Genomic DNA, 56,181 nt, shown 5'->3' with positions numbered 1-56,181 from the left:
GGCCCCGAAGAGGTCGGCCACGTCCACGCCAACGTGGCCGGCGGTCGGGTGCGCGCAGCCACCTTCGGCGCGATGGACGGCCTGGTCACCAACATCAGTCTGGTCGCCGGTGTCGGTGGAGCCGGCGCCGACGCGCACACCATCGTGCTCTCCGGCGTCGCTGGGCTCGTCGCCGGCGCGTTTTCCATGGCGCTCGGCGAATTCACCTCGGTGTCGACGCAGAACGAGCAGGTCGACGCCGAAGTGCGCGTCGAACGTGACGAGTTCACCCGCCACCCCAAAGCAGAGCTCGACGAACTGATCGACGAGTTCGTCGGAATGGGCATGACCGAGGAGACCGCGACGGCCGCCGCCACCGAGATCCATCAGGACACCGAGCGGGCGGTCGACTTCCACATCACCCAGGAGCTCGGCGTCGATCCCGTCGAACAGCCGTCCCCATGGGTAGCCGCGGTCTCGTCGTTCCTGATGTTCTCGATCGGCGCGGTGATCCCGCTGATCCCCTACCTGCTGGGCTTCTCGTCGTTGACCGCCGGTCTGCTCGTCGGCGCTGCCGGACTCCTCGTGGCGGGCGGCCTCGCCGCCTACGTGACCCGACATCCCATGTTGCGAGGCGCCCTGCGACAGTTGGCCTTTGGCGCCATAGCCGCGGGCGCAACCTATCTCGTCGGCTGGCTCATCGGGGTGCCGGGCGCCGGCTGACCCAGCTCATCCCTGCAGCGCTGCGTCGACGACCTGTTGCGCCTCGGTCTGCACTTGCGCGAGATGCTCTGCCCCCTTGAAGGATTCGGCGTAGATCTTGTAGACGTCCTCGGTGCCCGACGGCCGCGCCGCGAACCACGCGTTCTCGGTGGTGACCTTGAGTCCGCCGATGGGCGCGCCGTTTCCGGGCGCCTCGGTCATGATCGCCGTGATGGGTTCGCCCGCGAGTTCGGTCGCACTCACCTGCGACGCCGACAGCTTGGCGAGCACCGCCTTCTGCTCCCGCGACGCGGGGGCATCAACGCGTGCGTACGCACTTTCGCCGTACTCGTCGGCCAACTCGCGGTACCGCTGCGACGGCGTCTTGCCGGTCACCGCGAGGATCTCCGACGCCAGCAACGCCATGATGATCCCGTCCTTGTCGGTGGACCAGGGACTGCCGTCGAACATCAGGAACGACGCACCTGCGCTTTCCTCGCCGCCGAAAGCAATACTGCCGCTGAGCAATCCGTCTACGAACCACTTGAATCCCACCGGCACCTCGAGCAGCGGCCTGCCGATGCCGTTGACCACCCGATCGATCAACGACGAACTCACCAGCGTCTTGCCGACCGCCGCACTCTCGGCCCACCCCGGTCGGTGGGTGAAGAGATAGTCGATGGCGACCGCCAGGTAATGATTCGGGTTCATGAGTCCGCCGTCGGGCGTGACGATGCCGTGCCGGTCGGAGTCGGCGTCGTTGCCGGTGGCGATGTCGTAGGAGTCCCGCGCAGAGATGAGTGACGCCATCGCATTCGGCGATGAACAGTCCATGCGAATCTTGCCGTCGGTGTCGAGGGTCATGAACGAGAAGGTCGGGTCGACCGTCGGGTTCACCACCGTCAGGTGTTGCAGGTTGTACCGAAATCCGATGCCTGCCCAGTAGCCGACGGATGCACCACCGAGGGGATCGGCGCCGATGTGCACCCCGGCTTCGCGGATCGCCTCGAGATTCACGACGTCTTTGAGCCCGTCGCAGTAGTTGATCAGGAACGAGAACTCTTTGACGAACTCCCCGGATCGGGCCTGTTCGAACGGGATTCGCTTCACATCGGCCAATTTGTTCGCCAGGATCTCGTTGGCACGCGCGGCGACCACCGAGGTGATCGTCGTGTCCGCAGGTCCGCCGCTGGGCGGGTTGTATTTGAAGCCGCCGTCGCGCGGCGGATTGTGCGACGGCGTGACGACAATCCCGTCGGACAGCACGCCCGGATTGTCTCGGTTGAACGTCAGGATGGCCCGGCTCACCGCGGGAGTCGGTGTGAACGAGTCACTTTCGGCGGTGAGCGTGGTGACCTCGTTGGCAGCCAGCACCTCGAGAGCACTGCGCCACGCGGGAATCGACAACGCGTGCGTGTCGAAGCCGATGAACAGTGGGCCGGTGATGCCCGCGCCACGCCGATACTCGACGATCGCCTGCGTGGTGGCCAGGATGTGGGCTTCGTTGAATGCGGTGTCCAGGCTCGAACCTCGGTGCCCGGAGGTTCCGAACACCACTTGCTGAAGCGGATCACCCGGGTCCGGCACGTTGTCGTAGTAGGCCCGTTCCACGGCCGCTACATCGATGAGGTCTTCGGGCAGGGCCAACGTACCAGCGCGAGGATGTGCCATGGTTCGAATTCTGCCACCATGACACGCCTGCGCGCAGCAACGATAGCGTGTTGATCGTGTTGATGAAGTCGCCGAGCAATCCCCGGCTGATCGTCCTGGTGGCACCGGGTGGGACCGATCGCAGCTACCGCCCATTCAGCCCATGGCAGAGTTCGGCCCTGCGGATGTACCCGTTCACCTGGTCGATCCGTGCGCGCTTCGGCCGGGCCGTCGCAGTCCGCCAGCTGCGCTACCGCGTCTACGGCTGGAACGGCGACCAGGCCAGTCCGATGCTCTACGCCCGGGCGGCGCTCGAGGACATGTGCCGTCAACACCCCGGAGTGCCGGTGGTCGTGATCGGCCATTCGATGGGCGGCCGCGTCGCCGCCGGTCTTGCCGAGGATCGACGCGTCGTCGGGGTGCTCGGACTGGCCCCGTGGTGGCAGTACGCCGATTGGCGGTTCATCAACCCGGGTGCCCGCGTGGTCGCCGTGCACGGCGACGCCGACGAGCGCACGTTCGCACGCCGCACCCGCAAGGGCATCGAGGAACTGCGGGCGCAGGGATTTCGCGCCGAGTTCGTCCCCGTGCCCGGTGGGGGCCACTCGATGCTCGACCACATCCTGTTGTGGCAGGGCGCCGCTCTCGCGTTCGTCCGGCAGGCACTGTCGGATCAACGTGGCTGAACGCTTTGTCGCGCTTGCACCACACCGTCGAATTCGACGTAGGTATCGCCCCGCAGCACGTACAGCGGATCGTCCTCGACTTCGGAGTACGCCTCGCGACGTAGCTCGGTCCGTGTGCGCTTGAACGTCGACGTGTGTTCGAGATGGTCGACGATCCGGACGAACAGCGGCACCGCGTAGCCGGGCAAGTTCGCGCGCACGCGCTCGGCGAAACCGTCGGGATCGAATTCTGCGTCGGCCTTGAGGCTGACGGCAACCATGCCGGCCTTGCCGTCGGCATCGGGTATCGGCACCCCGAAGACAACCGCCTCGTCGACCTCCGGCTGAGCATCGATGACGGCTTCCACCTCGGTCGTCGCCACGTTCTCCCCCTTCCACCGAAAGGTGTCACCGATCCGGTCGATGAACTCGATGTGCCAAAAGCCTTGGTCGCGAACGATATCCCCGCTGTTGAACCAGCTGTCACCCTTCTTGCGCGCATCGGTGATCACCTTTCTGCGCGACGCGTCCGGATCGGTGTAGCCGTCGAACGGGATGAGTTTGTTGATCTCCGCGATCAGCAGGCCGGTACCGTGCCGTCCCACCGGGATCACCCGTCCGTCCGGGCCGCGCAGCGGTTCGCCGGTCTCCTCGTCGTACTCGACGATCGCGTACTTCATCGGCGAGAAGCCGGCCGTCCTGGACAGTCCGAAGATGTTGATGAAACCGATGTTGGCTTCGCTCGCCGAGTAGAACTCCACGACCCGGTCGATGCCGAAGCGCTCGGTGAACTCGTCCCAGATGTCGGGGCGCAACCCGTTGCCGACCGCCAGGCGCACCCGATGCGCGCGATCGGTCGGTCTCGGTGGCTGCGCAAGAAGGTATCGACAGAGTTCGCCGATGTAGCAGAACGCGGTCGCATCGTTCTCGATCATCTCGTCGAAGAATCGCGACGCCGAGAATTCTCGGCCGACCGCCAGACAGGCACCCGCCACCAGGACTGAGGACACCGAGACCGTCAGCGCGTTGTTGTGATAGAACGGCAGCGCCGTGTACATGACGTCATCTGATCGAAGCCGGATGCCGAATCCGCCGATGCCACCCATCGCGGCGAGCCAACGATAGTGACTCATCTTGCTGGCCTTGGGATATCCGGTGGTCCCGGAGGTGAAGATGTAGAAGGCGGTGTCGTCGGCCGATATCGTGTCGGTCACCGCCGGATTCTTCGACGAGCAGCCTGTGGCCCGACGATGCAGATCGGCGAATTCCATCTCGATCGGCGGCCGCGCGGTATTGGACACCGACTCCAGCGCTTCGAACAGATCATCCTGGTAGACAACAATCTTCGCGTCGATGAGCCCGAGACTGTGTTCGAGCACCTGGCCGCGCTGATGGAAGTTCAGCATTCCGGCGATCGCGCCGATCTTGACGATGGCCAGCATCGTGATGACGACGTCGGGATGGTTGCGGGAGAGCACGGCGACCACGTCGCCGCGCGAGATCCCCTGGCGTGTGAGGAGATCAGCGATTCTGTTGGCGTGCTCGTTGGCTTCCCGGTAGGCGATCGATCTGCCTTCGAAACGAAGGAAGTCGCGGTCGGCGAACTTGTGGGCGTTCTGCGCGAATCGCTTGCCGATGGACATCTTTGCCGTCGGCAGTTGCGGAATCGCCGACGGCAGCGCTCGCAGCATCGTCGGGATGTCGCCGCACAACGAGGCGATCCCGCACACCATGTCTCGCAGCCCGATACTCTGCCCTCCGCTGTTGTCCGGCATCGCTTCTCCTGCTCACTTGCCCGGTATCGGTGCCACTCCCCCGCTGATGTCGCTGATCCGCCAGCCGTTCTTCTCGATGGTGATCGGGTACAGCGCGGTGGTCTTGACCCCTTGAGGCGACTGTACGTTGCTCGTCGTGACGTCCACGAACACCTGAACCTCGTACTTGCCGTCGTGCTGCGCGGTGATGTCGCTGCCCACGAGCGACCCCGTCGACGTCCACTGCAACTGTCCGAGCAGGTCGCGCAACGCCGGTTCGCTGCTCGAGAACTGCCCGGCGAGGCGGTCGTTGACGCCGCGGCGCAGGCTGGCGAACCAGGGGTCGAAGTTGCGGTAATCGATGTGAGCGGCAGCCACCGCATAGTCCGCGGCCACCTGCTGAGCATGCAGTGCGTCGGCATTCTGCGATCGTTCGGCATCGAGCTGGGTTTGCAGCGATCGCATCTGCCAGAGCGATACTCCGGTGACGACCAGCAGCCCGACGATCACCACGGCCGCGGCCCACCGGATGACACGTGGCGACCGCAGGGTGCTGACAACACTCGAGCTGCCCGTGGTGCCGGCATCGGACGGCTTCGACTTCGCCTTGGACACCGCCGCTTCGGTTACGGGCGCTTCGGTAGCGGCTGCTTCGGTCTCGGTTTCAACGGCGTCGGGGATGGCAGTGTCGCTGTCGGCTACCTCGACGGCGCCGGGGTCGTTGTCCTGCGTCACTTCGGTGTCGTTGTCTTTCATGGGTTCTCCCGGGTCGGAGGATTCTCTTGATGAGCTTGTGTCTTCGGTGCGATCGGGGTTCATCGTGGCGGCACCACCCGTATCCGGAGCACGCCGTTCTCGTCGACCACCTGCAGGCCCGCTGCGGCAACCGCCGCCAGATTCACGCGCGCCGCGGGCGCGACCGCCGTCAGGGTGGGTTGCAGGACGCCGATGATGGCGGCCGCGTCGGGCATGGTGGCCGCGAGGTACTCGCCGATCTTCTTGGTGAACGGGATGATCACGTCATACCAGCCCACCGCGCCCTCGGTGGCGGTCGCCAGACCCGGCAGCAGGCTCCACAGCGTCGCGAACGGCACGTTCATGTGCGCAAGCTTCGGCGCGGTCTCGCGCAACACCGGCCCGATCCGATCGGCCCGTGAGCGCAAGAGAAGTTGTTGCACATGGTCGAACACCCCGGAGAACTCGGTCCGATAGGTGGTGACGGTGCGGGCGGTGCGCTCGGCGAAGTCGCCGATGCGGGCCAGGTCGGCATCCCGGCCCTGCCACCCCGACGTGATGGTGCGGGCCAGCTCTTCCAGCGTCTCCGGGTCGAACTGCCCGGTCAGACCCCGCATGTGTGCCAGCATGTCGGCCACCCCGATACCGGGATCGACGTTGTCGCTCAGCACATCTCCGTCCGAGATGTAAGGTCCGTCCGCATCGGTCGACGAGAACTCGACGTACTGTTCGCCGACCATCGACAGGTTCGCCACCCGAATGGATGCGCCGGCCGGGATGTCGGCATTTGCGTCGATGCTCAGGTGGGCGCGCAGACGGGTGCCATCGGTGTCGATCGACGTCACCTTGCCGACCTCGATCCCGTTGTACAGAACCGCCGAATTCGTCTGCAGCCCACCGGACTGCGCGAGCTCGACGATCACAGAATCCTTCTCCGCCAGCGGGTTCACCCGCAGCACACCGACCGAGAGATAGATCGTCAGCAGGATCGACACAATGACAAGCAGCACGAGGCCACCAATGGCGCGAGACTGCTTCATTTTACGGCTCCGATCATCCGCAACACCGCCGCGACGGTCGAGGTGTCCACGGTCGACGGACCGGTTCCCCGACCGTCGGCGGTGGTCACGTCGACGACGTCGACCGACGGACTTCGCAGCCAGGGAACGATCCGATCCCGCAGCAGGGCGTCGACCCGTGCGATGTCCGACGGCGCACCCGAATCGAGGCGTACCGCGGTGTCCACCAACGGATTGACCACAGCTATCAGGCCTTGCAGCGTTGCGTATCGCGGCACCACCAGGTCGCCGATCGGGACCACGTTGGGGCCCAGGGCATTCAAGACATTGGACAGTCCGAGGAAGGCCGACACCGCGCCACTCACGCGGCGCGGCCCGAATTCGAAGGAGAATCCGAGGGCAGCGGCGTTGGCGTCGAGAGTGCGCGAGATCTCGGCCACCGACGCGATGATCTGCCGGATCGACGCGCTCTCTGATGTGCTGCGCGCGATAAGTGCGCGCAGCACCTCGATTCCGGTGTCGCGGTCGGTCACATCGGCCGGGAATGCGTTGTTGGCGTTGGTGATCAATCGTTGCAGTGTGGCGACCGTCCCGCCGTTGGCGAGCGCGGCGACGCCGCCGAGCAATTCCTCGACCTGGGGCGCGACCGAACTGTGCGCGAGATCGATCACGCCGCCGTCGGGCAGGTCGGAACCCGCACGTGATTGCGGCGGAGTCAGCGCGATGTAGAAGTCACCGAGCAGAGTGGCCTGCCGCAACTCGGCGGTGCTCCCGACTGGGATCGCAACGGCCTCCTCGACGTCGAGCATGGCGATGGCGACACGACGTCCGTCGCGTGTCCCCAACCGCACCTCGCGGAGCACGCCCACCCGAGTGCCGTTCAGCAGAACCTTGCTGCGCGCCGGAAGATTGAGGACAGAGGCGAATTCGACCGACAGGGTTCGGCTCGCGCCGTCCACCCGCGTTCCGGGCAGCGGCAGATCGGTCGGCTGCATCGAGCAGCCGGACACCATCACCACCACTGCCGCAATCAGAGTGAGCACGAGTCGTCGATTCCGAACGTTCATCTTCACCGCCCTCCCCGCGCCGTACCGAGCACCATTGCGACGAGCGCGAGATCGACGGTGTCGGTGCGTCCGGCGACCGGACGACACGCTCCCGGCATCGCGGCATTGACCGTGCGGCACACCACGGGCGACGACGCGGCAACCCGAACCCGCGGGGGCGCGACCGTCACGCCACCGGCCTTGGCACCCTGAGCGAGAATGCGCTGCAACCCTGCCGACACCGGCGGCAGCTTGCGCAGGATGCCCACGATGGTCTCGACCGGTACGCGGTCGAGCAACGGGACGAGCACGTCGAGCACCTTGAACACGTCTGGCGAGTAGGTGCGAATGAGACGCAGCAGTGACGGTGTCAGCTTGGTTGTGTCGACCACCGCCGGGTTCAGCACGGAGAACCATTCGTCGAAGGTCACTGCGAACTCGCCGAGCTTGGTCAGTCCCAGTTGCAAAGCAGGCCAACGCTCGACGAAGAATCCGGTGAGTTCGCCGACGTTGGTCAGCAGGGACCGGAGTTGTGCGTCGCGCAGTGCCGGATCACCCAGCGCCGCAGCAAGTCCCCGGACGGCATTGTTGAAGTCCGGACCGGTCCCGCGCAGCGACTCGTTCACCCGGTTCATCGCGTCACGCACGATGTCACGCCCGCGCCCCGACGTCGACGCGGCCGCGGTCACCTCCCGAGACAGTTTGTCGAAGGCGGCGTACGCCTCGCTGACGCTCTTCGGTGTGTGCGTCCGATCCAGGGGGATGCACTGGCTCAGATCCCACGCCGGACCGGTGACGCGACCCGACGGAAATTCCAGATGCCGGTCGGTGACAATGGAGTCCGACGTCGTCACCGCGGACACGTCGGCGGGCAGCTCGACACCGTCGTCGAGATCGAATCGCACTTCGACATGGCCCTGCGACGGTGCGATCGACGTGACCTCGCCCACCCGAACGCCGCGCATGGTCACGTCGTTGCCGGGATACAGCCCGATGGCATCGGCCATCTGGGCGCAGCCGCTGCGACCGTCGGTTTCGTCGCCGAGGAACATCGCCGTCACCGACACCACGAGTGCGATCGCCACGAGTGCGCTCAACAGGATCCTCGGCCGTAAGAGTCGTGTCACTTCCTCAGCACCTCCGTCCCGCGCTGGGGACGCAGAGTCCGCCACGGGCCAGGCTTTGCGGCGTCACCGTGACGCCGGGCACCTCGACCACCACCGCCGACATGTCCACGCCTGCTGCGCGTCCCGGAAGGCCGAGTGCGACAGCGACATCGGAGACCACGGTCTTCAACTTGGCCAGCAGCTCGTCGATTCGGCCCGGCTGCTGCTGCAGCGTCCGCACCATCCCGAGCACCTGTTGCAGCGGCGGCTCGATGGTTCCGGTGAATGCATCGACCGGCTTTCCGATGAACGCGAACAGGGCGCCGATCGATCGGACCGTCTCCACGCCTTCGGCTTTCACCTGGTACGCCTTGGCTCCGACGAAGCCGATGAGGCGCAACATCTCGACCAGGCGCGCCCGCCCGCTGTTGAGCCCGGCCATGTACTCGTCCGTCAGGGCGACGGCGGCGTCGAGGTCGCGGCCCCGATCGCCGATCGAGGTCGTCAGCTTCCGCATGTCGGCGATGATCTCGCGGATCGCGCTGGGCTGACCGTCGAGCGCCGCGGTCACCTTGTCCAGGGTCTGCGAGATGGTCACCCCGTCCACGCGGTCGACGACCTGTCCGGAGTCGGCGATGACGTCGGCAAGGGTGTAGGGAACGGTTGTCCGATCTACCGGTATCGGATTGCTGCCCAGCGGGTTACGACCCGCCGGGCGCAGGGCCACATAGTGGCCGCCGATGGCGGTGAGCAGTCGGACGTCGGCGGCACTCTGGTCGCCGATCGCGAGGTCGTCGTCGATGCGCATCGTGACGTCAACTCGGTCGGGATGCAGCGTCACCTTTGACACCTCGCCCACGGTCACACCGGCGATCCGCACCTCGTCGCCGATGCGCAGTCCGCCGCTGGTCTCCAGTCGCACCGCAATCTCGCGATGCCCGAAAGGATCCAGATAGATCACCCCGCAGACCACGGCCAGCGCGATGGCCACCACTATCCCGATGAGACCGATCCGCACCTGTCTGCGCTCGACCGATCGTTCGTCGCGTCGCACCTGCTGGGTCATCGGCACATCACCACCGGCACGCCGGCCAACAGCACCTTGGTCATCGGCGACGGAATCGCCTCGCCCTGTGAGCACGTCAGCTTCTTCTGCGCTGCGACGCGCAGTGACCCGTCGAGCGCGTCGATGAGTGACGGCACCTGCGCGAGCAACGCGGTCGCCGAGTTGACCCCCGGTACCCACGCGCGCAGCAGACGGTCGACGTCGGCATAGTTGCCGTAGTAGGCGCCCTCGAGTTGGCCGAGTAACTGTCGCACCGGACCCAGGCTGCGAGCCGCGAGCCGCATCGAAACCTGCGTCTTGTCCGCGGACGCCGCCAACACCCCGAAGGCGTCACCCATCCGCGCGATCAGATCGTTCAACCTCGGTGACTTGTACCGGATCTCGGCGGCCACGCGGCCGAGCTGGGTGATGATGGTCGCGATCATGGCGGAGCGGTCGGCGACCACGCCGGTGAGTTGTCGCAGCTGTTCGAGAACGGACCCGACGTCGGGACCGCGGCCTTCGACGACGGCAAGGATGTTGGTCATCAACGAGTTCAGCTGTTCGGGTTGAAGCGTGCCGAACAGCGGTCGCAGACCGTTGAACATCTCGGTGATGTCGAACGAACCGACCGTGCGCGCGACGGGGATGACCTCCGACGGTGGCGTCGTCCCCTGTCCGGCGCCGTCGGTGGTCAGGTCGATGTAGCGTTGCCCGACCAGGTTGAGGTAGCGAATGGCAACCTGGGTGTTGGCGTACACATGACTGGTCGTCGTCACCGAGAATCGTACCTGCGCAGTCATTCCCCCACTACTGCGACCGTCGGTGCCGGTCAGTTCGATGGACTCGACCTTGCCGACCCGCACACCCCGTTCGCGCACGTCGTTGCCGACGGAAAGTCCGGAGACGTCGGTGAACTGCGCTGTGTAGGTCTGCTGGTCACCGGACACCGATGGGTTCAGGGCCTCGACGATCACCCACCCGGCCACCAGCATGGCAACCACGAAGACCACGAAACCCGCTGTTGCCCAGGCACTCACTCGATTCATCGGGTACCGCCCATTCCGGCGAGCACGGAGGTGATCTGCGGGAGCGATGCGAGCGTGGCCCAGACCCGGAGACGAACCGCTCCGCTGTCCTTGGGGAACGCGCGCTCGAGCCGGCCGATCAGCTCGTGAATGTCGGCGGCCGACGCCGGCACGGTGGAGAGGGTGTAGCCCAGGGGCGCACCGAGAGTCAACGACGCGTCGAGGACGGTGGCGAGTTCACGCGGGTTGTGCCCGACTACCTGCCCGAGGGTGATGAAGGTCTGCACCAGGCCGGTGAGCGCACCGGTCACCTTGGCGGTTTGAACCGGATCGGCATACATCTCGGTCTTCTCCACGAGCGTGGTGAACAGGTCGACGAAAGGTTCGGCGAGACGGTCGGCACCGTGCAGGGTGTCCGCGGAGATACGCAGCACATCGGCGAACGGCATCCGCTGATGTTGTTTGGCCAGAACGAACAGTTCGAAGCCGCCGGATATCAAGGGAGACAACTGGTCCACCACCTGATCGAGGCGGTTGATCATCGCATTCACGTCGTTGCCCGTGAGTGTCGTGGTGATGGAACCGATGTCGCGGAGCACCGCAATCGCCGACACCCCAGCGGAATCCGCGTCGACGGCGACGACGTCACCGGCGCGCACGGCCGGCCCCGGAGCGACCGGCGTCAACTCCACACCGACCACGCCGAAGATGTTCGAGGGCACAAATCGTGCCGTGAGTTGTCCGTCGATCCCCCGCGCCTGATCGGCGTCGAGTGCGACGGTCATGCGCTGCTGTCCATCGTCGGTCACCTCGACGTCGTCGACACGCCCCACCAGCAGTCCCCGGTACTTGACGTCGGCCCCGGCCGTGAGACTGTCGGCCACTTTCGCTGAGGTGAGGGTGATCTCGACGTCATCGTCGAACGCGCGCTGCGCATACAGCGCGATCGGGATGGTCACGATCGCGACGATCGCGACCATCGCGAGACCCCACACCGCATGTCGGCCGGTGCTGAGGCCACGGCCGGAGTGATCGACGGGCGGGCCGATCATCCGGAGAACCTGAATCCGACGTCGGTGCCCCAGAACACCAGGGTGAGCAGCATGTCGAGGACCACGATCAGGATGAAGCTGAACTTGATGGCGCGTCCGGTCGCCGCGCCCACGCCTTCGGGCCCGCCACGCGCGTAGAAGCCCTGATAGCCATGCACGAGGACCACCGCGACGATGAAGACGACCACCTTGATGACCGCGTAGAAGACGTCGATCGGCCTCAGGAAGGCGTTGAAATAGTGCTCGTAGGTGCCCGACGATTGGCCGTGGAATCCGGTCACCACCCAGGCGCTCGTGAGGTACGCCAGCACCAGCGTGATCAGGAACAGCGGGATGATGGTGACCACCCCGGCAATAGCACGGGTGGTCACCACGAACGGAATGGGCGTCACCGCTTGGGCTTCGAGGGCGTCGATCTCCTCGGAGATGCGCATCGCGCCGATCTCGGCGGTCATTCGACAACCGGCCTGCGCGGCGAAACCGATGGCGGCGACGATCGGTGCGATCTCGCGCGTCGTCGCATAGGCCGAGAGGAATCCGGTGAGCGGTCCCATCCCGAACATGTCGAGAGATCCGAAGGCCTCCACGCCGATCGAGCCACCGACCGATGCGCCCAGCACCACGAGCACCGCGACCGTACCGCCGCCGACGATCACCGTCCCGCTGCCCCACATCATGTCGCCCAACACCGCGAGTGTCTGATTTCGGTAGTGGCGCAACGTATGTGGAACCGCTCCGATCACCTGAGCGGCGAACCGCAACTGATGGCCGAGCATCGCGAGCAACCGGCCGGGCAGACTTGCCGCGTCGGCCAGCCGGCGGGCGCGGGGATGCGCGTTAAGATAGAGGTCCAGACCCGTCATCGCCTCACCCGATTCATCGCCTCACCCGATCCGGTTCTCTACGAACATCGAAAGAATCTGCGTGGCAATCAGGTTGAGCACAAAGCTGGCCACCACGGACAGGACGACGGCCGCGTTGACCGCGTCGGCCACCCCGCGTGGCCCGCCCTTGGCCTTTAAACCACGCTGACAGGCAATCGCGACCACGACGATGCCGAAGATCTCGGCCTTCGCCAGCGCCGCCCACAGATCGGTCAGTCCGGCAAATTCGCCGAAGGAGCCGATGTAGCTGCCCGCGGCGCCACCCTGGAACGCCACGTTCACGAAGTAGCCGGTCGACACACCGACGAAGATGATCTCGATGCAGATGAGCGGTGCCACCACCATGACCGCGAGCAGGCGTGGGGCGATCACCCTGCGCGCCGGATCCATGCCCATGGTTCGCAGGGCGTCGATCTCGTCGCGGACGGTGCGTGCGCCGAGGTCGGCCGCCACCGCGGAACCCACGGCACCGCCCATCAGCAGCGCGGTCGCGATCGGCGCTCCCTGCCGCAAAACCCCGAGTGCACCGGCCGCGCCGGCCATCGACGACGCGCCGATCTGTGCGGTGAGGCTGCCGACCTGGACCGAGATGATCACCCCGAACGGGATGGCGACAAGAGCTGCAGGCAACGCGGCGACACCGGCAAAGAACGTCGTCTGGCGATACGCCTCCGACCAGGGGAATCGCCGCGTGGCGATGTCCCGCGCACCCCAGCCGAGCGACACGGTCACCAGGTCGAGAAGTCGTCCGAGCGTCGCGACGGACGACCGCACCATCTGCACCGGCCGTCCCCGCGACGCTTGCTCGAGAATCCTGAAAGCCACCTTGGTTCCCCTCCGCACGACAGTTTTGCATGAAAAACCAAAACTGTGTTCATTTTCAGCAATTTCCCGTCGGAGTGGCCCTGAGCGCCTGTTTTCGTACAGACTGAACCAATGGTCGAATCAACGCCGACGGCGCACGACGCGCCCACGGGCCCTCTCGACGGGATCACCGTGCTCGAACTCGGCACTCTCATCGCGGGCCCACATGCGGCCCGGCTCCTCGGCGACATGGGCGCCGACGTCATCAAGATCGAGCCCCCGGGTCGGCCCGATCCGATCCGCACCTGGGGTCAGGCCGAGGTGGACGGCCACCGCTTCTACTGGACCGTGCATGGCCGCAACAAGCGAGCGGTCACACTCGATCTGCGCAGCGACGCCGGCCGCGAGTTGTTTCTGCGGCTCGCCGACCGCGCCGACATCATCGTCGAGAACTTCCGCCCCGGCACCCTCGAGCGGCTCGGCATCGGACCCGACGTCCTGTCCGAACGCAACCCGGGCATCGTCGTCGTCCGGGTATCCGGTTACGGCCAGTACGGACCCGACGCGACCCGCGCCGGCTATGCGTCGGTCGCCGAGGCGGCGAGCGGCTTACGGCACCTCAACGGTTATCCCGGTCAGCTGCCGCCGCGACTTGCGCTGTCTCTGGGCGACACCCTGGCCGGCATGTTCGCCGCGCAGGGCGCACTTGCCGCCTTGTATCGGCGGACCGTGACCGGCAAGGGGCAGGTGGTCGACACGAGTCTGCTGGAATCCTGTGTCGCCGTGCAGGAGTCGGCCATCGCCGACTACGACATGGGCGGTGTGGTGCGCGGACCGTCGGGTACCCGGCTCGACGGCATCGCACCGAGCAACCTCTACCCCACCAAGGACGGCACGCATGTGATCATCGCCGCCAACCAGGACACGGTGTTCGCGCGGCTCTGCGCGGCGATGGGGACACCCGAGCTCGCCACCGACGAACGGTTCGCCGACCACGCCGCGCGGGGTCGCAACCAGGACGAACTCGATGCCCTGATCGGCGAGTGGTCGTCGCAGCTGACGACGGTCGAACTCACCGACACGCTGCAGGCCGCGGGCGTGGTGGTCGGTCCTGTGAATACGGTTGCCGACGTCGTCAACGACCCACATCTGCAGGCGCGCGGCATGATTGCCGAGCACTACGACACCCGGGTCGGGCGCACGGTCCTCGGACCCGGTGTGGTGCCCCAGTTCAGCGAGACGCCCGGCGGCATCCGCTCGGCCGGACCGCCCGAGCCCGGCTCCGACAACGCCTCGGTCTACGGCGAGTTACTTGGCTTGTCCGACAACGAAATCGCCGATTTACAGCGGACAGGGGTCATCTGAATGGTTGCCACACCCAAGGGCCGTCGTACCGAGGCCGCCTTTCATCAGGCCGCACGACAGGTGTTCGCGGAGAAGGGTTTTCTCAACGCGAAGATCTCCGACATCGCCTCGGTCGCGGGACGCTCGGCGGGATCGTTCTACAACTACTACGAGAACAAACAGCAGCTCCTCGAAGCGCTGCTCCAGACATTCAACGAAGACGTGCTGGAGGGCACACGCGAGCGACTCACCTCCGATCCGCGGGCGAATGTCGAAGCCGCAGTGCGCGTGTACTTCGAGATGTACCGGAAGTATCTGCCGGAGATGATCGGCGTCTTCCAGCTCTCCATGACCGACGAACAGTTCGCCCAGTGGTGGCGGCAGCGTCGGGCCGATGGTATCGGTGCGGTCCTCAAGGTGGTTCGATCGGTCGAGAAACAGGGCGTGCCAGTCGATCTCGATCACGGCGTGTTCGCGTCGGCGATCGTGTCGATGATGGAGTCGTTCTGCTGGACCTGGTATGCGGCCGGGGGCGACCCGGGCGTCGACACCCACGACGACGAGGTGGCCATCGCCACCGTCGCCGAGATCTTCCGTCGGGCGATGTACAACGGCCGGTGACGAAGACCACAGTCCACTTTAGCGAAACTCGCATTTGATTCGGTAACTTCATCCCATGTCTCTCATCGCGACCGGGCTCTCGCGATCGTTCCGGGGTCACTTCGCCGTCGAGCATGCGGATATCGCACTGCGCAGCGGAGTGATCCACGGACTCGTCGGCCCCAATGGCGCAGGTAAAACAACACTTCTACTCATGCTCGCGGGTCTGCTCGCTCCCGACACCGGCCAAATTCTGCTCGACGACGAACCAGTCGGACCAGATCGAGCGCGGCAGGTGACCGGCTGGATGCCGGATGTGTTCGGTACCTGGGATGCCCTGACCGCCAAGGAAATACTCACCACGTTCGCCCGGCTGTACGGCCAGACCGCCCGCGACGCGAAGAGCCGGGCAGACGAATTGCTTGCGATGGTTCACCTGTCCGAGTTCGCCGGCAAACCAGCACATGTACTGTCCCGCGGCCAGAAGCAGCGGCTCGGATTCGCCCGCGCACTGGTGAACCGGCCTCGAATCCTCCTCCTCGACGAACCCGCGTCCGGGATGGATCCTCGGTCGCGACTCGATCTGCGTGACCAGCTCCGAGAGCTTGCCGACGGCGGATGCACCGTGCTGGTGTCGTCACACATCCTGTCCGAGCTGTCCGAGATGGTCGACGACGTCGTGATGATGACGGAAGGCCGAACCCGCACATCTGCCGCGGCGACAAATCACTCGTGGCGAATTCGCGAACCCGGGCAGCCGCCTGCCGAGGCGTTGACTGTGGCGTTCCAAGACGATGATGGCGCCGCCGCGTACCTGACCCAACTGGTCTCTCAAGGCGTGCGCGTTGCCGAGTTCTCCCGCGTGAGCACGGAATTGGAAGATGCCTACCTCGCCCTCGACCCGGAGCGCCGATGACCCTCACCACAGAAAGACAGCATCGTCACACCGGCCGCAATCGGTTTGGTGCCTGGCTGGGCATCGTCCTCGTCGTGATCGGTCTCGAACTCCGCCAACGCCTCCGCACCACTCGATGGAAGGTGACTCTCGGAGCGTTGTTCGTGTTCGTCTCGGTTGTGGTGTTCGGGTCGCTCTACCTGACCGTCGGCGTCTTCGAAGAGACCTACAAGATCTGGGCCACCAATTTCTACGTGATCCTGATGTCGATTCTGTTGTTCTGCGGAATCGTTCTGGCACCGACCCTGTCGGCGACGTCGATCAACGGCGACCGCAAGGACGCCACCTTGGCCGTGGTTCAGGACACCACGATCACCCACTGGCAGTTGGCCTTTGGCAAACTGATCGGCAATTGGGCGTCGTCGATGACGCTCATGGTTCTCGCGCTGCCCTACCTGGTCTGGGCGATCATCGCCGCACCGTACGGCATCTGGCCGGGCATCCTGGGTGCAGTCGTCGTCTCCGTACTGTTCGCCTGTTACTGCGGAATCGGCCTTGGTCTGTCCGCTGTGACCGCACGGCCGGCCGGCTCGGCAGTGCTCACCCAGAGCATCGTCTTCTTTCTCATTCTCGGCCTGCCGGCGATCTTCGGACTCCTCTTTCCCTCGACTGCGCAGCGGCACGAAGTGAAACGACCTGACGAAACGTTGATCTCGACACCCTCGAATGCCAACGCGCACTACGAGTGGACATGTGCGGTGCGCACCAAGAACGAAGAGTTTCACCACACCGAGCGAACCTGGTGGCTGCTCGCACCCAATCCGTTCCTCCTCGTGGCCGACGTCGTCGCCGCACACGACTATCCCGATTCGTACAGGCAACGACTCGCTTCCTCCGACACAGACACGCCAGATCCGTCGGCCGCGTTGTCCCTGGCCGCAGCACTCTCCACCAGCCGCGCCGGCCCTTTCATCGCCGACCGTCGTTGCGGCGAGGGGTACTACAACAATGACCGCGCCAACTCGCAGTCGTACTGGTACCGCTCCAACGAGCACGAGATGTCACGCATCGGCGACAGCTGGTATATCGGGCTTGCCATCACCATTGCCATCGGCGGAATCGGTCTCATCGTCGCGGCGCGTCGGTTGCGCGTTCCGATTCACAAGCTGCCCAGGGGAATACGGATCGCCTGAGCGCACTGAGGTCAGCGCCAGGACTCGCGGGCGACGCGCAGGAAGTTTCCACCAAGGACAGCTCTGATGTCCGCGTCCGACCAACCACGTTGTGCGAGATGGGTTCCCAACGTCACAAAGGTTTCGGGTGGCATCCACTGGATGGGACCCCACCGGGTGTACGACTCGTCGAATGCTTCCGGGTTGGCCGCGATCTCGGCGTAGAAGTCCTCTTGGTCGAAGGAGTGGTCGGTGCTGACACCGACATGCTCGATGCCAAGGAGTTCGACGGCGTACTCCAGGTGGCGGGTCATCGCCTCGAGCGTCGGGGTGTTGGGGCCCAGGAAGATTCCGACGCCCGTGATTCCGACGACCCCTCCCGTCTGAGCAGACGCTCGGGCCTGGTCGTCGGTGATGTTGCGCGGATGCTCCCACAGCGCTCGCATGCACGAATGGCTGTAGATGACCGGGGCGGTGGAGATCTCACACATGTCGAGACCAGTACGCGCGCTGCAGTGCGAGCCGTCGGGCACCATCCCGACGGCGTTCATCTCCGCGACCAGTTGTCTCCCCCACGCGGTCAGGCCCGTGTCCTCAGTGTCGAGACACCCACACCCGGCGGCGTTGGCGTGGTTGTAGGTAGGCAGCATGGTGCGGACGCCGCGATCGTAGAACGTGCGCACGTTGTCGAGATCACCGTCGAGCGAGCCGCTGTCCTCCAGATCGAAGGCGACGGCAAGCCCGCCTGCGCCGGTGACTGCCTCGATCTCCGTTGTGGTCGCCACCATCTCGGCATCGTCGAGTGCCGCGATCGATGCGCGGAATGCGTCGGCGAGCGCCAACGAATCTGCGAGGCTCTGCGGCGAGTAGCCGACATTGATCGAAACGTACGTCCCACTGCCGTGGCGGAACCTGTTCAGTACTCCGACGTCGGCGTCGGGCCGCAGTGGCAGACAGGCGTGCTGGTCCCAGAGGAGTGTCATCTGCGTCGATGGTACGCGGGATGGCGATAATCTCTGGTGCCGTTGACATGCTGCTCGCAGAAACCGCACTTGTCGCCAGAAACCGCAGGTGTGGCCAGAACCGCTGGTGCGCCTCGGGTTTCTGACCAGACACGCGGTTTCTGACATCGCGACACGCCGACGACGCCTCCGGGGGTGCGAAGCGGCCGTCGCGGCCAACCATCACAGAGACCTCACTTGTGGTCAGGGACCGTCGGCAGTTCCGAAGGTCTCTGACCAGAAACGAGGTCCCTGTCGCAGCGGTCCTCGGACCCTAAATTTGCAGGCTGGGTGAAGCCCTTGCATAACCCAGTTCAGGAGGCCGAACGCAATACTCTTCGGATCAGCGCCCCACCCGCCGACGTCGTCGGCGATCGTGGAGCCCGGAAGAACGGGGCCGCCCATGCGGCCCGGAGCCTCCGCGCGGCCGGCACCCGCGACAACCGGAGCCGAATAGGAGAACGCGAGTGCTGCAGCACTCGCGTTCTCCAACTCAACTCGAGTTCTCGCAGGACGACGCGGGACGTGGCCAGACCGAAGCCGAGGCCGCCCCGGGGTGATGTGCCATGGGTGGCCTCAGACCACACCCTGTGCCGAGTCTCAACCGTGTGCTGCAGCACACAGATTCTCCAACAGGACACAGAGTGTCGTCGTCGAGCGGAGGGGCCGGCCGACCACGTGGCTGCCATGGGTGCCAGCGGTGGGGATCGATCCCATGTCGTCGGGCGCGATCCGCCACAAAAAGTAGGGGAAGAAACTCTTCCCCGAGATTTTGCGGGTAAGATACCGCGACATTTCCGCAGGTCAGCGGGGTCGGTCACCAACTCTTCGAGTCAGGAATGGAACTGCGCCGTGTACATGAAAAGTCCCTGACCCAGTGTTTCAGGTCAGGGACTTTTTCGTGGAGCTGCCGGGAATTGAACCCGGGTCCTCCGTCGTGTTGGTAGGGCTTCTCCGTGTGCAGTCCGCTATGTCTCTACTTGGATCTCTCGGTCACACGAACAAGCCGAGATGACGATCCCAGTCGCTGTTTGCTGTCCCGCGTCCGCCCGCGACCGGCGAACACGGTGAGTCCCCTGAGATGATGCCGGCATCCGGATTCGGGAACTCAATCCGGGCCGACAGACTAGCCGTCGCTGATCAGGCAGCGAGGGCGTAGTCGCGCTGATTGGAATCGGCGCTTAATTGGTTGCTGCGACGCTCACGGTGGTCTCCAGCCTGCACCGACACGCTTCCCCTACCTCGACGCACGTAGTCGAAACCGATCAGCCCCGAGATAGCACCCATCGAGTTTCGATGAGCACTTAAGTCTAACAACGTGTGCAAGCCAATTCATTCCGGTGCTCGAACAGCGCTCAGGAGCATGGTGTCGCGTGCCGCGACCAGCACCGACACCCAGCCATCGCGCACCGGCACCTGCTGCCCGGTCCACAGATTGACCAAGTGTTCACCCGCAGGCAGTCCGAGGGTCGAAAGCCGAACCGACATCGCCCGCGGATGATTCTGGCGATTCGTCAGTGACACCACCGCGCCACCGTCGACCGCCCGCTTCCATATCTCCGGATCGTCGTTCACCGGTGAGCCTGCGCCGACCACCTTGTCCTGATCGACTGCGATCACCGCAGCGTTGCGCAGGGTGCTCAGGGTATCGGGGCTCATCGTGGTGAGGTCGTTGCTCGCGATCAGGGGCGCGGCCAACATCGACCACATGGCCATCTGGGTACGACCCATAGCCGGCGTCAGCCCCGACGATCCGACGACGAGTGCGTCGGGGTCGAGAAAAGCACCCTGCCCGACGCGACCGGTCAGCGGTACCGCCGCGTCGATCTCGTCGACGATGCCCTGCTGACCTGCTGGTCCTGCCGAGGTCTGCCACGCGCCGACCACGTTGTTCGACAGTCGCGTCATGGTCGCGACCCCGCCCCAGTCGTACTGGGCTCCCGGCACGACTCCCCCGGTCAGACCGCTGTTGGGATTGATGTTGTAGACGATCGGGCGGTTGGTCGAGCGCAGCGCGTCGCGCATCGCGGTGAATGCGGTCACCTGCTTGTCGTGGTCGGCGTCGGTCGAGCACCAGTCGTATTTCAGGTAGTCCACGCCCCATCCGGCGAACGTCTGCGCATCGGTCTGTTCATGGCCGAGACTCCCCGTCGACCCTGCCCGGTTGCCGAGCAGCTGCGTGCAGGTCTGCTCCGACGCACCCGAATAGACCCCGAACTTGAGACCCCGCCCATGCAGATAGGTACCCATGGCGGCCATGCCGGACGGGAACCGATCCGGGTCGGCGACCAGGCGTCCCTGCGCGTCGCGGGCGGTTGCCGACCAACAGTCGTCGATCACCACATAGCGGTAGCCGGCATCGCGCAGACCGGTCGAGACCAGTGCGTCGGCCTGGGCGCGGACGTCGGCCTCGGTGACACCGCAACCGAAGGTGTTCCAGCTGTTCCAGCCCATCGGCGGCGTCGTTGGCAGACCCGAAATCGCCGGTGGATCGCCACCCAGCCGGCCCGGCTCGTCGCCACAGCCTGCGACGGCCAATGCCAGAACTGCTGCACCGATCACCCCGACCAGCCGGCGGACGATCACATCCCCTTGACCCGACGGCCAATTTCCCGTTCGACCTCGCGCTGCGCGGTGCGCTTCGCGATGTCCTGACGTTTGTCGTGGGCCTGCTTACCGCGGGCCAATGCGAGCTCGACCTTCACCCGACCGTCGCTGAAGTACATCGACAACGGCACCAGCGTCAGGTTCCCGTCCCGGATCTTGCCGATCAAGGTGTCGATCTCACGACGATGCAGCAGCAGTTTGCGCTTGCGACGCACAGGGTGGTTGGTCCACGACCCGTTGGTGTACTCCGGGATGTGCAGCGCGTGCAGCCAGATCTCGCCGTCGTCGATGGTCGCGAAGGCGTCCACCAGCGAGGCCTTGCCGGCACGCAGGCTCTTCACCTCGGTACCGACCAGCGCGATTCCGGCTTCGTACACATCGAGAATCGAGTAGTCGTGTCGCGCCTTGCGATTGGTGGCAATCGCCGCGCGGCCCTTTTCCTTGGGCACGTCGCTCTCCTCTCTTGTGGTTCTGTCGCCGCTCCTTCGAGGCTCGCTTCGCTTCGCACCTCAGGAAGCGGAAGGTCGGTCTTACTCGCGAACGTAGACACGCAGCGTCACATATGACGTCACGCTTGCCAACACAATTCCCCCCAGCAACAACCACGGGGCGACGAAGAGAACGTCGGTGTTCTCGATGCGCGACAAGAAGCTCACACCGTACAGATCTCGTAGCGCGTTGTCGAAGAAGAATCTCTTCGCCGCGAACAGGCCGCCGATCGCGAGCAGGGCACCGATCAGCGCCGCGACCACCGCCTCGAGCAGGAACGGCAGCTGCGTGTACCACCGGGTCGCGCCGACCAGACGCATGATCGACACCTCGGTCCGTCTCGTGTACGCGGCGATCTGGACGGTGTTGATGATCAGGAGGATCGCCGCGATGGCCAGGACTGCGGCGATGGCGAAGGTAGCGTTGCGCGCGCCGTCGAGCACGTTGAATATTCGTTCGACGAGTTTTCGGTCGTCGCGGAACGATTCGACGCCCAGGTCGGTGCGGGCCCGATACTTCTCGGCGATCGTGTTGAAGTTGTCCGGGTCGGTGACGCGCACTCGCATGGAGGCCTGCAGCGTGCCCTCGCGGATGTTGTCGGCGAGGTCGGGGTTGTTCTTGAAGATCTCCTTGGCCCGCTTGTAGGCGTCCTCGCGATCGACGTAGGTCACGGCGCTCACGCCGGATTCCTTCTCGAGGTCGGTACGCAGCGTCGCGCATGGCGCCTGCTGGCAGAGCGGGTCACGGTCGGTGACGGCGTCGTTGAGGTAGAACTCCATTTCGACGCGGTCGAGGAAGATCTTCTGGCTCTTGTCGGCCATCTGGATCACCAGCAGACCACCGCCGAACATGCCGAGGGTGATTGCGGTCGTCAAGATCATCGCGATGGTCATCGTGAGGTTGCGACGCAACCCGTTCAAGACCTCGCTGATGATGAAGTTGGCTCGCATGCTCGCTGAGATGTCCTTCTGGTCGGTGGTGTCTGTGCGGCGGTCTACTACGCGGCTGGGTCAGCCGATGCCGTACACACCCTGCGGGTCGTTGCGGACCAATCGCCCGTTGTCGAATTCGAGCACCCGCCGACGCATCGCGTCGACGATGTGGCGGTCGTGCGTGGCCATCACCACGGTCGTCCCGCGTCGGTTCACGCGGTCGAGGACGTCGACGATCTCCTCGCTGGTCTCGGGGTCGAGGTTGCCGGTCGGCTCATCGGCCAGCAGAACCAGCGGCCGGTTGACGATGGCGCGCGCGATGGCGACACGCTGCATCTCACCACCCGACAGTTCGTTGGGCATGCGGTCGTGTTTGCCCTCGAGGCCGACATACTCCAGGACCTCGGGCACCACGCGCTTGATCGTCGACTGCGGCCGCCCGATCACCTCGAGGGCGAAGGCGACGTTCTCGGCGACCGTCTTCTGCTGCAGCAACCGGAAGTCCTGGAAGACGCATCCGATGGATTGGCGCAGTTTGGGCACCATCCGACCGCGCAGGCGGTTCACGTGGAATTCGCCCAGGTGGATCTCGCCCGAGGTGGGCTTGTCCTCCTTGAGCAGCAGTCGGAAGAATGTCGACTTGCCCGAACCCGACGGCCCGATGAGGAAGGCGAACTCCCCCTTGTCGACCTCCAGGCTCAAGTCCTTGAGAGCCGGCCGACTGGAGGCCTTGTACTGCATCGTGACGTTCTCCAGCGTGATCACGAGAAGCCAGTGTAACCACGACGCCTGAGAGCTCCGCTCAGGCTGCCCGGGGCGTTTCAACTGCGTTTCAGCGGGCCGGTGACGTGGTCTGAGTCGTGCCGTTCAGTCCTGGAACCGGGATCTGGAAGGGGATTCCGGGGATCGACGTCGTGGTTGTGGTCACCCCGGGTGCGGGTGCGGGCGCGTTGGAATCCGAACTGCTCTCCGACGCGCCCACCGTAGCGCTCACCGAGGTGCTCGAGGCCGACGACGAACTCGGCGTCGAACTACGCGTGGTCTCGTAGGTCTGCTGGGTGGTGCGCGGTGCCGGTGCCTGCGTCGTCTGATCCACCACGCCGTAGCGCTGCGAGGTGTACCCGTACACCCACAACAGCGCGATGAAGGCGATCACCAGCACTGCGGTGCTCGTCCGCACTCGGGTCCCGCGGATATGACCCCAGTCGCGCTTGCGAAACCATCCGGAACTGCTTTGGGCGCGCTGGGCCCGCAACGACCCCGTGGTGGTTGGACCGGATTTGCCCTTGTCTTCGGGATCGGTTCCGCTGGCCGGGTCTTTCTCAGTCATCGCCGCGGTCACCTCCGCTCGGCTGGAGAGTGGCCGGGGGCGCGGACTGAGCTTGCACTTCGCGGCCGAGCGCGACGGTGATGCCTTCGGCCGCCAATCTCCGCACGATGAGGATGCGCAGCGCGCGGGCGATCTCGAACTGCTTGCCCGGGAGGGTCCGGGCCACCATCCGCACCGTGATCGCCTCGAGCTCGAGGTCGATGACCCCGAGCGGAGTCGGCGCGTCGAGCATGAGGCGGTGCATCCGAGGATCGTCGAAGAACTCCTGCCCGACCTCTTCGAGAATGTCGTTGACACGACCGATGTCGGCCTCGGCCGGGATCGGGACGTCCACCACCGCGCGTGCCCAATCCTTGGACAGGTTGGTTGCCTTGATGATCTGGCCGTTCGGAACCGTGACCATCTCGCCGTCGCTGGTGCGCAGTTTTGTCACGCGCAGTGTGACGTCCTCGACGGTGCCGTCGGCGAATCCCCCGCCCGTGACCATCAGGCTGACGACGTCGCCGTAGCCGTATTGCTTCTCGGTGACCACGAAGAATCCGGCGAGAAGATCCTGGACCACGCGTTGCGCGCCGAAACCGAGCGCCGCACCGAGCACCGCGCCCGGCCCGACCAGTCCGGTGATCGGGATGTTGAAGACGCCCATGATGTGCACACCGCAGATGAGCGCCACGATCACGATGAACACCCAGCTGACTACCTGAACGACCGCACGCATGTGCTTGGTGCGCTCGGTCCGAACGATCTGGTCACTGTCCTGGAACTCGTCCTCGACGCGCGCGCCGTAGCGGTCGGCATTCCACCGTATGAAGCGGATCACGATTGCCGCAGCGAGAATCCACAGCAGGATTTCGAGCCCGTCGGTGACCAGCCACACGTAGAAGCGGCCGATGATGGACTCGGACTCCGGGCCGAGAATTGCGATGTTCAGCTCAGGCCTCTGCATCGGCCATCCGCCATCGGATGCCGGCTTCGATGAACTTGTCCAGCTCACCGTCGAGCACTGCCGACGGGTTGTTGTCTTCGACGCCGGTGCGCAGATCCTTCACCATCTGATACGGGTGCAGCACGTACGAGCGCATCTGGTTGCCCCAACTCGATCCGCCGTCTCCCTTGAGCGCATCGAGCTCGGCGCGCTCTTCCAGTCGTTTCCGTTCGAGCAGCTTGGCCTGCAGCACCCGCATCGCCGACGCCTTGTTCTGCAACTGGCTCTTCTCGTTCTGGCAGGTGACCACGATCCCGGTCGGGATGTGCGTGAGCCGCACCGCCGAGTCGGTGGTGTTGACCGACTGACCACCGGGCCCCGACGACCGGTACACGTCGACCTTCACGTCGTTCTCGTCGACGTCGATGTGGTCGGTGGTCTCGACCACCGGCAACACCTCGACCTCGGCGAACGACGTCTGGCGGCGGCTCTGGTTGTCGAACGGGCTGATTCGGACGAGCCGATGGGTGCCCTGCTCCACCGACAACGTGCCGTACATGTAGGGGGCTTTCACGGCGAACGTCGCACTCTTGAGACCGGCCTCCTCGGCGTAGGAGGTGTCGTAGACCTCGACCCCGTACCCGTGCTGTTCGGCCCAGCGCACGTACATGCGCATCAGCATCTGTGCCCAGTCGGCGGCGTCGACACCACCCGCGCCCGAGCGGATGTTGACCAGCGCGTCACGCGAGTCGTACTCGCCGGCCAGCATGGTCTTGACCTCCATCGCCTCGATGTCGGTGCGCAGGGTGGTGCGGTCGTTGTCGGCGTCAGCCAGCGCGGCGGTGCGGTCGTCGCCCTCCTCGGCGTCGGCGAGCTCGTACAGAACGGGCAGATCGTCGAGACGTTGCCGCAGTTCAGATACCTTCCGGAACTCCGACTGCGCATGCGACAACTCGCTGGTCACCTTCTGCGCGTGCTCCTGGTCGTTCCAGAGGTCGGGGTCGGAGGCCTGCATCTCGAGCTCGTCGATCCGGCGACGCAGCTCGTCGAGGTCGAGGACTTTCTCGACCGTCGTCAAGGTGGCGTCGAGGGATTCGAGATCTGCGGTTACGTCGGGATGCACGGTTTACCAGGATACCGACCGGATTCCCGGGCCGTTCAATCGCCGAAGGAGGAACCGCCCGGCGGCGGACCCGCCTGCCCCAGATCACCGAAGCGCCACGACGTCGCAGCCTTGTGCGGCTTGTAGAGAACGGAAATGTCGTCGCCGATCGCGGGCCACCGATCGGTGGTTCCGAGCACGAGAGTGCCGTACACCTCGGTGGGATTGGTCTCGGGTCCGACGATGGTGCCCGATATCGTGGCGAACCGTTCGCCGTTTTTGTCGCCCTCGTCGGGCCGATCGCTGACGCCGGTGATCGTGAAGGTGCCCTGCACATAGTTCGCGGCCTGGCCTGGCGTCAGCGGCCGCGGGTTACGACCCCGCTGCCATTGCACGATCATCACCACCACGAGTGCCGCCAACAGGAAACTGAACGCCACCGCGAGCCACATGGCAGCCAGCGTACCGATCCGACATTTGCGACGGCGCCGAGGCGGGGAACTAAGCTACCCGGGTGTCCCCCGCTTCCCCGCGCATCTCCGATGACCTCGACCTCGCGCTGTCGCTGGCCGCATCGGCCGACGAGCTCACGTTGCGGCGATTCGGCGCGATCGACCTCCGCGTGGATGCCAAACCCGACCTCACTCCGGTCTCCGACGCCGACCTCACGTGCGAAACGCTTCTGCGCGAACGCATTTCGTCGCAGCGCCCGGGCGACTCGGTGCTCGGCGAGGAGTTCGGCGGCGAACGCGAGCTGACCGGCCGGCAGTGGGTGATCGACCCGATCGACGGCACCAAGAACTTTGTGCGCGGAGTTCCGGTGTGGGCCACCCTGATCGCGCTGCTCGTCGACGGCGAGCCCGTGGTCGGGGTTGTCTCGGCCCCGGCGCTGCGTCGACGATGGTGGGCGGCAACCGGACTCGGCGCCTTTGCCGCGTTCGGCGACGACGAGCCGCGTCGCATCCAGGTATCGGGTGTCGATGACGTAGCGTCGGCGAGCCTCGCGTTCTCCAGCCTGTCGGGCTGGGCGGACCGCGGCATCCGCGATCAGTTCATCGCCTTCACCGACCAGGTGTGGCGCGTTCGCGGGTACGGCGACTTCTTCAACTACTGTCTGGTCGCCGAAGGTGCGGTCGACATCGCAGCCGAACCCGAGGTGTCCCTGTGGGATCTCGCGCCCCTCGACGTGCTGGTCCGCGAGGCCGGCGGGAGTTTCACCGCACTCGACGGCACACCCGGTCCCGCGGGCGGGAGCGCGGTCGCAACCAATGGCCTGCTGCACGACGCAACGCTGGCGGCATTGCACGGCGCCTGACCACCACGCCGTCTGGCCATATCGGCCTGGCCGGACGGACAGTCCCGCGTCGATGTCAACACGCCGTCGTCATGGCGGACCTAGCGTCTGATGGGTCAGTACCCCCACGGACAAGGGAGTCCGACCATGGCAACATTTCCCGGCCTCGCCCATGTGGCCATCACCGTCTCAGACCTCTCGGCCAGCACCAAGTGGTACGCCCAACTCTTCGACGCCGACCCGGTCCTCGACGAGGACGAGGAGTCGGGCGACTTCCACCACACCGTCTTCGCACTGGGCGACGGCATGCTCTTTGGCCTGCACACCCACACTCGCCCGGGTTCGGCGGACGGCTTTGACGAGAGTCGCACCGGTCTCGATCACATCGCGTTCGCCTGCTCGCAGGCCGATCTCGACGGTTGGATCGCGCGCCTGGATGCGCAGGGAATCTCCCACAGTGGCGTCAAGCACGCGCACTACGGCTCCGGGATCTCCTTCCGCGATCCCGACAACATCGCGTTGGAGTTCTTCGCACCGCCCGCGTGAGCAACACCCGACTCTCCGAGTCAGCGACCCACCCGCCGACTGCGTCGGATCTCTGTACGCCCCAGCCAGACCACGTGCACTCTGCATTTGACTGGGCTCCCAGGTACAGATTTCCGCAGTTCAGGAGGCCGAAGGCAGTACTCTTCGGATCAGAGGTCGACGCCGTTCTCCGCGTCGAGCACCCGGAAGTCGGTGGCCGGGTTCCGCATCTCCTGCAATCGAGAGTTGTGCACGGCGATGCCGGCCTCGGATTGGACGGCCTGGTGGATCGGCACCGCGACGCGCGGCGCAACCCCCCGAAGGTAGTCGACGGACTCGCTGAGCTTCATCCATGGCGCGGCAGCGGGCAGCGCGAGGACGTCGATCTTCTCGAAGGGGATGTAGAAGGAGTCACCGGGGTGCATGAACTTCGCCGGTTCGGCATCGGTGCCCAGGATGTAAGCGACGTTGTCGATCACCGGGATCTCCGGATGGATGACGGCGTGCCGGCCGCCGGTGACGCGCGCCGTGACGCTCCCGACCTGCACGCTCGTACCACTGTGCGCCGCCGTCCATTCGCCGGCGACGTCGTCGCCGTTGAGCTGAGCCGTGGTCTGCGGATCGGCGAAGCGGGCAGCGTCGGGATTGGCTGCGACGAGGTCGGGCAGCCGTGCGACGTCGCAATGGTCGGGATGCTGGTGGGTGATCAGGATCGCGTCGAGCCCGGTGATGCCCTCGAAGCCGTGAGAGAAGTTGCCCGGGTCGAAGAGCACTCGGGTTCCGTCGAGTTCGACGAGCAGGCAGGAATGGCCGAAATGAGTGATCTGCATGCCACCACTGTGCTCCCGACTCCCGGTGGTGTCACGTGATGATCGGGAAGATTCCCCATCCGGCCGCGGTGTCGACGGCACGGAACACCCCGTAGCCGAGCCAGACCGCAACAAAGCCCACGACCACGCGGACGCTCAACCACGACCGGGTCCGATCGAGTGGCGCACCATCGCGCAACACCAGCGACCAGAGCGCGATCACGACGGCCACCGCCGTCAACACGAGCAGCAGCGGGCCGAACAGATTGAACGAGAATGCGTTCGACACGTCACCGTGCATCAACGACACCCAGCTGCGGGTCAGCCCGCAGCCGGGACATGGGAGTCCGGTGAGCCGGCGGAACGGGCACACCTCGGGACCCGACGACGCGCCCGCGGGCGACCACGCGCATGCGACCGCGATCCCGGCGATCCCGACCCCAGCGACGGTGGCTGCTCCGGCCAGGCTCACACTGGACAAGGCGCGACCCGGCTCGGCGGTGGCCACCGCGGCATCCTGAAGACCCTGGTCGGCGCGTGGTTCGGACGTCACCCGACCAGCGTAGCCAGGCCGGTGCCCGTCGTCATCGATCAACCGTGTGACAGGCATCCAAGAAGAACGTGACAAGCTACTTACCGAGTAGTAAGGTACGTACTTACTACCGAGTAAGATCGGTGCGATCAAACCCTCACGCCAACCGGGATCCTCCCCGAGAACAGCTGGTGAACATGACTAGCCACACCGAACCGCGCGACACCTCCGCCGTCGGAAAGACCAAGCACCCGCGCAACTTCATCGGCACCGCCATGCGCGTACTGACCACCGTCACCGGCTCGGAGTTCGCCGAGAAGTACCAGATCCGCGAGCCGATCAACCGCATCGCCTACCAGGCCACCAAGACCGGCTTCCAGACCCTCGGCGCCGCCAACCGTGCGTTCAAGGCCGCCCAGGGCGGATCCGGTAAGGCCAAGCGCCTCACCAGCACCCCCAAGGACTACTTCAACCTCACGCCCGACGACGAGCAGCAGATGATCGCGGAGACGGTGCGCGAGTTCGCCACCGAGATCCTGCGTCCCGCCGCCTACGACGCCGACGCCGCCGCGACCGCACCCGAGGAGATCCTCAAGCGATCGGCCGAACTCGGCATCACCATGATCAACGTGCCCGAGGAACTCGAGGGCGCAGCCACCGAACGCGGCGTCGTGACCAACGCGCTGGTCGCCGAGGCCATGGCGTACGGCGACATGGGCCTGGCCATCCCGCTGCTCGCACCGAGCGGCGTGGCCACCACCCTCACCAACTTCGGAAGCGACGACCAGCAGCGCACCTACCTGCCCGACTTCGCCGGCGAGAACGTCCCGCAGTCCGCGGTCGTCATTGCCGAGCCGAAGCCACTGTTCGACGCATTCAACCTGTCCACCAAGGCAACTCGTGTGCCCAGCGGTTACCGCCTCAATGGTGTGAAGTCGTTCGTCCCGGCAGCCGGGTCGTCGGAGTTGTTCATCGTCGGCGCCCAACTCGAGGGCAAGCCCGCGCTGTTCATCGTCGAATCCGACTCGAAGGGTCTGATCGTCGAAGCCGATCCGGGTATGGGCGTGCGTGCCGCAGGCATGGGCCGTCTGCTCCTGCAGGATGTCGCCGTCCCGACGTCGGCTCTCATCGGTGAGGGCGAGTCCTCTGCTGCTGCCTACCGCGACGTCGTTCGGCTCTCGCGTCTGGGCTGGTCGGCGCTGGCTGCCGGCACCGCCAAGGCCGTCCTCGACTACGTGATTCCCTACGTCAACGAGCGTGAGGCCTTCGGCGAGCCGATCTCCAACCGTCAGGCCGTGGCCTTCATGGTCGCCACAATCGCGACCGAGGTCGACTCGATCCGCCTTGTCACCCTGCGTGGCGCGGCTCGTGCCGAACAGGGACTGTCGTTTGCTCGCGAGGCCGCACTGGCCCGCAAGTTGACCATCGACAAGGGCCTGCAGATCGGCCTCGACGGCGTGCAGTTGCTCGGTGGCCACGGTTTCACCAAGGAGCATCCGGTCGAGCGCTGGTACCGCGACCTGCGTGGCGCGGGCATCGGCGAAGGCATCGTCGTCCTCTGACGACCTACCGGACTTCAGGAGCATCGCAATGAGCATCAATCTGGAACTGCCCAAGAAGCTGGGCGTCACCATCGACCAGGCCCATCAGGCCGCCGCCGAGATCTTCCGGCCGATCTCACGCAAGTACGACCTGCGTGAGCACGCCTACCCGGTGGAGCTCGACACTCTGGCCAGCCTGTACGACGGTCTGTCCGAGACCGGCCAGGCCGGTGCCGGTGCCGACGCCGGCCGCAGCCGCGAGAAGACAGCGAAGCCCAAACCCGAGGGCACTGTCGTCAACGGCGGCAACATGCAGTCCGTCGTCAATGTGATGGAAACCTCGTGGGGCGACGTCGGCCTCATGCTGTCGATCCCCTACCAGGGGCTGGGCAACTCGGCGATCGCCGCGGTCGCCACCGACGAGCAACTCGAACGCTTCGGCAAGGTGTGGGCCGCGATGGCCATCACCGAACCGAGCTTCGGCTCCGACTCCGCGGCCGTCACCACAACGGCCCGGCTCGACGGCGACGAGTACGTCCTCAACGGTGAGAAGATCTTCGTCACCGCGGGGTCGCGCGCCACGCACATCGTCGTGTGGGCGACCGTGGACAAAAGCCTGGGCCGTGCGGCCATCAAGAGTTTCGTCGTGCCGCGTGAGCATCCCGGGGTCGAGGTCGTCCGGCTCGAGCACAAGCTCGGCATCCGCGTCTCCGACACCGCGGTCATCCGGTTCGAGAACTGCCGCATCCCCAAGGAGAACCTGCTGGGATCGCCCGAAGTCGACACCAAGAAGGGCTTCGGCGGGGTCATGCAGACCTTCGACAACACCCGTCCGCTGGTCGCGGGCATGGCCGTGGGCGTCGCGCGTGCCGCTCTGGAAGAGCTGCGGCGCATCCTCGAGGACGCCGGCATCGAGATCGACTACGACCGCCCCGCCGCCGACCAGCATGCCGCCGCCGCCGAGTTCATCCGCATGGAATCCGACTGGGAGGCAGCGTATCTGCTCACCATGCGCGCCTGCTGGATGGCCGACAACAAGCAGCCGAACTCGCTCGAGGCGTCGATGGCCAAGGCCAAGGCCGGCCGAACCGGCACCGACATCACCAACAAGACAGTCGAATTGACCGGAACCGTGGGCTTCTCGGAACGTCTCCTGGTGGAGAAGTGGGCCCGCGACTCCAAGATCCTCGACATCTTCGAGGGCACCCAGCAGATCCAGCAGCTGATAATCGCCCGCCGTGTGCTCAACAAGAGCAGCGCCGAGCTGAAGTGAGCTGAGCCAGAGCAGAAGTGGCATGCCGGAAGAGGGCCGGCATGCCACTTCCCTTTCTCCCCGCTGGGTGCGAGCCTCGAAGCCGTTGGCGAGCTGAAGTTCTCAGCCCGCAGGCACCAACAGCACCGGCACCTTGCGTTGTCCGATCACCCGGTGCGCCACGGACTGTCCCAGCAGCGCATCCAGGTGCGACATCAGCCCGCCACGCGGGTTCCCGACCACCACCATCAGCGCCGAGTATCGGTCGGCCACCGTGATGAGCAGGTCGGGAGCCGATCCATGGCCGCTGTGATAGGTCCACGACGCCGGCACGGCGTCGAGCAGCCGTCGGGCCTCCAGCGCATTCTCGTCGGCGGTCGCGGCGAACTGCTCACTCCAATCGGGCGCGTCCGGGTCGAGCGGCTCGTCATCGAGGTCGACGATGTGCACGAGGTGGATGTGCACGTCGAGCCGGTCGGCGAGCATCACCGCGAATCGAACGGCGGCAACGCTGTCGGGCTGGCGGTTCCACCCGATCACCAATGCGGCCTGCGCGCGCTTGGCCGGGGTGGGGCCGCGCCGGTGTCTGCGCAGTGGACCGTTGTCGTCGTATTGGCCGAAGGTGTTGTCGTCTGCCATGTCTGACTCCTCTACAGCGCCCACGCCAGGGCGAGTCCGGCCGCGCAGGCGGCCACCGATGCGACCACCGACGCCAGCGCATTCGCCAATGCCCTCATGCCGTCGCGGCGTTGCGCGAGCCGCGTCGTCTCGACCGACGCGGTGCTGAACGTCGTGTAGCCGCCACAGAATCCGGTGCCGAGGATCGCCTGCAGGTCCGACGGTGCGGCGTGGTAGATCACCAGTCCGGCGAGAACACCGAGCAGCAGCGAACCGGTCACGTTGATGACGAGCGTCGCCCAGGGGAACGTCGTCGGACGCCACTGTTTCACGGCGCCGTCGACCACGAACCGTGCCACCGAACCCACCGCGCCGGCCAGCAGGATCAGCGCAACCGTCACGACACCGCTCCTCGCCCGCGCAGGAGTTGGCCGGCGACAACGATTCCCGCCCATGCACACACAACCCCGAGCACCACGCTCGATGCCGCATAAGCGATTCCCAGCCCGACCGCGCCATGGTGACCGAGTTGCGTCGTCTCGAGAGCGAACGAGCTATAGGTGGTGTACGAGCCGCAAAAACCTGTGCCGACCAGCACCCGAATGGTGCGGCGCCACCCGTCGTCGGGCCCTGCCAGGGCAAGCACCTCAAGCAACGCCCCGAGAATGAACGCGCCACTCAAGTTGACACCGAACGTCGCCCATGGCCAGTCCGTGCCGTATGCGGGAAACAGGTGTTCGGTCAGGTAGCGCAATCCGGTGCCGGCGATTCCACCGAGAAACACGAGTGCGATCGCCCGCCACTGCAGATGAAGCGGGCGCGAACTGTCCGGATCGAGTGGCAGTTCGGGGTGCGAGTCGGCTGCGTGATCGGCCATGCGTCAGTCCTATCCGTCATTTCGGACAGGAGCCATCAGCCGTGTCGGCGGTTCGGAGCAATCACACTCCCGGTGGAGATCCATCACCGTGGACAACGGTAGCAGGGAGGAGGCGTGGATGTCCCGATCCTCACCGCTGCGGCCCTGGCCATGGAGTGCGGGAGGTGGGAAGAGTGCCGTCGTCCTACCTCCCGCACTGCTTCTGAACATCTGCTCGCAGCCCCTGGTCGACACGACCAGTACTCGTCGAGTCAGCGACTGACCCGCGACGTAGTCGGCGATCGTGGCCGCGGGAAGTGTCCGCCGGCGCGCGAAGGCGGACACCCCAATGGGTCATTGGAAAGCGTTGTAGCAGAGAGTGCCCCATACACGGCACCTTCTGCTACAACGTTGGCTGCTTGGTCGCACAAAAACTAGGGGAAGAAACTCTTCCCCTACCCCTGGAGTCCTCCCCGCGAAATTACTCGCGGACGACTCAACAAGCAGGGGCAGAAAGTAGGGGAAGAACCTTCCCCTACTTTTAGTGGCCCGGTGGCACGCTGACATCGTCATCTCACCCGCCCTTCGAGGCTCGGCTGGCGCCTCAGGGAGCGTATTGGGGGTGACGCATTTCCCCAGCTCAGCCGGATTGGTCACCACACTCGTCGAGTCACACGACCACCACGTACAGGACGATCAGATAGATCGGGACGATGACGTCGAAGAAGAAGATCGGCCCGGCGTTGCCCGGCGCGAAATTGCGATTCACCACCATCTCGCGCACGTGACCGACAGCTGCACCCAGATAGAACACCGCGAACGCGATGATGGTGGCCAGCCAGAACTCCTTGCCGAAACCCGACGCCATCACGCCGAGCACACCGGTCGCGAGACTGGCGAGTCCCACCTCCCACTGCCACGGCGTCTTGGCGGGCCACCCGATGGATTCGGCGATCGGCTCGCCGAAGAACATGTGTCCGCAGCCCGTCATCCAGCCCTGCACGCCGATCATCCAGAGGATCGAGTTGGCCAGCAGATCGTCACCGAAATGGCCACCGGGAGTGAGCACATCGACGACGGTCGAGATGATGGTGCCGGCGATCCCGACAAAAGGGATCAGCCGGATGGACAGTCGCAGCGAGCGGTCGAAGGCCGACCCGGTCGTCGGCGCCACCTCACCCGCCGATCTGCTTCGCCAGATCGGCCAGCACGTCCGGGTCCTCGATGGTCGACGGCACGGTGTACTCCTCGTTGTCGGCGATCTGCCGCATGGTCTTTCGCAGGATCTTGCCCGACCGGGTCTTCGGCAGGGCGGGAACCACGGTGACGTCGCGGAACGTCGCGACCGCACCGATCTGCTCGCGCACCATGGCGACGAGTTCGCCGCGCAGGACGTCGGGTTCGATCTCGACACCTGCCTTGAGCACCACATAACCGCTCGGGCGCTGGCCCTTCAGGTCGTCGTGGATGCCGATCACCGCGCACTCGGCCACCGCCGGATGCGACGCCACCACCGCTTCGATACTGCCGGTGGACAACCGGTGTCCCGCAACGTTGATCACGTCGTCGGAGCGGCCCAGTACGAACACGTACCCGTCTGCGTCCACATAGCCGGTGTCACCGGTCACGTAGTACCCCGGGAAGGTGTTGAGATACGAACCGCGATAACGCTCTTCGTCCTGCCACAGTCCGGCGAGCGTGCCGGGCGGCAGGGGAAGCTTGATGACGATGTTGCCTTCCTCGTCGGCGCCGAGCGCGTTGCCCTCGGCATCCACGATCCCGACGTCGTACCCGGGAACCGGCACCGTCGGGGAGCCCGCCTTGAGCGGCATCGGTTCCAGCCCACGGAGATTCGCGGCGATGGCCCAGCCGGTCTCGGTCTGCCACCAGTGGTCGATGACCGGCACTCCGAGCACCTCACCCGCCCATTCGAAGGTGTCCGGGTCGAGTCGCTCGCCCGCCGCGAACAAGGCGCGCAGCGAGGACGTGTCGTACTTGGCGAGTTCCGCCGCATCCGGATCCGCCTTGCGGATTGCGCGGATGGCCGTCGGTGCAGTGAACAACGCATTTGCCTTGTGCTGGGCAATGACTCGCCAGAATGCGCCGGCGTCGGGCGTGCCGACCGGCTTGCCCTCGTACATCACCGACGTCGCGCCGGCCAACAGGGGGCCGTAGACGATATAGGAATGTCCGACCACCCACCCCACGTCCGAGGCCGTCCACCACACATCTCCGGGTTCTATTCCGTAGATGTTGCTCATCGACCACGTGAGTGCCACGGCATGACCACCGTTGTCGCGCACCACACCCTTGGGCTTTCCGGTGGTGCCGGACGTGTAGAGGATGTAGAGCGGATCGGTGGCCGCAACCGGCACCGGCGCGACCGGCTCGGCGGCCGACGTCAATTCCTCCCAGTCCAGCCACCCGTCGTAATCGGCTGCCGCACCGCCGATCTCGGGACGGTCCTTGACGATCACCGTTGACGGCGGCGTCGTCGACAACTCCAGCGCACGCGCCACCATCGGCAGGTACTCGACCGTCCGCCCCGGTTCGAGACCACCGGAGGCGGTGACGATCGCGACTGGCGCGGCGTCGTCGATGCGGGTGGCGAGCTCGGGTGCCGCGAATCCACCGAACACCACCGAGTGCACCGCACCGATCCGGGCGCAGGCGAGCATGGCGATCGCGGCCTCGGGGATCATCGGCATGTAGATGACGACGCGGTCGCCTGCGCCCACCCCGCGGCCGGCGAGAACGCCCGCGAACCGTGACACCTCATCGAGCAGCGCCGCGTAGGTGTAGTGCCGGACCTCACCCACCATTGCCGAGTCCCAGATGAGGGCCGTCCGATCACCTTTTCCGGCGGCGACGTGACGGTCGAGCGCGTTGTGGCAGGTGTTCAGCGTGCCGTCCGGGAACCATCGGTAGATCGGCGGCGCCGAGTCGTCGAGTGCCCGCGTCGGTGCGACCTCCCAGTCGACACCCTTCGCCGCGTCGAGCCAGAAGCTCTCCCGATCGTCCTTGGCCTGCGAGAACGCCTCCGCATATCGACCCATTGCCCGTCCCTCTCACCGCGTAACCGTGTCTTGTGCCGCTTCGAGGGTAGCGATGTGATCGTTGCCACGGCGTTGCTTAGCGGGCTGTGCGTTCACCGGTCGACCGGCTGCGACGAGCGGTTGGAGAAGGTTCGCGCTCACCGGTTTCGGGTCAGCGGAAGCGTGGAGCTCGGGATCGATCCCGCCGACTCAGTTGCGATACTTCTCGACCACATCGGCCGGCCGAACGCCCGCGTCGTCCGGGTTCTGTCCCGCGTCGCGCTTGGCCTGACGCTGTCGCAGCAGGTCCCAGCACTGGTCCAGCGAGACCTCGATCGCGGCCAGCCGCGCGTTCTCGTCCTCGCGAGACACCTCACCGCGCGAGAGTTTGCCCCGCAGGTCGTGCTCCTCGGCGATCAGATCGGTGATGTGGGAGTGGATGGACTTGTCGGTGTCGGCCATGGTTTCCACCGTAGTCCGCACTGCGATGCGCCCGTTCACATATGACGCGCATCCCCGACCGCGTGTGTGACTGCGTCGAGAAATCGCCGGACGGTGTCGAGCTCGACGCCGGAGAAACCGGCGGTCACGCCGACCACCCCATCGATGAGTGGGCCGAAGAACGCCCAGCCGAGGGTTCGGGCGTGGTCGGTGACGACGATCGTCACTCGTCGCCGGTCGGCATCCCCCCGTTCCCGGACCACCAGCTGCGCTCGTTCCAACCGGTCGACCAAGGCGGTCGTCGACGCACTGTTGAGCCCGAGATGGGTGCCCAGCCAGCCTGGGCTTGCGGGTTCGCCCGCGCGCTCGCGATCCAACAGTCCGATGAGCGCTCGGACGTCGGTCGAGTTCATCCCGTGCATCGTGGCGAATCCCGATCCGAAGTGCTCGAGTGCCACCACCAGTCGTCGGAGTTGGTGGACCATCTCCAATTGCTCGTCGTCTCGCGGTTCATCCACGTGCGCGCCCACCCGTCGAGCCTCCCACTTTCCCCCTCGATCGTCTAACCTCTCGTTTATCGACTGTCTCGACAAACGAGGGAATTTGATGTCACAGCGCGCGATCAGCGAGTTCTCCCAAACAGCAGCCGGACACGAGTTCTTCGTGGCCTACGACGCGCTCCTGGCTCGCTGGCCCGCCCACCGGGCAGTCGACGTCGAGACAGCACACGGGGTCACCCGCGCAAACGTCTGCGGTCATGAGCACGCACCTCCGGTCGTCCTGCTGCCCGGCGGCGGAGCTACGTCAACCGCGTACACCCACAACGTCGCAGCGCTCTCGGCTACGCACCGTGTCGTGGCGCTCGACGTGATCGGCGACGCGGGGCGCAGCCGGCCAGGCAGCGGCCGGCCGCGTGACACCTCCGAACTGCTGACATGGCTTGCCGATGTGCTCGATGAACTCGGCGTCGGCGACGCGCGCTTCGTTGGCCACTCCTACGGGGCGATGATCGCCCTCGCGTTCGCACTGAGCCACCATCGCGATCGTGTCGGTGGTCTCGTATTGCTCGATCCGAGTTCGTGTTTCACCGGAATGAAACCGACATACCTGCTTCGTGCGCTCCCCGTGCTCGTGCGCCCGTCTCCCGAACGCCAACGGCGATTTCTCGAGTGGGAATGCCGATCGTCGGGTGTGGACCCGGTCGATCTCGATCAGGACTGGCTCACGGTCGCATGCATGGCCGCAGCGTTCCCCACGACCCGGCCAGTCGTCCCCCGACGACCCGACGCCCGGGCCCTCGCCACCCTGAACGGGTTCGGAATGACCGCAATACTGGCTCCGCACAGCAAGATCCACGACCCGACCACGGTGGCCCAGCGGATCACCGCGACGGTCGAGGATGCCACTGTGATGACACTGGCCTCGGGGAGCCACCACACACTCCCGCTCGCGCCGGCGGACGACATCAACCACTCATTGGTGAGGGCACTGAATCCGGGCCCCACCGAGTAGAAGCCGACGAATTGAACCAGCGGCACGCGTCAGGACGGCGCCAACCCCACCTGTGGCACCGTCGCCGGCCGCATGGGCGTGCTCTGAGCGGTCCGACGTCGCGGTCGCAGATGCGTGGTTCCGTCGGTGACGACGAACTCGATCCGATCCGCCAACCGGCGACGCAGCGCGCGAGCGAGCGGACTCGGACGTCCAACCATGCCGACCACCACCGCGGAGGCGTCGAATCGGTCGGCGACGCGACTCAGGACGGTCAGCGGATCACCGACCTCGCTGACCACCGTCACCGATCGCGCTCCGGCACGCTGCGCCACCTCACGCGCATGCCGCAGATGCTCGGTGGTGATGGCCTCGTCGGTGAGTTGATACGCGTCGGCCTTCAGCGCGTCATTCCAGGCGTTGGGACGACCGACACGATGACGCCCCGTCGTGGCGGTCACCACCACGACGTCGGCGCCGGAGAATCGGGCGCAGACCATCCGCAGCGCGCGTTCCGATGCGTCGGAGTTGTTGCAGCCGATCACGATCGGCCCTCGGTCGGGCGGTGGAAACCAGGTCGAGAACGGCTCCCAGCGGTCGAACCGATCGAAGATGTGAAGTGTCATGAGATGCCCCTTGAGCGGTGTGGATTCCCTACCCTCACAACGGTATGGAGGGCACGCGGGCGAATCTCCATGCCGGAGACGGAAGCCGAGTCCACCCTGGGGTGGACATGACAGTCCATCGTCGGATTGATGAATCCGGTAATCAGCGGCCTATTCTGGACTGGTGACGGGCCTCACACGAGAACTGCGGCGTCGCCTCGAACTGGTCGGTGGCGACTATCCGCCGCTGTATCCGGTCGTGATCCTGGCTGCGAGCGTCGTCCTGACCATCACCGCCACGGCACAACGATTTCCGTTCGACGCTCCGTGGTGGACACTCGCGGCGCTGGGCTGCGCACTCACCACCCTGGTTCTCGACTTCACCGTCGCCGCCAAGACCGGCGCTTGTGTCCTGATGCTGGTCGGCACGTCCTGTTTTCTCATGGACCCGGTGCCCACCGATGCCGCGCCGATGCAGTTGGCCATCGTCACCGCGATCTCGGCCGCAATGCAGTCGCTGCGCACCGGGCTGACCGTCGCGGCGGCCTCCATCGCCGTCATCACCGGGTTCGCCGCCTTCGGAGGATTACAGGCGCCCGCCTACTACATCTCATCGGTGGCCATCGGATGGCTACTCGGCTACATGATCCTGATCCAGCAACGCCTCGCCGACAACCGGGCCCGTGAACTGCGCGCCCGCGCCGACAACGCAGCCGGTGAAGAACGACGCCGCATCGCCCGTGAGATCCACGACATCATCGCGCACTCGCTGTCGATCACGATGCTCAACGTGACCGGGGCCCGTCGGGCGCTCGAACAGGACCGCGACATCGACGACGCCGTCGACGCACTCCAGGACGCAGAACGACAAGGACGTCAGGCCATGGCCGAGATCCGCAACATCGTGCACCTGCTCGGTACCGACGAGGCATCCGTCACGCCGACCCCCGGCGCCGAAGATCTCGAACGGCTGGTGGCCGACTACCGCAAAGCCGGTCTGCAGGTCAACTTCCGAACGGTCGGGGACGTCGGCCGACTCTCGGCGCCGGTGGGCGCTGCCGTATACCGCATCACGCAGGAGTCGCTCGCGAACGTGGTGAAACATTCGGCTGCGCAACGCGCTTCGATCGTTCTCGCCGTCGGTGAGGACACCGTGGTGCAAGTACACAGCCCCTGCTCTGCCGAACCACGACCCTCACGCGACGGAAAGGGCATCACCGGAATGATGCAGCGCGCACATCTTCTCGGCGGGACCCTCGAGGCGTCCCGGACCGGCGACCTCTGGTCGGTGCGCGCCGCACTGCCCACCCGGGTCGGCGCCGACGAGGTCCCAGCGTGAGCACCACCGCGATCGGCGAGCCGGCGGTGCCCGTCATCCGTGTGCTCCTCGTCGACGATCAAGAACTGATCCGGACCGGTCTGCGTCGAATCCTGCGAGCCAAGGACGGCTTCGAGATCGTCGGCGAATGTGCCGACGGCTCAGAGGTTCTCGCGGCCGTCGCCGAACACAGCCCCGACATCGTGGTGATGGATCTGCGAATGCGCAACGTCGACGGGATCACCGCGACGACCATGGTCCGCGCCCTCAACAATCCACCGCCGGTCCTGGTGCTCACAACCTTCGACGACGACAAACTGCTGTCCGGCGCACTACGCGCCGGGGCAGCCGGATTCATCCTCAAGGATTCGCCCGCGGAGTCGTTGATCTGGGCGGTGCACGCCGTCGTCCGTGACGGCGCGTTCCTCGATCCGGCAGTCACGAGCCGTGTGTTGCACGGTTATCGGGGCAGCGGGCACGAACAGATCACCCGGCCCAGTGAACTCACCGACCGGGAAACCGACGTCTTGCGCCTCGTCGCGCGGGGCCGCACCAACGCCGAGATCGGCGCGGAACTGTGCATCTCCGAGGTGACGGTGAAGAGCCACATCAACCACATCTTCACCAAACTCGATCTGCGCGACCGGGCCGCCGCCATCGTGTACGCCTTCGACCACTCGCTGGTGCTCCCCGAGTACGACTAGACATGCGACGGATCACGGACCTGCCCAAGGTGGAATTGCACGTCCATATCGAGGGCACGCTCGAACCCGAGTTGGTGATGAAGCTCGCCGAGTCGTCGGGCGTCGACCTTCCCTACGCGAACGCGGACGAACTACGCCGACGCTACGTGTTCACGAACCTCCAATCCTTTCTCGACATCTACTACGACAACCTCGACGTTCTGCGGACCAACCACGACTTTTCCCGTCTCGCATACGAATACGCCGTCCGCGCCCATGCAGGTGGCGTGGTGCATGCCGAGGCCTTCTTCGATCCGCAGGCGCATCTCATTCGTGGCGTCGCACTCGACACCGTCGTCGACGGATTGGTCGACGGATTTGCCCGAGCACGGTCCGACTGCGGATTCACCGCCGACCTCATCGCCTGCTTTCTGCGCGACCGGCCGGTCCGGGAAGCTCTGGAGACGCTCGAATCCCTGACCGCCATCGACGCCCCGATCATCGGCGTCGGTCTGGATTCCGCAGAACTCGGCAACCCGGCATCGCTGTTCACCGAGGTGTTCGCCCGTGCCGCCGCGCTGGGCCTGCGCCGCGTCGCACACGCCGGCGAGGAGGGCGGCCCCGAATCGATCCGGCAGGCCCTCGACGACCTGGGCGCCGAACGCATCGACCACGGCATCCGCAGCCTCGACGACCCCGAAATGGTTGCGCGGCTCGTCGCTGCGCACATTCCGCTCACCGTCTGCCCGCTGTCGAACGTCGCCTTGCAGTCCGTCGACGAGCTCGCGCGTCACCCACTGCCCGAACTCCTGGCGGCCGGGTTACACGTCACGATCAACTCCGATGACCCGGCCTACTTCGGCGGCTACGCCGAGGACAACTACGTCCTGGTCGCGGCCGCCTTCGACCTCGACGACGCCACGCTGGCCGACCTCGCCCGAAACTCGGTGCGGGCCAGCTTCTTACCCGTGGACCGACAAGACGAGGTGTTACTCGACATCGACCGATGGTTGGCCGACGCCCATCCCACCTGACACCGAGCGCGGGTTCGAGGGTTGTTGAAACCCGTCCGAATCTAACCCGCATACCTACGCCGGTTCCCGCGTTCAATGGGGACGTGACCGACTCAGCCCACTCCACACCCGTCGGACCACCACATTTCCAGTGGCCTGCGGACGTCCCGCGACCGCGATTCGGTGTCTGGGCCCCTGTGTGGGGCCCCTTCGCCAGTCGCCACTATCCCGACGACCCCTTCGATGCGTCGTGGGACCTCAACCGCCGCTACGTACTTGCCGCCGAACAACTCGGCTTCGATTCGACTCTGGTCGCCCAACACAACCTCAACCCGAACGGCGACGAGTACGCACATCTCGAAGCGTGGACGGGCGCAGCTGCGCTGGCCGCGGTCACCGAGCGTATCGAGATCATCGCCGCGATCAAGCCGTACCTGTTCCATCCCGTGTACTTGGCCAAACTGGCCACGCAGATCGCCGAGATCTCCGGCGGCAGGTTCGCGATCAACCTGGTGAACGCCTGGTACAAGCCAGAGTTGGAACGCGCCGGCCTCGAGTTTCCTGAACACGACCTGCGCTACGACTACGGGGGCGAATGGCTGTCGATCGTGTCCCGCCTCGTGGCCGGTGAGCGAGTTCGGCATCAAGGCAAGAACTTCCACATCGACGACTACATACTGCGGCCCGCCGATCCGGCGCACGCGCCACGCATCTACCTGGGTGGCGAGTCCACCCCGGCGCGCGACCTCGCCGCGTCGAGCGCCGACGCCTGGTTCATCAACGGTCAACCACCAGAGGTGGTGCGCGACCTGATCGCCGACGTCCGACGACGCCCGCGGACCCGCGACCCGCTGAACTTCGGCCTGTCCGCCTTCGTCATCGCCCGCGAAACCGAGTCGGAGGCGCTGGCCGAACTCGACCACTTCTGGCGCCTCGCCGAGGTCGACGCCCCCGAACTCGCCGACCTCGTCGCCAATGCCGACCCGAAGGCCGTCATGTTCCACACCTTCGAGAAGTACCCGCACATCGGCACCAACGGTGGTACCGCAGCTGGCCTCGTTGGTAGTTATGACCAAGTGGCGCAGCGCGTTGTGGAGTTCCACGATCTGGGCATAGAACTGTTCATGCTGCAGTTCCAACCGGTCGAGGCCGAGATGCGGCGGTTCGCCGAACATGTGCTGCCGAGGGTCGCCGCGTTGATCGCCGAACGTGACGCCAGCGGTCACCGTGGAGAACTGATTGCGGCGGGCGACGGACCCGTCTCGTGACCCTGCAACTGGACAAACGTGTCACCGCTTCTCCCACTGCGGCTTCCGGCTCGGCCCGACAACCCGCGACCGCACCGACAACGTCACCTGCACGCACCGCGCATCCGGTCCGACGCCTGCTGCCCAGCGGACGCGCCGCCCGAGTGTTCCGGCAATCCGTCGGACTCGTTCTGGTGGTGGTCATCTGGCAACTCGGCGCGCGCAGCTGGCTCGGCCCCACCACACCGGCACCCACCGAGGTGATCAACGCCGGAGCCGATCTCATCCGCACCGGCGAACTGTGGCACCACCTGGCCGCGTCGACGCGCCGCGTCGCGATCGGACTTGCCATCGGCATCACCATCGGCGTGGTCCTCGGCGCCGCCGCCGGGACCGTCCGCATCGCCGAAGACCTGGTCAACGCGCCGATCCAGGTGCTGCGCATGATGCCCGCGGTCGCGCTGGTACCCGTGTTCATCATCTGGTTCGGCATCGACGACACGTTCAAGATCGCGCTGATCATCGTCGCACCGATCTTCCCGATGTATGTCAACGTGTTCGCGGGCATCCGCAACGTCGACCACAAGCTCATCGAAGCAGCGCACTCGCTCGATCTGACGCGCGCCGAGATGCTGCGCTTCATCGTGCTGCCCGGTGCCCTACCGCAAACCTTCGTCGGGCTCCGACAGGCGCTCGGGATCGGCTGGCTGGTGCTGGTCGTCGCCGAGATGCAGACCACCACGGTCGGTCTGGGTTTCGTGATGAACGACGCGAAAGAGTACCTGCGCACCGATCAGATCTTCCTCGTGCTCGTCATCTACGCCGTCCTCGGACTACTCACCGACACGGCGGTCAAACTGCTCGAGCACCGTTTCCTGTCCTGGCGCAACGGATTCCAGGGGGCCTGATGACAACGTCGACAACCCTTGGCGCCGACGGGGCGGTCGAGGTCCGTGACGCCGGACGCAGCTTTGGCGATCGGGAGATCCTACGCGAAGTGGACCTCACGATCGCACCCGGCGAGTTCGTCGCACTGCTCGGGGCCAGCGGATCCGGCAAGAGCACCCTCCTGCGCGCCATCGGCGGACTCGACGACGGGTTCACCGGGACCATCAGCGCTCCGGCGTCCAAAGCCATTGCCTTCCAGGAGCACCGACTGGTGCCCTGGCAACCGGTCTGGCGCAACGTCGCTCTCGGGTTGCGCGGCCGGGACGCCAAGTCCCGGGCTCTCGAGGCACTCACCGAGGTCGGTCTGCGGGACAAGGCCGACGTGTGGCCGTCGACGTTGTCGGGGGGAGAATCACAACGCGTCGCGCTTGCCCGCGCACTGGTCCGAGAACCGCGTCTGCTGCTGCTCGATGAGCCGTTCGGCGCGCTCGACGCCCTGACCCGGGGCACCGCGCAGCGCCTCGTCGAACGTCTGTGGCAGCACCACCGGCCTGCGACGCTGCTGGTCACCCACGACGTGGAGGAGGCCGTTCTACTCGCTGACCGAGCCCTCGTCCTGCGCGACCACCACGTTGCCGAGGAAGTCGTGATCGACCTGCCTCGTCCGCGATCCGTCGTCGACCCCGAGTTCGTCGCTCTCCGTTATCGATTGCTGTCCGCACTGGGTGTCCAGACACCCGCACCCGCCACTACCGCGTCCGCGCAGCCGGATGCCGAGGAGACCACATGACCGAGCCCGACACCCTCACCCTGTCCACCGACGTACTGATCATCGGCGGTGGACCGGCCGCCACGTGGGCGGCGATCGCTGCGCGCGACAATGACGCCGACGTCGTTCTCGCGGACAAGGGCTACTGCGGTACCTCGGGCGCGACCGCACCCGCCGGTACCGGTGTCTGGTACGTGGCACCGGAGACCGACGCGCGAGCCAAGGCGAAGGCATCGCGGGAACGCCTGGGCGGCAATCTCGCCGACCACGACTGGATGGATCGCGTCCTCGACCAGACCTACGCCAACATGCACCGCCTCGGCGCCGAGGGCCGCTATCCCTTCCCGGTTGATGACCGCACCGCCGAACCCATCCGGACCGGCGTGCAGGGACCGGAGTACATGCGACGCATGCGGGCGTGGGTGCAGCGCCGGGGCGTGCACATCCTCGATCACTCCCCCGTTCTCGAACTCCTCGTCGATCGCGACGGACGTGTCGCAGGTGCCGCCGGACACCAGCGACAGACCGGCCGCGACTTCCGGATCACGGCGGGTGCGGTCATCGTCGCGACAGGCGGATGCGCATTTCTGTCACGGGCGTTGGGCACCAACAACAACACCGGCGACGGCTTACTGATGGCCGCCGAGGTGGGTGCACAGTTGTCCGGAATGGAATTCGGGAACGCGTACGCGATCGTTCCCAAGGGTTCGACCGTCACCAAGACCGCCTACTACGGATACGCGACCTTCTATCACGCCGACGGCCGGGTGGTCGACGGCGCCGGCTCCATGAAGGGGCGGTCGGTCATCGCACGAACCCTGTTGAACGAACCGGTGTTTGCGCAACTCGACCGGGCCGACGAGACGGTCGCCGCGCAGATGCGCCTGGGTCAGCCGAATTTCTTCCTCCAGTTCGACCGACGCGGCATCGACCCGTTCACCGATCGCTTCGAGGTGGACCTGCTCGCCGAAGGAACCGTACGCGGAACCGGCGGGCTCGACATCGTCGACTTCGGCTGCTGGACCGGCATTCCCGGCCTGTATGCCGCGGGCGACGCGGCCACCCGCGAACGTATCTGTGGCGGATTCACCGGCGGCGGCAGCCACAACTCGGCCTGGGCGATGTCGTCCGGAGTGTTCGCCGGGTCGTCGGCCGCGCGCTCATCCCACCGCGGCGTCCGCCCGAGGTTGCAGGACCTCTGCGGAGCTGGGCGCGCGGGACTTGCGCGACGGTCTGGGGACTTTGTTCCCGAAGAAGCACTTCGTGCTGCACAGGCCGAGTTGGTACCGTTCGAGAAGAACTATCTTCGGCACGGCGCGCGGATGTCCGACGCCCGTGCGCGTCTGGAAGAACTGTGGACTCGACTGTCGGACAACGACTTCGGTTCGTCGGACCCCGCTGTGCGACTGCGGACGCGGGAGGCGGCCGCCATCACCGCCACCGGCCGATGGATCTACGCATCGGCGCTGGCGCGCACCGAATCGCGCGGCATGAGCAAGCGCGAGGACTTCCCCGACCCGGACCCCGCACAACGAGGTCACGTGCTGACCGGAGGGTTGGACGAGGTGTGGGTCCAGCGGCGTCGGCCTTTGCCGCGGGTCAGCGCCGACGATGTCATCGAGGCATTCGTCGCATGATCGAACTCGTGATCGCGGATGCGTGCATCGCCTGCGACAAATGTGTGGTGGCCTGCCCGACCAACGTCTTCGACCGAGGTGACGACGGGGTGCCCGTGATCGCGCGGCAGTCGGATTGCCAGACCTGCTTCATGTGCGAGGCCTATTGTCCCACCGATGCACTGTATGTGAGTCCCGAATCCACCCCCGTCGGTGACGGATTCACCGCTCCCGAAGACCTGGTCGGCAGCTATCGTGAGCGCCTCGGCTGGGGCAAGGGCCGCAGGCCAGGCAGTCTGGTGGCCGTCGGACCGGAGATCCCGCATGGTGATCCGCCCCCACGTCGACCCGAACGACTGCGCCATCCCTGACCTACCTCTGTTCGCTTCCCAAGCTTAGGAACCCTGTTTATGCATCTCCTTCGTCGTTTCGCGCTGTTCCTTGCCCGCACGCCACTGGTCGGGCTGATACTGGCTGCCCTCGTCGGCCTCTCCTTGGCCGGCTGCACCGACCAGTCGTCGAGCGCACAACGGGACGTGATCGGAACGCTGCGGATCGGTGTCATCGGCTCGGTCAACGTCCTGACCGGGCCGCTCGGATTCGCCCACAGCCGAGGTGAACTCCTCAACGCGCTCAAGCCGCTCGGGGTCGACGCGGTGGAGGTGTACAGCTTCCCCAACGGCCCCGACCTCAACCAGGCGCTGCTCGGCGGCCGCCTGGACGTCGGGAACTACGGGGACACACCGGCACTCGTCGCCAAGGGCAGCGGCCTCGACACACGACTGCTGGCCATCACACAGTTCAACAACGACGCCGGTGTGGTCGTGAAAGATCCGTCGATCAAGTCCTTGAAGGATCTGGCCGGCAAGAAGATCGGCGTCCCGAAGGGCTCCTACATCGATCGGTACCTGCAGGGTGCGCTGCAGCAGGAGGGCATCACCGCTCAGCTGGTCCATCTGTATCCCGCCGACCAGGAAGGTCCGTTGAGTACCGGCGAGATCGCCGGCGCGGCTCTGCCCGGGGTGATCCCGTCGGTCGCCTTGCAGTCGTTCCAGCGCAAGGGATACCGCCTGGTGGATTCGGTCTACACCAACCATCCGGGGCTGGCCGGCACGAGCGTGTCGGTGGCGGCCAACCCGTTCCTCGCCAAGCAGCCCGACTTCGGCGCAGCGTGGCAAAAGCTGATCGCGGACTCCGTCATCTACGCGAAGGCGCACTGGGACGAGTACCTCGCGTTCGAGATCAAGAACTCCAAGGCCAACCCGGCCGACATCCGCGCCGCCGCCAACCCGGGAGGCTATGCCCCCGAACCATTCCCGGCCGCCGGCGTCCGACTCCTCGAGGGCACCAAGGCGTTCCTAGTCGCACAAGGCAGCCTGAAGACCGACTACTCCCTCAACGAATGGCTGTACAAGCCCTCACACGCCTGACGCGAGCACGTCCCGCCGGCTAGGTGCGAGCTTGCGAGCCTCGAAGCCCCTGGCGAGACAACATCGCCGCTTGACCACTCGCTACTCCACCGGAAACCGCACCCGGCGCACGCTCCAACCCGCCGTGACCAACCGTCGTTGGCGTTGATTCTCCCGAATATCGATCGGGGGTGTGGTGGTGTCGTCCCGGCCGGGTGGCCGCAACCGATGCTTACGGCGCACCAACGCCGTGACCTGTTGCGGCACATCGTGCACCCGGTTGATCCGCGCCGGATTCGGAGGCGCACCGGGTTGCGGATTCAACGTCCACGCCGTACGCCCGGCATCCGGACCCTCCTTGACCACATGCGTGGTGTACTGCCCCGGCTCCGGACCCACCACCCGATTATGTGGACCACACGCCGGACCCAACGTATCGATGTCGGTCACCCCGCCATCGGCCCAGTCCTTGTCCGCGTGATGAATCTGCACCTTCGCCGCCGGCACACTGCACCCGGGACACGCGCACCCATCATGATGGGCAAACAACAAGAACCGCTGCGACCGCGACGCCAACCGTTGCGCCGTCCCCAAATACAACGGCTGACCCGTCACCTCCGAGAACACCGCCAAATGCAGCTGGGCCTCCGCGGCCAACGCGATAACGTCCTCGATCGGCAGATCCGTACCCGTCGCCGTCCGACCAAACCCCGCGCGCTCGGCCAACTCGGCATCGGTGATCTTCACAATCACATGCGGCGGCAACCCATTCACCGAGCTGCCCAACAGCTTCCCATCCAACGCCGCCCGCAACAACGCCCGAAACGCATCGTGATTGCGCTGCGCCGGGCACCGGTCATCCCGCTCGGCCGCCGCCGCCAACTCTTCGGCACTGACATCGTCTTTCGACCCCTGCAACGGCGTCTCATCGGCCGGATTGTTCATCCCCTTGACCGCCCACGCCGTCAACACCGTGTCGAACATCGCCCGGGTCAACGGATCCAACTGTCCACTCAGCTTCGACATCAACTGAGAATCCTGCCGCCCCAACGACACCCCGCGCCGCCGCGCGCGATCGGAGTCATCGGTCAACGTGCCATCCGGATCCAGATGCGCCAACACCCGGGTCCCCAACGCAGTGATCTCCTTCGGCGTGAACTCACGCGCATAGTCGACCATGTCCCGCTCCGCCGCCTCCACCACATCCGCAGGGATCGCCGCCGGGATCTTGTCCAAGGTGTCCAACACCGCATGCACATGATCGGCACCCACCGCACCCTGCGCCACCGCCTCGGCCAGATACGGCCGTTTCGGTTGCAGCAGTTCGCCATACACCGAGAAATGCCGGGCCACCGCCGCCATCTCCGCTATCCGCTTCCGCGGCTGCGTCACCCGCAGACGCGTCGTCAGAAACGAGTGCACCGACGTATCACCCACCAAACGGAACGCGTCCCGGTCCGAGACGTCCATCACCCGACGATGACCCGACCACGCCATCCGACGCACCGCACGCTCATGCTCCCCGGCCACCTCCACGACCTCCGCAGACGTATTACCGGTGGTGTCGACCGCATCGATGCGATCCAACAAACCATGCAACTGCCGATACAGATCGACCACATCATCCCGACCCGACGGCGCACCATCAGAATCCGGATGCTCGGTCTCCGCGCGCACCGACATCAACTCGTCGAAATCCCGCGGCACCCCCACCAACCGCGAATTCCACGCGGCGCCAGGCCCATACAACGCAGGACTCGCACGACGCTCATCCGGCACGCGAGAACCAGAACCAGAATCCCCCGAAATCTCCGCCACCCCCACGCACCTCCCCCAAGCGCCATTCGAATACCTGTTCGAGGTTACGCGGTCAACCCGACACGCGCAAGGATCCTTCGAAAATTCCTCGGGAGGCTTTCAGCCACCCATGGTGATCACAAGCCGGCCCGGCCGGTCGTCGACCCACGCTTCGGCTACGTCGCTCAGCGGTGCCGTCCGCACGTTGATCGAAAGTTCGCCGCTTGCAGCATAATCCAGAATACTCGGGAGTTCCCGCAGCATCAGCATCGGATCGATGGAACCACCACCGGAACCGCGAATCGAGATCGGCCGTGCACGTAGGATTGCCGCGTCGAGCGCGATGTCGCGGCCCGCGACCGCCCCGATCTGGAGATACTGCACGGGAGAACGACTTTCGGTGAGGCTGTGCGCCCGGAGGGCTCCAAGCGCCATCTCGGCCACCGGTCCCCACAGATAGTCGAGAACCACATCAATGCCGTCGGCGAAGGCCGCCGCGAGACTCTCGGCAGGGTCGTCGTGAATCAGCGACACCGCCACCACGCGCGGATCGTCGGCAACGCGTGCAAGCACATCAGCGTTGCGGCCCAGGGCAATGACGCGCTTGGCACCGAAGTGCAACGCGATCCGGACGGCGAGGGACCCAGACGTTCCCGTCGCGCCCAACACCGCGACCGTGCCGCCCTTCACGACATCACCACACGTGACGAGCGGCATCCACGACGACATCGCGGGATTGACGATGGCCGCAGCAACCTCGGTCGCCAGGACGTCCGGGACCGGGATTCCGAAGCCGCGCGGGACGACGGTGCGCTCGGCGATGGTGCCGTACGGGTCCGGACAACCTCCGGTGTACACGCGTTGCCCGTCGATGATGCCAACGCCATCGACGCCGGCGACGAAGGGCAACTCGTCGCCGGACGAGTAGTGGGCGCCGCTCGCGACAGACCTGACGAGCTGGTGGACTCCGGCGGCGAGCATCTCGACCTCGACGAGTCCGTCGGACACGGCGGGGTCGGGAAAGTCCGCGCAGGCGGGTGGCTTGGTGAAGTCGGTGACGACTGCAGCTTTCATGATTCGCTCCTGAACAGTGTTCAAATACTCGTCTGCTAGTGTTGTTGAACATTGTTCAGAAGTCAAGGGAGCTCAAGGACACGCAATGGCGCGCACCACCCTCAGCCGCGAAGCGATCGTCGACGCGGCGTTCGAGCAGCTCGCCGAGAGCGGCTTGGACGGCATCACCGCGCGAGCCCTGGCCGCACGCCTGGGCGTTCGGGCCGGCGCGCTCTACTACCACTTCCGCGACATGTCCGATCTGCAGGATTCGATGGCGTCGCGCATCATCGCGGAAATGCTGGCCGAGCCGATATCACCTGAGGCACGAGCCGATTGGCGGGTGCTGCTCCGCACCAGCGCCCATCACATCCGGCGCACGCTGCTGTCGTTCCGCGACGGCGCCAAGCTGGTGTCGGGCACCACCCTCGTCGACGACGAAGCGCTGCGCAGTCTCGAAGAGCCGGTGCGGGTTCTCGTCGAGGCCGGGATGTCACCGGTCGACGCTCAGCGCGCATTGCAGACGGTCAACGTCTTCGTGAGTGGCTTCGTCGTGGAAGAACAGCACCGACACCCCACCCCGGGGCATGACCGCTTCACCGCGGACGATCGACGCGCACGGCTCGATCCGGACGAGCAGCCGCTGCAGTACGCCTTGAGTGACGAGGTCGCGGACCTGCCAACCGAGGCGTTCGATTGGGGCCTGGAGGCGCTGATCGAGGGAATCGGTGTGCGCCTGAGCCTCTGACTCCCGTCGGACAGTCGCGGATCCACCGCGACTGGGCAAGCTCAGCCCTCGGCAGCAAAGAACGCCTTGGTACGGACGTTCCACAGCAGGGCAGCATAGACAGCGGCGGTCACTCCTGTGCCAATTGCCGCAAGCAACACAAGCCAAGGCTGGGTGCGGTCGACGTCGGCCTCGGCCACAGCACTCCCGATGATGTCGGTGACTCCCCCGATCGATGGAACGGGGCCAACAGAATCAGAAAACCCCCGCCCGGATGTGCCGGACGGGGGTTCTCATCGTGGTAGCGGGGACAGGATTTGAACCTGCGACCTCTGGGTTATGAGCCCAGCGAGCTACCGAGCTGCTCCACCCCGCGTTGGTGAACACCACGTTACACATACGTTCGCCTGCGGTGCAAATCGATACCTAGATGTCGCCTGAACTGGGAAAACGCGACTCACCCCGACTCCCTTCGACGTCAATCGCCGGCGAAACCGACCCCGCAACATCGACAGATGCGAGCAACCCGACTGCGTGATACTCCTGTGACCGATGTCACATTTCGAGTACAATAGGCGCGCCGACGACCACCCGAGGAGGCACCATGACCACGCATCACCCGCACCGGCACGAGAGCCACGGCAATCATCCGATGAGCATCGTCGCGTTCCTGCTCATCCTCGGTGGGTTCGCCCTCGCCGCACTGTGGCTGGTCGCCATGGCGGCCGGCAACACCGGCCCGGCGATCCTGTGCGGATTGGGGATGGTCGCCGCGTTCGCGGGCGCCGTCACGATCTTCACGTCGCTGATCCACCGCTACCACCACTCACCGGTGATACCCGACAACACCCCGGCCGAGACCGACCGCTACTTGCACGAGTACCGCGACTGAGTTTCCGCCGCGCCCTGAGCGACCCAGCCCTCCGCTCCCTGCGCGACCCATCCGCTCCCTGAGGCGCGAACTTGCGAGCCTCGAAGGGCTGGCGAGACAACATCGTCATCTCACCAGGGGCTTCGAGGCTCGTCGCTTGCGCTCCTCACACCTCAGCCAGCGGTAGGGGGCTCGCACCTCAGCCATCGGTAGAAGCGCTTCCTCGCACTAGCTACGCCTGATCAACCCGCCGGCTGAGCCGCCTCGTACTGTGCGACAGCACGTTTCAGCTGTTCGAGTGCCGCGCCATAGGCCTGGAAATCGCCACTGGTCTGCGCCTGTGTCAGCTTCTGCAATGCCTCGTCCATGGCCTTGACCGCATCCCGCTGGGCGGCAGTCGGCTGCCCTCCCTGCGGTTGCGGCTGCGGTTGAGGCTGTGGCTGGTTGTCGGTGTCGGTCGGTGCCGGTTCGGGAATCCCGACAGCACCCGGGTTGATGCCGACCTGTCGCAACGCCTCCGCAGTGGTCGTCGCATAACCGATGCTCGACTGCCCATTACCCGGCTCGTAGCGGGTGATTACCCGGAACAGGCGCGGGAACGCCTCGGCCGCCTGCGCCTGCGCGTACATCGGGACCACGTACAGAATCCCGTTGTCCCCCACCGGAAGTGTCAGCAGGTTACCGAAGGTCACCGTCGCGGTGGCCTGGAGGTCGCGCTGCGATTGCGCCACACGCCCGTCGGCCTTCATCGGGTTGAACGCCTGCACGGGACCCGACCGCTGGTTGTTGCCCGGCAGTTCCTTGACGGTGATCTGCCCATAGCTTCCCGGCTCGGACGACACGGTCACGTATGCACCCAGGATGGGCCGGTCGAGACGGTTCAGCACCGAGGTCAACTGGAACGACGCCTGCTGCGTGCGTGGGTCCCTGGCCACGAAGTAATACGGCGGCTGGTCCAGACCGCGTTGTGCGGCATCGGAATTGGTGGGGTCCGGCGGAACCGACCAACGGTCGTTGCCCTGGAAGAAGGTCTGCGGTGAATCGACGTGGTACTGCGTCAGCAGCGACCGCTGGATCTTGAAGATGTCTTCGGGGTAGCGCACATGCTCGCGCAGCGATGTGTTCTGGTCGAACTCGGCGCGGCTCTTCACCGTGCCCGGGAACACCTTTCGCCAGGTCCTCAGAACCGGATCCTTGGTGTCGAACTCGTACAGCGTCACTTCACCGGTGTAGGCATCGACGGTCGCCTTCACCGAGTTGCGGACATACCCGATCGTCTTGTTGACCTGGGTGCGACCCGTCTGTCCCGGATTGAGGTCCTGGGCGTCGGCGGTCGCACTCTGCAACGACGTCGGCTGCGAGTACGGGTAGTTGTCGAGCGTGGTGTAGCCGTCGACGATCCACTTGATCGAGCCATCGGCCATCACCGCCGGGTATGTCTTGGAGTCGACAGTCAGCCACGGCGCGACCTTCTTCACCCGGTCCCGCGGGTCGCGGTTGTAGATGATCCGCGACGCGTCGGTGATCTCGCTCGACAGGATGAAGTTGCGCTCGGTGAACTTCACCGCATACATCGCGCGGGTGAACCAATTGCCCAGTCCCACACCGGCGGTGCCCGTGTAGGTGTAACGCGCGCCGTCGTCGCTGCCGCCGTCGAACTCGCGCGGCTGACCATTGTTGGAGCCGACGATCGCGTAGTCGGGATCGACCTTGGCGATCAACTCGCCGAAGTAGATCCTCGGCTGCTTCACCACGATCGGCGCGTCCTGCTGATGCTCGGCGTTGTTGACGTTGGTGGTGTCGGTGACGAAGTACAGCGGATCACCGCCGCTGTCGATGTCGTTGTCGTCGTTGTCGTTCACCGGTTCGCGGACACGGTTGGCCGGCGCTGCGACAAATCCGTCGCCGTGGGTGAATACGAGGTGCTTGTTGAGCCAGTTGGTCTGGTTGCCCTGGTACTGGCTGGGGTCGAGTTCACGGACCGACACGACGTAGTCGCGCAACTGTCCGTCGACCCGGTACCGGTCGACGGCAAGCTGAGTCGGGAAACCGTAGAAGTTGCGGCGCTGCTGCTGCTGACGGAACGTCGGCGACACCACATTCGGATCGAGGATACGAATGTTCGACAGTGTCGTGGTGTCTGCGTTCACCGTTGTCGCAGTGGCCGGTTGGGCGGTCCAGTCCCGCTGGTACTCGACATTGTCTTGGCCGATGCCGTAGGCCTGACGCGTCCCGTCGAGCGCGCGCTGGATGTATTCGGATTCCTTCTGCGCGGCGTTCGGCTTCACCGAGAACTGCTCCATCGCGAGCGGCCACCCGACGCCGATCAGCAGCGCCGAGAACAACATCAGCACCGTCGCCAGCGCCGGAATACGCAAGTCACGCAGTACAACCCCGGCGAAGAACGCCACCGCACAGATGATGGCGATGGACATGAGGATCAGCTTCGACGGCAGCACCGCGTTGATGTCGGTGTAGCCGGCGCCTGGGAAGATCTCGGCCTTGCGGTCGCTGCTCAGCAAAGAGTACCGGTCGAACCAGTAGGCAACGGCCTTGAGTAGCAAGAAGGTTCCGGCCAGCACGGCGAGCTGGATGCGCGCGGCCGTGGTCAGCGCTCCGCTGCCGCCACCGAGCCGGATTCCGCCGAACAGATAGTGGGTCACCAGGTTCGCGATGAATGCGATCACCACGACCACGAACAGCAGATTCAGGACAAACCGGTAGAACGGCAGATCGAAAGCGTAGAAGCCGATGTCGAGACCGAACTGCGGATCGCGGACACCGAAGTCCGTGCCGTGCAAGAAGACCTGCACCGTCGCCCACGAACCCTGGGCCACCAGCCCGGCGAGCGCGCCGATGATCACCGCGGGCACGATGCCGAACCAGCGGACCCGCGCCATGATCGCCGTCCGATAGCGCGCCAGCGGATCGGCGGGTCCGCTCGTCGGCACGAACACCGGTCGGGATCGGTAGGCCACCGCTATCGCGCCGAAGATCAGACCGCCGACCACGATCGTGGTGATCAGGAACAGGATGATGCGGGTCCAGGCGATGGTCGAGAACACCTGCGAGTAGCCGAGGTCCTTGTACCAGAGCCAGTCGGTGGTGATCGACACCAACCGTGGCCCGACGAGTAGCAGCACCAGAATGCCGACGCCGATCCCAATGGCGATCTTGCTCCTGCGTGACAGTGTCGGCATCCCTGCCGGCCCGCGAACGCCCACCTGACCCACTCTCCAAAATTCTCAATCCGGACATGACGTCGGCTGGATCTTCCGGCCGGTCGCGCCGAGTGTCGTTGCGCCCACTCTACTGACCGCTCGAAACGTCATAACGATCACATTCGCGTGTGGGTTCCCTGCCAACTGGCTGTGGAGGGAATGATGACGGCATGACACCTCGACGATTCTCCCCCGATGCACTCGGTTCGGCGATGCGAGAAGTCATCGACCACACCGCGGGGCTCGGTGCGCAACCGGCCGTGTTCGCGCTGGTCCCGACGTCGGTGCTGGCCGAATTGGAACCCGGTCTCGTCGCCGACGACGACGCGTCCGAACTGAGCCCCGTCCAGCAGGAGATCGACGACCTCGACGAATTCCTGGCCACCGCAGCCTGGCCGGAGGCGGTCACCGGCGCTGTGCTGACCACCCAGATCACCGTCGCACCGCCCGCCGACGCGGCGTCGCGACAAGCCGAGCAGCCCGCCCGGCTCGCCGTCGGCGTGCTGCGCGACGGACCGCGCCTCGCGATGATGCGACTGCTCACCGAACCCGCGTCCGACGAGTTGCTGACCCACCCCGACCTCGCCGTCGACCTCGTCGAAGCGCTTGCCGCGACGTTCGAGCCGGACGCCTCGTAACGCCGGCTCAGGTGCGAGCCTGCGAGCCTCGAAGCCCCGCCACCCGCCGGCTGAGGTGCGAGCCTG

The 56,181-nt window shown here is 65.6% G+C and carries 57 protein-coding genes, 1 tRNA gene, 1 other RNA gene and 1 riboswitch (1 of these 60 only partly in view); of the genes, 23 read left to right on the top strand and 36 right to left on the bottom strand.

Annotated features, from left to right (window positions below; all coding sequences use genetic code 11):
- On the top strand, positions 1-702 hold the 3' portion of the coding sequence (locus tag MKW15_RS19680; protein WP_240861120.1) for a VIT1/CCC1 transporter family protein. Its footprint begins 27 nt before the window's first position; 702 of the gene's 729 nt are visible here — the last part of the coding sequence; the start codon falls outside the window, past its left edge; its stop codon occupies positions 700-702.
- 6 nt (positions 703-708) lie between these two features.
- On the opposite strand, the gene pgm is transcribed toward MKW15_RS19680, so the two are convergent.
- A complete protein-coding gene (pgm, locus tag MKW15_RS19675; protein ID WP_240861118.1) occupies positions 709-2,352 on the bottom strand; it encodes a phosphoglucomutase (alpha-D-glucose-1,6-bisphosphate-dependent) in 1,644 nt (547 codons plus the stop codon).
- Between the two features lie 62 nt (positions 2,353-2,414).
- On the opposite strand from pgm, the gene MKW15_RS19670 reads away from it, so the two are divergent.
- Positions 2,415-3,017, top strand: a complete 603-nt coding sequence (locus MKW15_RS19670; RefSeq protein WP_240861141.1) for a serine aminopeptidase domain-containing protein — start codon at positions 2,415-2,417, stop codon at positions 3,015-3,017.
- Here the strand turns inward: MKW15_RS19670 and MKW15_RS19665 are convergent.
- The 10 genes from MKW15_RS19665 to MKW15_RS19620 are packed head-to-tail and all read right to left on the bottom strand — an operon-like array spanning position 3,005 to position 13,442.
- Positions 3,005-4,771 (bottom strand): long-chain-acyl-CoA synthetase, encoded by a 1,767-nt coding sequence (locus MKW15_RS19665; protein WP_240861116.1) that lies wholly within the window; start codon positions 4,769-4,771, stop codon positions 3,005-3,007. The two genes, MKW15_RS19670 and MKW15_RS19665, sit on opposite strands and share 13 nt — an antisense overlap.
- A gap of 12 nt (positions 4,772-4,783) precedes the next feature.
- Positions 4,784-5,506 (bottom strand): hypothetical protein, encoded by a 723-nt coding sequence (locus tag MKW15_RS19660; protein WP_240861115.1) that lies wholly within the window; start codon positions 5,504-5,506, stop codon positions 4,784-4,786.
- A gap of 59 nt (positions 5,507-5,565) precedes the next feature.
- Positions 5,566-6,525 (bottom strand): MlaD family protein, encoded by a 960-nt coding sequence (locus MKW15_RS19655; protein ID WP_240861113.1) that lies wholly within the window; start codon positions 6,523-6,525, stop codon positions 5,566-5,568.
- Positions 6,522-7,571 (bottom strand): MlaD family protein, encoded by a 1,050-nt coding sequence (locus tag MKW15_RS19650; RefSeq protein ID WP_240861110.1) that lies wholly within the window; start codon positions 7,569-7,571, stop codon positions 6,522-6,524. Before MKW15_RS19650 ends, MKW15_RS19655 begins: the two co-directional genes overlap by 4 nt.
- A 2-nt stretch (positions 7,572-7,573) precedes the next feature.
- Positions 7,574-8,647 carry an MlaD family protein gene (locus MKW15_RS19645; RefSeq protein ID WP_240861108.1) on the bottom strand — a complete coding sequence of 358 codons (1,074 nt, stop codon included), beginning with the start codon at positions 8,645-8,647 and terminating at the stop codon, positions 7,574-7,576.
- A gap of 34 nt (positions 8,648-8,681) precedes the next feature.
- The gene (locus tag MKW15_RS19640) at positions 8,682-9,722 is read right to left on the bottom strand and encodes an MlaD family protein (protein WP_240861107.1); all 1,041 of its coding nucleotides are present in this window, start codon (positions 9,720-9,722) and stop codon (positions 8,682-8,684) included.
- Entirely contained in the window at positions 9,719-10,750 is a 1,032-nt protein-coding gene (locus MKW15_RS19635; protein WP_240861105.1) for an MlaD family protein, read from the bottom strand. Before MKW15_RS19635 ends, MKW15_RS19640 begins: the two co-directional genes overlap by 4 nt.
- Entirely contained in the window at positions 10,747-11,781 is a 1,035-nt protein-coding gene (locus MKW15_RS19630) for an MlaD family protein (RefSeq protein WP_240861103.1), read from the bottom strand. Before MKW15_RS19630 ends, MKW15_RS19635 begins: the two co-directional genes overlap by 4 nt.
- Positions 11,778-12,644, bottom strand: a complete 867-nt coding sequence (locus tag MKW15_RS19625; protein ID WP_240861100.1) for an ABC transporter permease — start codon at positions 12,642-12,644, stop codon at positions 11,778-11,780. Before MKW15_RS19625 ends, MKW15_RS19630 begins: the two co-directional genes overlap by 4 nt.
- Positions 12,645-12,665: 21 nt before the next feature.
- Positions 12,666-13,442, bottom strand: a complete 777-nt coding sequence (locus MKW15_RS19620) for an ABC transporter permease (protein WP_240861138.1) — start codon at positions 13,440-13,442, stop codon at positions 12,666-12,668.
- 159 nt (positions 13,443-13,601) lie between these two features.
- Here MKW15_RS19620 and MKW15_RS19615 point away from each other — a divergent pair, with 159 nt between their 5' ends.
- From MKW15_RS19615 to MKW15_RS19600, 4 genes are read left to right on the top strand one after another with little or no spacing between them, the layout of a single operon-like run.
- Complete coding sequence (locus MKW15_RS19615; RefSeq protein ID WP_240861098.1) at positions 13,602-14,834, top strand: CaiB/BaiF CoA transferase family protein; 1,233 nt, start codon at positions 13,602-13,604, stop codon at positions 14,832-14,834.
- Positions 14,835-15,434: a TetR/AcrR family transcriptional regulator gene (locus tag MKW15_RS19610; RefSeq protein ID WP_240861095.1), complete on the top strand. Its 600-nt coding sequence runs from the start codon at positions 14,835-14,837 to the stop codon at positions 15,432-15,434.
- A gap of 55 nt (positions 15,435-15,489) precedes the next feature.
- Positions 15,490-16,329 (top strand): ABC transporter ATP-binding protein, encoded by an 840-nt coding sequence (locus MKW15_RS19605; RefSeq protein WP_240861093.1) that lies wholly within the window; start codon positions 15,490-15,492, stop codon positions 16,327-16,329.
- Positions 16,326-17,501 (top strand): ABC transporter permease, encoded by a 1,176-nt coding sequence (locus MKW15_RS19600; protein ID WP_240861091.1) that lies wholly within the window; start codon positions 16,326-16,328, stop codon positions 17,499-17,501. The genes MKW15_RS19605 and MKW15_RS19600 overlap by 4 nt, the downstream gene beginning before the upstream one ends.
- Before the next feature lie 11 nt (positions 17,502-17,512).
- On the opposite strand, the gene MKW15_RS19595 is transcribed toward MKW15_RS19600, so the two are convergent.
- The 10 genes from MKW15_RS19595 to MKW15_RS19550 form a co-directional block, all read right to left on the bottom strand.
- Positions 17,513-18,463: a dipeptidase gene (locus MKW15_RS19595; RefSeq protein WP_240861088.1), complete on the bottom strand. Its 951-nt coding sequence runs from the start codon at positions 18,461-18,463 to the stop codon at positions 17,513-17,515.
- Between the two features lie 917 nt (positions 18,464-19,380).
- Positions 19,381-19,754: a transfer-messenger RNA gene (gene ssrA, locus MKW15_RS19590) on the bottom strand.
- A gap of 59 nt (positions 19,755-19,813) precedes the next feature.
- Entirely contained in the window at positions 19,814-21,067 is a 1,254-nt protein-coding gene (locus tag MKW15_RS19585) for a glycoside hydrolase family 27 protein (protein ID WP_240861086.1), read from the bottom strand.
- Positions 21,064-21,537: an SsrA-binding protein SmpB gene (gene smpB, locus MKW15_RS19580; RefSeq protein ID WP_240861084.1), complete on the bottom strand. Its 474-nt coding sequence runs from the start codon at positions 21,535-21,537 to the stop codon at positions 21,064-21,066. The genes MKW15_RS19585 and smpB overlap by 4 nt, the downstream gene beginning before the upstream one ends.
- 81 nt (positions 21,538-21,618) lie before the next feature.
- On the bottom strand, positions 21,619-22,527 hold the full coding sequence (gene ftsX / locus MKW15_RS19575) for a permease-like cell division protein FtsX (protein WP_240861082.1): 909 nt from the start codon (positions 22,525-22,527) through the stop codon (positions 21,619-21,621).
- A 60-nt stretch (positions 22,528-22,587) separates the two neighbouring features.
- Positions 22,588-23,274, bottom strand: coding sequence for a cell division ATP-binding protein FtsE (gene ftsE, locus MKW15_RS19570; protein WP_240861079.1), 687 nt, complete (start codon positions 23,272-23,274; stop codon positions 22,588-22,590).
- Between the two features lie 67 nt (positions 23,275-23,341).
- Complete coding sequence (locus tag MKW15_RS19565) at positions 23,342-23,839, bottom strand: hypothetical protein (RefSeq protein ID WP_240861077.1); 498 nt, start codon at positions 23,837-23,839, stop codon at positions 23,342-23,344.
- Complete coding sequence (locus MKW15_RS19560; RefSeq protein WP_240861075.1) at positions 23,832-24,785, bottom strand: mechanosensitive ion channel family protein; 954 nt, start codon at positions 24,783-24,785, stop codon at positions 23,832-23,834. Before MKW15_RS19560 ends, MKW15_RS19565 begins: the two co-directional genes overlap by 8 nt.
- A complete protein-coding gene (gene prfB / locus MKW15_RS19555; protein WP_240861073.1) occupies positions 24,772-25,887 on the bottom strand; it encodes a peptide chain release factor 2 in 1,116 nt (371 codons plus the stop codon). Before prfB ends, MKW15_RS19560 begins: the two co-directional genes overlap by 14 nt.
- Before the next feature lie 35 nt (positions 25,888-25,922).
- Positions 25,923-26,318, bottom strand: a complete 396-nt coding sequence (locus tag MKW15_RS19550; protein WP_240861071.1) for a hypothetical protein — start codon at positions 26,316-26,318, stop codon at positions 25,923-25,925.
- Between the two features lie 62 nt (positions 26,319-26,380).
- Between MKW15_RS19550 and hisN the strand changes: the two genes are divergently transcribed.
- Together hisN and MKW15_RS19540 are read left to right on the top strand one after the other, a co-directional pair.
- Positions 26,381-27,181 carry a histidinol-phosphatase gene (gene hisN, locus MKW15_RS19545; RefSeq protein ID WP_240861070.1) on the top strand — a complete coding sequence of 267 codons (801 nt, stop codon included), beginning with the start codon at positions 26,381-26,383 and terminating at the stop codon, positions 27,179-27,181.
- 126 nt (positions 27,182-27,307) lie between these two features.
- Positions 27,308-27,706 (top strand): VOC family protein, encoded by a 399-nt coding sequence (locus tag MKW15_RS19540; protein WP_240861068.1) that lies wholly within the window; start codon positions 27,308-27,310, stop codon positions 27,704-27,706.
- A gap of 149 nt (positions 27,707-27,855) precedes the next feature.
- On the opposite strand, the gene MKW15_RS19535 is transcribed toward MKW15_RS19540, so the two are convergent.
- Together MKW15_RS19535 and MKW15_RS19530 are read right to left on the bottom strand one after the other, a co-directional pair.
- The gene (locus tag MKW15_RS19535) at positions 27,856-28,515 is read right to left on the bottom strand and encodes an MBL fold metallo-hydrolase (protein ID WP_240861066.1); all 660 of its coding nucleotides are present in this window, start codon (positions 28,513-28,515) and stop codon (positions 27,856-27,858) included.
- Between the two features lie 31 nt (positions 28,516-28,546).
- Positions 28,547-29,047: a DUF2752 domain-containing protein gene (locus MKW15_RS19530; RefSeq protein ID WP_240861064.1), complete on the bottom strand. Its 501-nt coding sequence runs from the start codon at positions 29,045-29,047 to the stop codon at positions 28,547-28,549.
- Between the two features lie 176 nt (positions 29,048-29,223).
- Between MKW15_RS19530 and MKW15_RS19525 the strand changes: the two genes are divergently transcribed.
- Both MKW15_RS19525 and MKW15_RS19520 read left to right on the top strand, forming a co-directional pair.
- Entirely contained in the window at positions 29,224-30,588 is a 1,365-nt protein-coding gene (locus MKW15_RS19525) for an acyl-CoA dehydrogenase family protein (RefSeq protein WP_240861062.1), read from the top strand.
- Positions 30,589-30,616: 28 nt separating this feature from the next.
- Positions 30,617-31,840 (top strand): acyl-CoA dehydrogenase family protein, encoded by a 1,224-nt coding sequence (locus tag MKW15_RS19520; RefSeq protein WP_240861059.1) that lies wholly within the window; start codon positions 30,617-30,619, stop codon positions 31,838-31,840.
- A gap of 102 nt (positions 31,841-31,942) precedes the next feature.
- Here MKW15_RS19520 and MKW15_RS19515 read toward each other — a convergent pair whose 3' ends face one another.
- The 7 genes from MKW15_RS19515 to MKW15_RS19485 all read right to left on the bottom strand — a co-directional run bounded on the left by MKW15_RS19515 (position 31,943) and on the right by MKW15_RS19485 (position 37,287).
- Complete coding sequence (locus MKW15_RS19515; protein ID WP_240861058.1) at positions 31,943-32,458, bottom strand: universal stress protein; 516 nt, start codon at positions 32,456-32,458, stop codon at positions 31,943-31,945.
- A gap of 11 nt (positions 32,459-32,469) precedes the next feature.
- On the bottom strand, positions 32,470-32,838 hold the full coding sequence (gene crcB / locus MKW15_RS19510; protein WP_240861056.1) for a fluoride efflux transporter CrcB: 369 nt from the start codon (positions 32,836-32,838) through the stop codon (positions 32,470-32,472).
- Complete coding sequence (crcB, locus tag MKW15_RS19505) at positions 32,835-33,314, bottom strand: fluoride efflux transporter CrcB (protein WP_240861054.1); 480 nt, start codon at positions 33,312-33,314, stop codon at positions 32,835-32,837. The genes crcB (MKW15_RS19510) and crcB (MKW15_RS19505) overlap by 4 nt, the downstream gene beginning before the upstream one ends.
- 19 nt (positions 33,315-33,333) lie before the next feature.
- A riboswitch (Fluoride riboswitch) is annotated at positions 33,334-33,411 on the bottom strand.
- A gap of 552 nt (positions 33,412-33,963) precedes the next feature.
- On the bottom strand, positions 33,964-34,467 hold the full coding sequence (locus MKW15_RS19500; protein WP_240861052.1) for a DUF6790 family protein: 504 nt from the start codon (positions 34,465-34,467) through the stop codon (positions 33,964-33,966).
- A 1-nt stretch (position 34,468) separates the two neighbouring features.
- Positions 34,469-36,349, bottom strand: coding sequence for a propionyl-CoA synthetase (locus tag MKW15_RS19495; RefSeq protein WP_240861050.1), 1,881 nt, complete (start codon positions 36,347-36,349; stop codon positions 34,469-34,471).
- 189 nt (positions 36,350-36,538) lie between these two features.
- The gene (locus tag MKW15_RS19490) at positions 36,539-36,790 is read right to left on the bottom strand and encodes a DUF2630 family protein (protein WP_240861048.1); all 252 of its coding nucleotides are present in this window, start codon (positions 36,788-36,790) and stop codon (positions 36,539-36,541) included.
- Between the two features lie 35 nt (positions 36,791-36,825).
- On the bottom strand, positions 36,826-37,287 hold the full coding sequence (locus MKW15_RS19485) for a MarR family winged helix-turn-helix transcriptional regulator (protein ID WP_240861045.1): 462 nt from the start codon (positions 37,285-37,287) through the stop codon (positions 36,826-36,828).
- Positions 37,288-37,375: 88 nt separating this feature from the next.
- On the opposite strand from MKW15_RS19485, the gene MKW15_RS19480 reads away from it, so the two are divergent.
- The gene (locus MKW15_RS19480; RefSeq protein ID WP_240861043.1) at positions 37,376-38,281 is read left to right on the top strand and encodes an alpha/beta hydrolase; all 906 of its coding nucleotides are present in this window, start codon (positions 37,376-37,378) and stop codon (positions 38,279-38,281) included.
- 29 nt (positions 38,282-38,310) lie between these two features.
- Here the strand turns inward: MKW15_RS19480 and MKW15_RS19475 are convergent, their stop codons facing one another.
- The gene (locus MKW15_RS19475) at positions 38,311-38,886 is read right to left on the bottom strand and encodes a universal stress protein (protein WP_240861041.1); all 576 of its coding nucleotides are present in this window, start codon (positions 38,884-38,886) and stop codon (positions 38,311-38,313) included.
- Between the two features lie 160 nt (positions 38,887-39,046).
- Between MKW15_RS19475 and MKW15_RS19470 the strand changes: the two genes are divergently transcribed.
- From MKW15_RS19470 to MKW15_RS19430, 9 genes are all read left to right on the top strand, one after another.
- A complete protein-coding gene (locus tag MKW15_RS19470; protein ID WP_240861136.1) occupies positions 39,047-40,204 on the top strand; it encodes a sensor histidine kinase in 1,158 nt (385 codons plus the stop codon).
- On the top strand, positions 40,201-40,887 hold the full coding sequence (locus MKW15_RS19465; RefSeq protein WP_240861039.1) for a response regulator transcription factor: 687 nt from the start codon (positions 40,201-40,203) through the stop codon (positions 40,885-40,887). Before MKW15_RS19470 ends, MKW15_RS19465 begins: the two co-directional genes overlap by 4 nt.
- 2 nt (positions 40,888-40,889) lie before the next feature.
- Positions 40,890-41,900, top strand: coding sequence for an adenosine deaminase (locus tag MKW15_RS19460; RefSeq protein ID WP_240861037.1), 1,011 nt, complete (start codon positions 40,890-40,892; stop codon positions 41,898-41,900).
- Positions 41,901-41,983: 83 nt separating this feature from the next.
- Positions 41,984-43,147 carry an LLM class flavin-dependent oxidoreductase gene (locus MKW15_RS19455; RefSeq protein WP_240861035.1) on the top strand — a complete coding sequence of 388 codons (1,164 nt, stop codon included), beginning with the start codon at positions 41,984-41,986 and terminating at the stop codon, positions 43,145-43,147.
- Positions 43,144-44,034: an ABC transporter permease gene (locus tag MKW15_RS19450; protein ID WP_240861033.1), complete on the top strand. Its 891-nt coding sequence runs from the start codon at positions 43,144-43,146 to the stop codon at positions 44,032-44,034. The genes MKW15_RS19455 and MKW15_RS19450 overlap by 4 nt, the downstream gene beginning before the upstream one ends.
- Complete coding sequence (locus tag MKW15_RS19445) at positions 44,034-44,804, top strand: ABC transporter ATP-binding protein (RefSeq protein ID WP_240861031.1); 771 nt, start codon at positions 44,034-44,036, stop codon at positions 44,802-44,804. The genes MKW15_RS19450 and MKW15_RS19445 overlap by 1 nt, the downstream gene beginning before the upstream one ends.
- Positions 44,801-46,420 (top strand): FAD-dependent oxidoreductase, encoded by a 1,620-nt coding sequence (locus MKW15_RS19440; RefSeq protein ID WP_240861030.1) that lies wholly within the window; start codon positions 44,801-44,803, stop codon positions 46,418-46,420. The genes MKW15_RS19445 and MKW15_RS19440 overlap by 4 nt, the downstream gene beginning before the upstream one ends.
- A complete protein-coding gene (locus MKW15_RS19435) occupies positions 46,417-46,770 on the top strand; it encodes a 4Fe-4S dicluster domain-containing protein (protein WP_240861028.1) in 354 nt (117 codons plus the stop codon). Before MKW15_RS19440 ends, MKW15_RS19435 begins: the two co-directional genes overlap by 4 nt.
- A gap of 39 nt (positions 46,771-46,809) precedes the next feature.
- On the top strand, positions 46,810-47,829 hold the full coding sequence (locus tag MKW15_RS19430; protein ID WP_240861025.1) for an ABC transporter substrate-binding protein: 1,020 nt from the start codon (positions 46,810-46,812) through the stop codon (positions 47,827-47,829).
- 81 nt (positions 47,830-47,910) lie between these two features.
- Here the strand turns inward: MKW15_RS19430 and MKW15_RS19425 are convergent, their stop codons facing one another.
- Together MKW15_RS19425 and MKW15_RS19420 are read right to left on the bottom strand one after the other, a co-directional pair.
- The gene (locus MKW15_RS19425; protein ID WP_240861023.1) at positions 47,911-49,521 is read right to left on the bottom strand and encodes an HNH endonuclease signature motif containing protein; all 1,611 of its coding nucleotides are present in this window, start codon (positions 49,519-49,521) and stop codon (positions 47,911-47,913) included.
- Between the two features lie 204 nt (positions 49,522-49,725).
- Positions 49,726-50,679: a zinc-binding alcohol dehydrogenase family protein gene (locus MKW15_RS19420; RefSeq protein ID WP_240861021.1), complete on the bottom strand. Its 954-nt coding sequence runs from the start codon at positions 50,677-50,679 to the stop codon at positions 49,726-49,728.
- A gap of 85 nt (positions 50,680-50,764) precedes the next feature.
- Between MKW15_RS19420 and MKW15_RS19415 the strand changes: the two genes are divergently transcribed.
- Positions 50,765-51,406 (top strand): TetR/AcrR family transcriptional regulator C-terminal domain-containing protein, encoded by a 642-nt coding sequence (locus tag MKW15_RS19415; protein ID WP_240861019.1) that lies wholly within the window; start codon positions 50,765-50,767, stop codon positions 51,404-51,406.
- A gap of 41 nt (positions 51,407-51,447) precedes the next feature.
- On the opposite strand, the gene MKW15_RS19410 is transcribed toward MKW15_RS19415, so the two are convergent.
- Positions 51,448-51,585: a hypothetical protein gene (locus MKW15_RS19410; protein ID WP_240861016.1), complete on the bottom strand. Its 138-nt coding sequence runs from the start codon at positions 51,583-51,585 to the stop codon at positions 51,448-51,450.
- Between the two features lie 99 nt (positions 51,586-51,684).
- Positions 51,685-51,761 (bottom strand) — tRNA-Met (locus MKW15_RS19405).
- Positions 51,762-51,989: 228 nt separating this feature from the next.
- On the opposite strand from MKW15_RS19405, the gene MKW15_RS19400 reads away from it, so the two are divergent.
- Entirely contained in the window at positions 51,990-52,277 is a 288-nt protein-coding gene (locus MKW15_RS19400; RefSeq protein WP_240861013.1) for a hypothetical protein, read from the top strand.
- A gap of 221 nt (positions 52,278-52,498) precedes the next feature.
- On the opposite strand, the gene MKW15_RS19395 is transcribed toward MKW15_RS19400, so the two are convergent.
- The gene (locus MKW15_RS19395; protein WP_240861011.1) at positions 52,499-55,456 is read right to left on the bottom strand and encodes a UPF0182 family protein; all 2,958 of its coding nucleotides are present in this window, start codon (positions 55,454-55,456) and stop codon (positions 52,499-52,501) included.
- Between the two features lie 191 nt (positions 55,457-55,647).
- Between MKW15_RS19395 and MKW15_RS19390 the strand changes: the two genes are divergently transcribed.
- The gene (locus MKW15_RS19390) at positions 55,648-56,115 is read left to right on the top strand and encodes a PPA1309 family protein (RefSeq protein ID WP_240861010.1); all 468 of its coding nucleotides are present in this window, start codon (positions 55,648-55,650) and stop codon (positions 56,113-56,115) included.
- The last annotated feature ends 66 nt before the right edge of the window (positions 56,116-56,181 follow it).

The organism is Gordonia gummivorans, assembly GCF_022513585.1.
Taxonomy (GTDB): Bacteria; Actinomycetota; Actinomycetes; order Mycobacteriales; family Mycobacteriaceae; genus Gordonia.
This window is presented reverse-complemented; position numbering and strand designations above follow the sequence as displayed.

What these genes read in the sequence shown, in the direction of transcription:
- pgm (WP_240861118.1), bottom strand. Translation starts at nt 2,352, where the DNA reads ATGGCACATCCTCGCGCTGGTACGTTGGCCCTGCCCGAAGACCTCATC.
- MKW15_RS19670 (WP_240861141.1), top strand. Translation starts at nt 2,415, where the DNA reads ATGAAGTCGCCGAGCAATCCCCGGCTGATCGTCCTGGTGGCACCGGGT.
- MKW15_RS19665 (WP_240861116.1), bottom strand. Translation starts at nt 4,771, where the DNA reads ATGCCGGACAACAGCGGAGGGCAGAGTATCGGGCTGCGAGACATGGTG.
- MKW15_RS19660 (WP_240861115.1), bottom strand. Translation starts at nt 5,506, where the DNA reads ATGAAAGACAACGACACCGAAGTGACGCAGGACAACGACCCCGGCGCC.
- MKW15_RS19655 (WP_240861113.1), bottom strand. Translation starts at nt 6,525, where the DNA reads ATGAAGCAGTCTCGCGCCATTGGTGGCCTCGTGCTGCTTGTCATTGTG.
- MKW15_RS19650 (WP_240861110.1), bottom strand. Translation starts at nt 7,571, where the DNA reads ATGAACGTTCGGAATCGACGACTCGTGCTCACTCTGATTGCGGCAGTG.
- MKW15_RS19640 (WP_240861107.1), bottom strand. Translation starts at nt 9,722, where the DNA reads ATGACCCAGCAGGTGCGACGCGACGAACGATCGGTCGAGCGCAGACAG.
- MKW15_RS19635 (WP_240861105.1), bottom strand. Translation starts at nt 10,750, where the DNA reads ATGAATCGAGTGAGTGCCTGGGCAACAGCGGGTTTCGTGGTCTTCGTG.
- MKW15_RS19630 (WP_240861103.1), bottom strand. Translation starts at nt 11,781, where the DNA reads ATGATCGGCCCGCCCGTCGATCACTCCGGCCGTGGCCTCAGCACCGGC.
- MKW15_RS19625 (WP_240861100.1), bottom strand. Translation starts at nt 12,644, where the DNA reads ATGACGGGTCTGGACCTCTATCTTAACGCGCATCCCCGCGCCCGCCGG.
- MKW15_RS19620 (WP_240861138.1), bottom strand. Translation starts at nt 13,442, where the DNA reads ATGGTGCGGTCGTCCGTCGCGACGCTCGGACGACTTCTCGACCTGGTG.
- MKW15_RS19615 (WP_240861098.1), top strand. Translation starts at nt 13,602, where the DNA reads ATGGTCGAATCAACGCCGACGGCGCACGACGCGCCCACGGGCCCTCTC.
- MKW15_RS19610 (WP_240861095.1), top strand. Translation starts at nt 14,835, where the DNA reads ATGGTTGCCACACCCAAGGGCCGTCGTACCGAGGCCGCCTTTCATCAG.
- MKW15_RS19605 (WP_240861093.1), top strand. Translation starts at nt 15,490, where the DNA reads ATGTCTCTCATCGCGACCGGGCTCTCGCGATCGTTCCGGGGTCACTTC.
- MKW15_RS19600 (WP_240861091.1), top strand. Translation starts at nt 16,326, where the DNA reads ATGACCCTCACCACAGAAAGACAGCATCGTCACACCGGCCGCAATCGG.
- MKW15_RS19595 (WP_240861088.1), bottom strand. Translation starts at nt 18,463, where the DNA reads ATGACACTCCTCTGGGACCAGCACGCCTGTCTGCCACTGCGGCCCGAC.
- ftsX (WP_240861082.1), bottom strand. Translation starts at nt 22,527, where the DNA reads ATGCGAGCCAACTTCATCATCAGCGAGGTCTTGAACGGGTTGCGTCGC.
- MKW15_RS19565 (WP_240861077.1), bottom strand. Translation starts at nt 23,839, where the DNA reads ATGACTGAGAAAGACCCGGCCAGCGGAACCGATCCCGAAGACAAGGGC.
- MKW15_RS19560 (WP_240861075.1), bottom strand. Translation starts at nt 24,785, where the DNA reads ATGCAGAGGCCTGAGCTGAACATCGCAATTCTCGGCCCGGAGTCCGAG.
- MKW15_RS19550 (WP_240861071.1), bottom strand. Translation starts at nt 26,318, where the DNA reads ATGTGGCTCGCGGTGGCGTTCAGTTTCCTGTTGGCGGCACTCGTGGTG.
- MKW15_RS19540 (WP_240861068.1), top strand. Translation starts at nt 27,308, where the DNA reads ATGGCAACATTTCCCGGCCTCGCCCATGTGGCCATCACCGTCTCAGAC.
- MKW15_RS19535 (WP_240861066.1), bottom strand. Translation starts at nt 28,515, where the DNA reads ATGCAGATCACTCATTTCGGCCATTCCTGCCTGCTCGTCGAACTCGAC.
- MKW15_RS19525 (WP_240861062.1), top strand. Translation starts at nt 29,224, where the DNA reads ATGACTAGCCACACCGAACCGCGCGACACCTCCGCCGTCGGAAAGACC.
- MKW15_RS19520 (WP_240861059.1), top strand. Translation starts at nt 30,617, where the DNA reads ATGAGCATCAATCTGGAACTGCCCAAGAAGCTGGGCGTCACCATCGAC.
- MKW15_RS19515 (WP_240861058.1), bottom strand. Translation starts at nt 32,458, where the DNA reads ATGGCAGACGACAACACCTTCGGCCAATACGACGACAACGGTCCACTG.
- crcB (WP_240861054.1), bottom strand. Translation starts at nt 33,314, where the DNA reads ATGGCCGATCACGCAGCCGACTCGCACCCCGAACTGCCACTCGATCCG.
- MKW15_RS19495 (WP_240861050.1), bottom strand. Translation starts at nt 36,349, where the DNA reads ATGGGTCGATATGCGGAGGCGTTCTCGCAGGCCAAGGACGATCGGGAG.
- MKW15_RS19490 (WP_240861048.1), bottom strand. Translation starts at nt 36,790, where the DNA reads ATGGCCGACACCGACAAGTCCATCCACTCCCACATCACCGATCTGATC.
- MKW15_RS19480 (WP_240861043.1), top strand. Translation starts at nt 37,376, where the DNA reads ATGTCACAGCGCGCGATCAGCGAGTTCTCCCAAACAGCAGCCGGACAC.
- MKW15_RS19475 (WP_240861041.1), bottom strand. Translation starts at nt 38,886, where the DNA reads ATGACACTTCACATCTTCGATCGGTTCGACCGCTGGGAGCCGTTCTCG.
- MKW15_RS19460 (WP_240861037.1), top strand. Translation starts at nt 40,890, where the DNA reads ATGCGACGGATCACGGACCTGCCCAAGGTGGAATTGCACGTCCATATC.
- MKW15_RS19445 (WP_240861031.1), top strand. Translation starts at nt 44,034, where the DNA reads ATGACAACGTCGACAACCCTTGGCGCCGACGGGGCGGTCGAGGTCCGT.
- MKW15_RS19440 (WP_240861030.1), top strand. Translation starts at nt 44,801, where the DNA reads ATGACCGAGCCCGACACCCTCACCCTGTCCACCGACGTACTGATCATC.
- MKW15_RS19435 (WP_240861028.1), top strand. Translation starts at nt 46,417, where the DNA reads ATGATCGAACTCGTGATCGCGGATGCGTGCATCGCCTGCGACAAATGT.
- MKW15_RS19430 (WP_240861025.1), top strand. Translation starts at nt 46,810, where the DNA reads ATGCATCTCCTTCGTCGTTTCGCGCTGTTCCTTGCCCGCACGCCACTG.
- MKW15_RS19420 (WP_240861021.1), bottom strand. Translation starts at nt 50,679, where the DNA reads ATGAAAGCTGCAGTCGTCACCGACTTCACCAAGCCACCCGCCTGCGCG.
- MKW15_RS19415 (WP_240861019.1), top strand. Translation starts at nt 50,765, where the DNA reads ATGGCGCGCACCACCCTCAGCCGCGAAGCGATCGTCGACGCGGCGTTC.
- MKW15_RS19400 (WP_240861013.1), top strand. Translation starts at nt 51,990, where the DNA reads ATGACCACGCATCACCCGCACCGGCACGAGAGCCACGGCAATCATCCG.
- MKW15_RS19395 (WP_240861011.1), bottom strand. Translation starts at nt 55,456, where the DNA reads ATGCCGACACTGTCACGCAGGAGCAAGATCGCCATTGGGATCGGCGTC.
- MKW15_RS19390 (WP_240861010.1), top strand. Translation starts at nt 55,648, where the DNA reads ATGACACCTCGACGATTCTCCCCCGATGCACTCGGTTCGGCGATGCGA.